This window comes from Muribacter muris, from assembly GCF_004569585.1.
In the GTDB taxonomy this organism is placed as follows: domain Bacteria; phylum Pseudomonadota; class Gammaproteobacteria; order Enterobacterales; family Pasteurellaceae; genus Muribacter; species Muribacter muris.
On the sequence record NZ_SPPA01000017.1, the window covers coordinates 1 to 57,671 of the forward strand.

General features: G+C 45.2%; 52 protein-coding genes and 2 pseudogenes (1 of these 54 running past the window's edge). 31 read left to right on the forward strand and 23 right to left on the reverse strand.

What is annotated here, in order from left to right:
- Nucleotides 1-13 precede the first annotated feature (13 nt).
- Nucleotides 14-283, forward strand: coding sequence for a hypothetical protein (locus tag E4T80_RS08075; protein WP_135057110.1), 270 nt, complete (start codon nt 14-16; stop codon nt 281-283).
- 50 nt (nt 284-333) lie between these two features.
- On the opposite strand, the gene E4T80_RS08080 is transcribed toward E4T80_RS08075, so the two are convergent.
- From E4T80_RS08080 to E4T80_RS08105, 6 genes are all read right to left on the reverse strand, one after another.
- Entirely contained in the window at nt 334-1,170 is an 837-nt protein-coding gene (locus E4T80_RS08080) for a hypothetical protein (protein ID WP_135057113.1), read from the reverse strand.
- Nucleotides 1,171-1,227: 57 nt separating this feature from the next.
- Nucleotides 1,228-1,341: a Com family DNA-binding transcriptional regulator gene (locus E4T80_RS13335; protein ID WP_135057116.1), complete on the reverse strand. Its 114-nt coding sequence runs from the start codon at nt 1,339-1,341 to the stop codon at nt 1,228-1,230.
- A gap of 147 nt (nt 1,342-1,488) precedes the next feature.
- A complete protein-coding gene (locus tag E4T80_RS08090) occupies nt 1,489-1,944 on the reverse strand; it encodes an enoyl-CoA hydratase (protein ID WP_135057119.1) in 456 nt (151 codons plus the stop codon).
- The gene (locus E4T80_RS13000) at nt 1,929-2,516 is read right to left on the reverse strand and encodes a phage tail protein (protein WP_194186374.1); all 588 of its coding nucleotides are present in this window, start codon (nt 2,514-2,516) and stop codon (nt 1,929-1,931) included. The genes E4T80_RS08090 and E4T80_RS13000 overlap by 16 nt, the downstream gene beginning before the upstream one ends.
- Entirely contained in the window at nt 2,516-2,713 is a 198-nt protein-coding gene (locus E4T80_RS08100; RefSeq protein WP_135057122.1) for a hypothetical protein, read from the reverse strand. Before E4T80_RS08100 ends, E4T80_RS13000 begins: the two co-directional genes overlap by 1 nt.
- A gap of 9 nt (nt 2,714-2,722) precedes the next feature.
- Nucleotides 2,723-3,352 carry a tail fiber protein gene (locus E4T80_RS08105; RefSeq protein ID WP_228064879.1) on the reverse strand — a complete coding sequence of 210 codons (630 nt, stop codon included), beginning with the start codon at nt 3,350-3,352 and terminating at the stop codon, nt 2,723-2,725.
- Nucleotides 3,353-3,646: 294 nt separating this feature from the next.
- On the opposite strand from E4T80_RS08105, the pseudogene istA reads away from it, so the two are divergent.
- A pseudogene (istA, locus tag E4T80_RS08110) lies at nt 3,647-5,016 on the forward strand (IS21 family transposase).
- Between the two features lie 135 nt (nt 5,017-5,151).
- Nucleotides 5,152-5,578 (forward strand): annotated as a pseudogene (locus tag E4T80_RS08115) (ATP-binding protein); the annotation flags it as partial.
- 59 nt (nt 5,579-5,637) lie between these two features.
- On the opposite strand, the gene cas10 reads toward E4T80_RS08115, so the two are convergent.
- Entirely contained in the window at nt 5,638-6,699 is a 1,062-nt protein-coding gene (gene cas10, locus E4T80_RS08120; protein ID WP_135057128.1) for a type III-A CRISPR-associated protein Cas10/Csm1, read from the reverse strand.
- A 119-nt stretch (nt 6,700-6,818) separates the two neighbouring features.
- Between cas10 and E4T80_RS08125 the strand changes: the two genes are divergently transcribed.
- From E4T80_RS08125 to trpA, 7 genes are all read left to right on the forward strand, one after another.
- Nucleotides 6,819-7,226 (forward strand): DUF423 domain-containing protein, encoded by a 408-nt coding sequence (locus E4T80_RS08125; RefSeq protein WP_135057131.1) that lies wholly within the window; start codon nt 6,819-6,821, stop codon nt 7,224-7,226.
- Nucleotides 7,219-8,295, forward strand: coding sequence for a 23S rRNA (cytidine(2498)-2'-O)-methyltransferase RlmM (gene rlmM, locus E4T80_RS08130; protein ID WP_135057134.1), 1,077 nt, complete (start codon nt 7,219-7,221; stop codon nt 8,293-8,295). Before E4T80_RS08125 ends, rlmM begins: the two co-directional genes overlap by 8 nt.
- 87 nt (nt 8,296-8,382) lie before the next feature.
- The gene (locus tag E4T80_RS08135) at nt 8,383-9,342 is read left to right on the forward strand and encodes an ABC transporter permease (RefSeq protein ID WP_135057137.1); all 960 of its coding nucleotides are present in this window, start codon (nt 8,383-8,385) and stop codon (nt 9,340-9,342) included.
- Nucleotides 9,342-10,232: an ABC transporter permease subunit gene (locus tag E4T80_RS08140; protein WP_135057140.1), complete on the forward strand. Its 891-nt coding sequence runs from the start codon at nt 9,342-9,344 to the stop codon at nt 10,230-10,232. Before E4T80_RS08135 ends, E4T80_RS08140 begins: the two co-directional genes overlap by 1 nt.
- Before the next feature lie 9 nt (nt 10,233-10,241).
- Nucleotides 10,242-11,282, forward strand: coding sequence for a peptide ABC transporter ATP-binding protein (locus tag E4T80_RS08145; RefSeq protein ID WP_135057143.1), 1,041 nt, complete (start codon nt 10,242-10,244; stop codon nt 11,280-11,282).
- Nucleotides 11,283-11,957: 675 nt separating this feature from the next.
- Nucleotides 11,958-13,145: a tryptophan synthase subunit beta gene (gene trpB, locus E4T80_RS08150; protein ID WP_135057148.1), complete on the forward strand. Its 1,188-nt coding sequence runs from the start codon at nt 11,958-11,960 to the stop codon at nt 13,143-13,145.
- On the forward strand, nt 13,145-13,963 hold the full coding sequence (gene trpA, locus E4T80_RS08155) for a tryptophan synthase subunit alpha (protein ID WP_135057151.1): 819 nt from the start codon (nt 13,145-13,147) through the stop codon (nt 13,961-13,963). Before trpB ends, trpA begins: the two co-directional genes overlap by 1 nt.
- Before the next feature lie 61 nt (nt 13,964-14,024).
- Here the strand turns inward: trpA and metF are convergent, their stop codons facing one another.
- A complete protein-coding gene (gene metF, locus E4T80_RS08160) occupies nt 14,025-14,903 on the reverse strand; it encodes a methylenetetrahydrofolate reductase (protein WP_135057154.1) in 879 nt (292 codons plus the stop codon).
- 353 nt (nt 14,904-15,256) lie between these two features.
- Between metF and metH the strand changes: the two genes are divergently transcribed.
- The 5 genes from metH to E4T80_RS08185 all read left to right on the forward strand — a co-directional run bounded on the left by metH (nt 15,257) and on the right by E4T80_RS08185 (nt 21,909).
- Nucleotides 15,257-18,943 (forward strand): methionine synthase, encoded by a 3,687-nt coding sequence (metH, locus tag E4T80_RS08165; RefSeq protein ID WP_135057157.1) that lies wholly within the window; start codon nt 15,257-15,259, stop codon nt 18,941-18,943.
- A 140-nt stretch (nt 18,944-19,083) separates the two neighbouring features.
- On the forward strand, nt 19,084-19,290 hold the full coding sequence (locus E4T80_RS08170; RefSeq protein WP_135057160.1) for a helix-turn-helix domain-containing protein: 207 nt from the start codon (nt 19,084-19,086) through the stop codon (nt 19,288-19,290).
- 45 nt (nt 19,291-19,335) lie between these two features.
- Nucleotides 19,336-20,220, forward strand: coding sequence for a hypothetical protein (locus E4T80_RS08175; RefSeq protein ID WP_135057163.1), 885 nt, complete (start codon nt 19,336-19,338; stop codon nt 20,218-20,220).
- 6 nt (nt 20,221-20,226) lie between these two features.
- Nucleotides 20,227-21,228 carry a DNA cytosine methyltransferase gene (locus E4T80_RS08180; RefSeq protein WP_135057166.1) on the forward strand — a complete coding sequence of 334 codons (1,002 nt, stop codon included), beginning with the start codon at nt 20,227-20,229 and terminating at the stop codon, nt 21,226-21,228.
- 216 nt (nt 21,229-21,444) lie between these two features.
- On the forward strand, nt 21,445-21,909 hold the full coding sequence (locus tag E4T80_RS08185) for a hypothetical protein (RefSeq protein ID WP_135057169.1): 465 nt from the start codon (nt 21,445-21,447) through the stop codon (nt 21,907-21,909).
- A gap of 69 nt (nt 21,910-21,978) precedes the next feature.
- Here the strand turns inward: E4T80_RS08185 and E4T80_RS08190 are convergent, their stop codons facing one another.
- The 4 genes from E4T80_RS08190 to E4T80_RS08205 form a co-directional block, all read right to left on the reverse strand.
- Nucleotides 21,979-22,716, reverse strand: coding sequence for an ABC transporter ATP-binding protein (locus E4T80_RS08190; RefSeq protein WP_135057172.1), 738 nt, complete (start codon nt 22,714-22,716; stop codon nt 21,979-21,981).
- The gene (locus E4T80_RS08195; RefSeq protein ID WP_228064887.1) at nt 22,709-23,707 is read right to left on the reverse strand and encodes a FecCD family ABC transporter permease; all 999 of its coding nucleotides are present in this window, start codon (nt 23,705-23,707) and stop codon (nt 22,709-22,711) included. The genes E4T80_RS08190 and E4T80_RS08195 overlap by 8 nt, the downstream gene beginning before the upstream one ends.
- 215 nt (nt 23,708-23,922) lie before the next feature.
- Nucleotides 23,923-24,708 carry a substrate-binding domain-containing protein gene (locus tag E4T80_RS08200; RefSeq protein WP_135057175.1) on the reverse strand — a complete coding sequence of 262 codons (786 nt, stop codon included), beginning with the start codon at nt 24,706-24,708 and terminating at the stop codon, nt 23,923-23,925.
- A 61-nt stretch (nt 24,709-24,769) separates the two neighbouring features.
- Nucleotides 24,770-26,680, reverse strand: a complete 1,911-nt coding sequence (locus tag E4T80_RS08205; protein ID WP_135057178.1) for a TonB-dependent receptor — start codon at nt 26,678-26,680, stop codon at nt 24,770-24,772.
- A 254-nt stretch (nt 26,681-26,934) separates the two neighbouring features.
- On the opposite strand from E4T80_RS08205, the gene icd reads away from it, so the two are divergent.
- The 3 genes from icd (at nt 26,935) to E4T80_RS08220 (ending at nt 32,443) form a co-directional block, all read left to right on the forward strand.
- On the forward strand, nt 26,935-28,185 hold the full coding sequence (icd, locus tag E4T80_RS08210; RefSeq protein ID WP_135057181.1) for an NADP-dependent isocitrate dehydrogenase: 1,251 nt from the start codon (nt 26,935-26,937) through the stop codon (nt 28,183-28,185).
- Between the two features lie 263 nt (nt 28,186-28,448).
- Nucleotides 28,449-31,052 carry a bifunctional aconitate hydratase 2/2-methylisocitrate dehydratase gene (gene acnB, locus E4T80_RS08215; RefSeq protein ID WP_228064881.1) on the forward strand — a complete coding sequence of 868 codons (2,604 nt, stop codon included), beginning with the start codon at nt 28,449-28,451 and terminating at the stop codon, nt 31,050-31,052.
- 107 nt (nt 31,053-31,159) lie between these two features.
- Complete coding sequence (locus tag E4T80_RS08220; protein WP_135057189.1) at nt 31,160-32,443, forward strand: citrate synthase; 1,284 nt, start codon at nt 31,160-31,162, stop codon at nt 32,441-32,443.
- Between the two features lie 45 nt (nt 32,444-32,488).
- Here the strand turns inward: E4T80_RS08220 and E4T80_RS08225 are convergent, their stop codons facing one another.
- The 3 genes from E4T80_RS08225 to E4T80_RS08235 form a co-directional block, all read right to left on the reverse strand.
- Nucleotides 32,489-33,259 carry a Nif3-like dinuclear metal center hexameric protein gene (locus tag E4T80_RS08225; protein ID WP_135057192.1) on the reverse strand — a complete coding sequence of 257 codons (771 nt, stop codon included), beginning with the start codon at nt 33,257-33,259 and terminating at the stop codon, nt 32,489-32,491.
- 75 nt (nt 33,260-33,334) lie between these two features.
- Nucleotides 33,335-33,811 (reverse strand): transcription elongation factor GreA, encoded by a 477-nt coding sequence (gene greA, locus E4T80_RS08230; RefSeq protein WP_135057195.1) that lies wholly within the window; start codon nt 33,809-33,811, stop codon nt 33,335-33,337.
- A 239-nt stretch (nt 33,812-34,050) separates the two neighbouring features.
- The gene (locus E4T80_RS08235; RefSeq protein ID WP_135057198.1) at nt 34,051-34,440 is read right to left on the reverse strand and encodes a YhcB family protein; all 390 of its coding nucleotides are present in this window, start codon (nt 34,438-34,440) and stop codon (nt 34,051-34,053) included.
- Between the two features lie 298 nt (nt 34,441-34,738).
- Here E4T80_RS08235 and rplM point away from each other — a divergent pair, with 298 nt between their 5' ends.
- From rplM to E4T80_RS08265, 6 genes are all read left to right on the forward strand, one after another.
- A complete protein-coding gene (rplM, locus tag E4T80_RS08240; RefSeq protein WP_047975984.1) occupies nt 34,739-35,167 on the forward strand; it encodes a 50S ribosomal protein L13 in 429 nt (142 codons plus the stop codon).
- 15 nt (nt 35,168-35,182) lie between these two features.
- Nucleotides 35,183-35,575 (forward strand): 30S ribosomal protein S9, encoded by a 393-nt coding sequence (rpsI, locus tag E4T80_RS08245; protein WP_047975985.1) that lies wholly within the window; start codon nt 35,183-35,185, stop codon nt 35,573-35,575.
- 91 nt (nt 35,576-35,666) lie between these two features.
- Nucleotides 35,667-36,440 (forward strand): peroxide stress protein YaaA, encoded by a 774-nt coding sequence (gene yaaA / locus E4T80_RS08250; protein ID WP_135057201.1) that lies wholly within the window; start codon nt 35,667-35,669, stop codon nt 36,438-36,440.
- Nucleotides 36,441-36,442: 2 nt separating this feature from the next.
- Nucleotides 36,443-36,988 carry an ABC transporter ATPase gene (locus tag E4T80_RS08255; protein WP_135057204.1) on the forward strand — a complete coding sequence of 182 codons (546 nt, stop codon included), beginning with the start codon at nt 36,443-36,445 and terminating at the stop codon, nt 36,986-36,988.
- On the forward strand, nt 36,985-37,884 hold the full coding sequence (locus E4T80_RS08260; protein ID WP_135057207.1) for a cation diffusion facilitator family transporter: 900 nt from the start codon (nt 36,985-36,987) through the stop codon (nt 37,882-37,884). Before E4T80_RS08255 ends, E4T80_RS08260 begins: the two co-directional genes overlap by 4 nt.
- A complete protein-coding gene (locus tag E4T80_RS08265) occupies nt 37,884-38,657 on the forward strand; it encodes a Zn-ribbon-containing protein (protein WP_135057210.1) in 774 nt (257 codons plus the stop codon). The genes E4T80_RS08260 and E4T80_RS08265 overlap by 1 nt, the downstream gene beginning before the upstream one ends.
- A gap of 435 nt (nt 38,658-39,092) precedes the next feature.
- Here the strand turns inward: E4T80_RS08265 and E4T80_RS08270 are convergent, their stop codons facing one another.
- The 6 genes from E4T80_RS08270 to glnD form a co-directional block, all read right to left on the reverse strand.
- Nucleotides 39,093-40,208 (reverse strand): transferrin-binding protein-like solute binding protein, encoded by a 1,116-nt coding sequence (locus E4T80_RS08270; protein WP_135057213.1) that lies wholly within the window; start codon nt 40,206-40,208, stop codon nt 39,093-39,095.
- Between the two features lie 183 nt (nt 40,209-40,391).
- Nucleotides 40,392-41,396 (reverse strand): quinone-dependent dihydroorotate dehydrogenase, encoded by a 1,005-nt coding sequence (gene pyrD, locus E4T80_RS08275; RefSeq protein WP_135057216.1) that lies wholly within the window; start codon nt 41,394-41,396, stop codon nt 40,392-40,394.
- Between the two features lie 137 nt (nt 41,397-41,533).
- Complete coding sequence (locus E4T80_RS08280) at nt 41,534-42,484, reverse strand: ribose-phosphate pyrophosphokinase (protein WP_135057219.1); 951 nt, start codon at nt 42,482-42,484, stop codon at nt 41,534-41,536.
- A 24-nt stretch (nt 42,485-42,508) separates the two neighbouring features.
- Nucleotides 42,509-43,351, reverse strand: coding sequence for a 4-(cytidine 5'-diphospho)-2-C-methyl-D-erythritol kinase (gene ispE / locus E4T80_RS08285; RefSeq protein WP_135057223.1), 843 nt, complete (start codon nt 43,349-43,351; stop codon nt 42,509-42,511).
- Nucleotides 43,351-43,983, reverse strand: coding sequence for a lipoprotein insertase outer membrane protein LolB (gene lolB, locus E4T80_RS08290; protein WP_135057226.1), 633 nt, complete (start codon nt 43,981-43,983; stop codon nt 43,351-43,353). Before lolB ends, ispE begins: the two co-directional genes overlap by 1 nt.
- A 166-nt stretch (nt 43,984-44,149) precedes the next feature.
- A complete protein-coding gene (glnD, locus tag E4T80_RS08295; RefSeq protein ID WP_135057228.1) occupies nt 44,150-46,720 on the reverse strand; it encodes a bifunctional uridylyltransferase/uridylyl-removing protein GlnD in 2,571 nt (856 codons plus the stop codon).
- A gap of 81 nt (nt 46,721-46,801) precedes the next feature.
- On the opposite strand from glnD, the gene sbcB reads away from it, so the two are divergent.
- The 6 genes from sbcB (at nt 46,802) to E4T80_RS08325 (ending at nt 52,710) form a co-directional block, all read left to right on the forward strand.
- Nucleotides 46,802-48,355, forward strand: coding sequence for an exodeoxyribonuclease I (gene sbcB / locus E4T80_RS08300; protein ID WP_135057231.1), 1,554 nt, complete (start codon nt 46,802-46,804; stop codon nt 48,353-48,355).
- Nucleotides 48,356-48,434: 79 nt separating this feature from the next.
- Nucleotides 48,435-49,400 carry an SAM hydrolase/SAM-dependent halogenase family protein gene (locus tag E4T80_RS08305; RefSeq protein WP_135057234.1) on the forward strand — a complete coding sequence of 322 codons (966 nt, stop codon included), beginning with the start codon at nt 48,435-48,437 and terminating at the stop codon, nt 49,398-49,400.
- Nucleotides 49,401-49,453: 53 nt separating this feature from the next.
- Complete coding sequence (locus E4T80_RS08310) at nt 49,454-50,044, forward strand: DNA glycosylase (protein WP_135057237.1); 591 nt, start codon at nt 49,454-49,456, stop codon at nt 50,042-50,044.
- Between the two features lie 10 nt (nt 50,045-50,054).
- Nucleotides 50,055-50,873: an RNase RNM gene (rnm, locus tag E4T80_RS08315; RefSeq protein WP_135057240.1), complete on the forward strand. Its 819-nt coding sequence runs from the start codon at nt 50,055-50,057 to the stop codon at nt 50,871-50,873.
- A gap of 102 nt (nt 50,874-50,975) precedes the next feature.
- Nucleotides 50,976-52,427 carry a replicative DNA helicase gene (locus tag E4T80_RS08320; RefSeq protein ID WP_135057243.1) on the forward strand — a complete coding sequence of 484 codons (1,452 nt, stop codon included), beginning with the start codon at nt 50,976-50,978 and terminating at the stop codon, nt 52,425-52,427.
- A gap of 1 nt (nt 52,428) precedes the next feature.
- Nucleotides 52,429-52,710, forward strand: a complete 282-nt coding sequence (locus E4T80_RS08325) for a YcgL domain-containing protein (protein ID WP_135057246.1) — start codon at nt 52,429-52,431, stop codon at nt 52,708-52,710.
- Between the two features lie 252 nt (nt 52,711-52,962).
- Here the strand turns inward: E4T80_RS08325 and dld are convergent, their stop codons facing one another.
- On the reverse strand, nt 52,963-54,654 hold the full coding sequence (gene dld / locus E4T80_RS08330) for a D-lactate dehydrogenase (RefSeq protein WP_135057250.1): 1,692 nt from the start codon (nt 54,652-54,654) through the stop codon (nt 52,963-52,965).
- Nucleotides 54,655-54,923: 269 nt separating this feature from the next.
- Here dld and acs point away from each other — a divergent pair, with 269 nt between their 5' ends.
- Nucleotides 54,924-56,870, forward strand: a complete 1,947-nt coding sequence (gene acs / locus E4T80_RS08335) for an acetate--CoA ligase (protein WP_135057253.1) — start codon at nt 54,924-54,926, stop codon at nt 56,868-56,870.
- Between the two features lie 169 nt (nt 56,871-57,039).
- Here acs and bioD read toward each other — a convergent pair whose 3' ends face one another.
- Nucleotides 57,040-57,671, reverse strand: the 3' portion of a protein-coding gene (gene bioD, locus E4T80_RS08340) for a dethiobiotin synthase (RefSeq protein ID WP_135057256.1). The gene runs 88 nt beyond the window's last position; 632 of the gene's 720 nt are visible here — the last part of the coding sequence; its start codon lies beyond the right edge, outside the window — the gene reads right to left on this strand; it ends in the stop codon at nt 57,040-57,042.

Here is a 57,671-nt window from a genome sequence, read left to right on the forward strand (position 1 = left end):
AGGAAACCATCCAATGACGACTTTCACAATGCGGACAGAACAGGAAATGATGCAGGAATTAGCTCTGATTGCCGTAAAAGAACAAGCTGATTTTATCACCGACGGCACGCAGTACTCTCTACCAAACGGACGCGGCACCACCTTTGTCTATAATATTGCCTTCTTGGACATTCGATTTATTGACGATAACCGCAAAGACAGTGTCGTTAAATTCACTTCGACACTTGCCCCTTTCGCCCCACCGTTTTACTGTTTACTTTCCGAATTAAACAACGAAGCATAAAGATCTTTTACTTTAAATGCCCTTTAAACTTCACTTAAAGGGCATTTTCATTAAAATTTATACACCAAATTATCTTCGTATTTGCTCGAATAGCAGACGCTTGTTTGTAGCGTCATCCGATTGTACTTTTCAAAAGCCTGCCAATTCTGCCATTTATCTTCGATCATTGCGTCAATAAAGCGGATAAACTCCGATTTGGTTGAGCTGAAGAAGATATACGGCGAACGGGTTAGGTGAATGAGACGTAAGAAGTCAATCAAACCAAAATAGTGTGCCTGCTTATAGCTTTCTTGACGAGAACAAAGATAAGGCGGGTCAAGCACAAACAACGTCTTTTCTTGGCTTTGGTATTGAGGGAGTAATTGATGAAAAGATTCGCTAACGACTTCTACGCCGTCTAAGTAACCGTCGGCTTCGGGGTAGTCGCTTTTACGCACGCAATGCCAAAAATCCTCTTTAAATAATTCATCAAGACTACTCACTTGCTCACCACTAAATAGCAACCAACGTGTCAAACAATTTAAGTCTTTATAACCGCTAAAGCCGTTGATTTTATTGATGATTTCAGCTTTTAAATCCTTGTTTAACCGCTTGCTTTTGGGTACAATATCCGCAATAGTTTGATAGATTTCTTGGCGAAGTCGATTTATGTCTTTGATGTGTTTCAGGCGTTTGGTGTAACCGTCAAAATCATTGTAAATCACCCGTGCCAACGGCTTTTTACGCTTTGCCGTATGTGAAAGTAAACCGCTCCCGCCGAACACATCAATTATCGTCCAGTCTTCGCCGTTACCTTCGATATTTTTATCCAGTACCGCTTCAAAATGTTTGAGAAATTGCCGTTTTTGCCCGACAAAGGGTAAAGGGGCTTGTTTAAATGTTGCCATAATCGTGTCCTCTATTATGGCATTCCGGCGTTCAAGACGCTCCGACACTCTGATTTGTTAGTGAAATGTGTTGATCGTTTTACAGCGACCGCATTTGATTTCAATCAAAATCGCTGAACCTTTCGCCAGAAGTTTGTTACAACAACGGCATCTGAATTGGTTTTGTTGCATTGTTATCGATCCTTTTTATCGGTTCTGATACTATGCTGCCGCCTCGTGAGACTTTTCGGGGTATAGCAGCCGTTCAATGCAGTGTCTGTGCGTTGAGCCGACAAGGGATTGTGTTCCCGCACACCCTTGTCGCTATATTTTTCTACATCATTGCCTGCCTCCGAAGATGATCGCCAACTGATTCGGGCTAAAACGCCAGCCTTGGTCGCTGTTGCGGAGGGCGTTGAAGCACCATTCCGAACAGAAAAATTTATCCCGCTTTTGCTTAAAGCCCAGCACCACGCCAATTGCCCCCCAGAGGTCGTATTGTTTGCCTTTGGTACGTTCAAAATAGGCTTTGATTTGGCTCTCGGTGATGCCCTCTAACTCAATTAACTCCCACGTCAAGCGGTCGGTTAGGTTGATTTTCTTGCAACGCACGCCGTTATCCCGTGGGCTTGCCGAGTAGCACTCATAGCTGATAATTGGGTAGTAGTCGCCGCTTTGGAATTGGTGGCGTTCAATCGCGATTTCACAATGGCTATATTTGCCTTTGGTGAAAAAGCGGACAAGCCTGTCCACCCAATCGCCCTTGCCTTTGTAGAGGGCTAAATAGATTGCCATTGTTCAATCTCCCTGTTGATTTTATCCAGTGTTTCCATTGTTGTCGCTTGCTCGATACACACTTCAAACCCCTGCTTAATCGCAAAGGTTTTGCCCATAATAATCGCAAACAAGTCGGCTTTTTCGATGACTTTTTCTTTCAGTTGCTCGATGCTTGCTAGGTCGTTTCTGCCTTCAAATAATTCAGTGAGCAACATCAGCGGTAGCTCGCCCCGTGCTTCCCGTTCCTGTCGGTAAAAACTGTCGATTTCCGCTTGGGAATAGCCTTGCAAATATTGCGCTTTCAAGCGGTCGGTTTGGTCGGAAATTTTGCGAAGTAGGCGGGCTTTCTCCTCATTGAACATTTTCTTTTGTTGTTTTTCATCGATAAGCCACGTTTTACCGTCCCAGTGATGAAACTCGCTGGGGGCAGGTGGAATAATCACAATTTCCCCCTCGACTAATACCGGCTCACCTTCAAAATTTTGATTGAACTCAATCGCTTGCTCACTGCGGCTTGCTAAATCGGCAAGGTTAGGTTGCATATCACAACAAGCGGTATTTTTACCCTCTGAATTAAAAATATAGAACATTATTTCACCCCGATAATGATGTAATTTGCCTTTGCCGGAATCCACGTAGAACCAGCACTGCCATGTCCGCTTTGCCAGGTTCTTGCAATGACTTGACGCCCATTGGTATAGCACTGAAAACGATAGTGGGTTGATGTGAGATGTTCTTCAATATCCCAGCCTCGATTTGTTGGGTTATCATCACGAATAGAGACCATCCAACGGCACTATGCTTCACTAAACCCGTCCGGTAGCGGAATCCAACCGTCGTGATTCACCTCACCGGCAAGCACAGCCACCTCTTTCATTTGATTTAGAGAACGACCTTGCCCGGTAATCACATCTCCCGGCGACCTAAGCTCTCCACTATGCTCAAATGTCCATTCTTTGCTTATACCGTTATCTTCGATTAAGTGAATAACCCCTTGTCCGAATTGATTACGGTTTGTCGGGGTAACATACCCGAATGATAATGCCGTTCCCCAGCCATCACCATTTGATACGCGACCTTTGATATACGGGTAATAGTTATTACGCCCTTGTGCATTACCGACATCCGCAAAAAACGGTGCATTGGTAGTATATTGTCCGGCCAAACCGCCTGCACCGGTTGCATGGTTAATACTCAATCCGCCGGTCATCGTATCACCGGCTTTGGATACACGACCGTTTGCATTATTCTCCGCATTTGTCGCTTTATCGTAAGCGGTTTTGACTGCAGCAGAGGTGGCGACTGTGTCGCCAGAACTGCTATTGATAGCGGAGGATTTTTTGCTGTTTTGAATGTAATTATTGGCGATATTCTGCTGTAGTTGAGCGACTTGCTGACTAATGTGTTTACCGGCTTTTGCGGTCAAAGCCAGGCTTTCGCTGTCTAGACCCGTGTCATTGGTGAGTTGGGTGACCTGCTTGTTGTAATGTCGCTCTGGTAATTTCAGTGAGTGTAAAGCCCCATCGTTGCCAATCCGCAGAGTTAGCTTCGTTTGGTTGCTTGTTTTTGTTGTTACGCAATGATTTGTAACTTAACCCTTGATATTGCACAGTTAATGATCCTGCAAAAATGTATCAGGCAGACGTAGGAAGATCATCCAAAAGTGATCCACTGCGTCTTTTGGTAAACGCCTTGTTATTTCAACAGGGAATAACCTGGTATGCTTTGCATGGAAACTCTCTTAAAAATTCGCCGTCTTTATCATAAAGATGGACTCTCTCAGCGCCAAATCGCTGAAAAACTTCGTCTTAGTCGTTGTACTGTCAAAAAGTATCTCAATACTTTTGAGTACCTAAAAAGCCTTGGATTTGAAGGGCAATATCCTAAACACTATAAAGCAACTTATTTACCAACCATGAAAACCGTCTTTATTCCATTCCTCAAAAATTCCCTCTAGGAGAATCCTACCAATTTGACTGGCGTTTTGAGAAAGTCGTGCTAAATGGGGTGGAAACCAAAATCAGTATTGCCCATTTTAGACTTTGCCATTCCCGAGCCTATTATGTACGTGCTTACTTGAGACAAACACTCGAAATGCTGATTGATGCACATAATCACGCTTTTGATTATTTTGGTGGGGTGCCGTCTCGGGGGATTTATGATAATCCTAAAACCATTGTCAAACAGATAAAATCTGGCAAAGAGCGGGCATTTAATGAAGGATTTTTGGCTATGATGAACCCTTTCCTTATTGAGCCTATTGCCTGTACCCCAGCCTCTGGTTGGGAAAAAGGACAAGTTGAACGCCAAGTTCAAACCTTACGCAAACGGCTTTTTAACCCGTTGCTTGCATTCTCTTCCCTAGACGAGCTCAATGATTATTTAAGTCATTGGTGTACAAAGCAGATTCAAATCCAACCCTGGATTGAAGATAAACAGCAGACTGTCGATCAACGTTTAGATAAAGAACGGGAAAGATTGTCCTTATTCCAACCTGATTTGGGCTACCGGACAGCCCGACTACTCGTCAATACCGCCGGACTCATTTTGTTTGATTCTCACCGATATAGCGTGCCTTGTCATTTATGTGGGAAAGAAGTCGTAGCCCAAATTAGGGCACAGGAGATTATTCTCACTTATCAGAACCAAATTGTTGCCCAACATCCTCGACAATTTACAAAAGGGGGAACGAGTTATAACCCCCTTCATTACCTCTCTGCCTTAAAGCAAAAACCAGGTGCATTACGACATGGTGAACCCTTTCAAGGTTGGGCACTCCCTGAAGCAATTAAAACCCTCCAACACCATTTACTCAAACAACCTCGAGGAGATAAAGCCATGGTGAAGTTACTGAGTTTAATTGCTGACTTTGGTGAAGAGATTGGTGTGACGGCTGCAGAATTGGCTTTAGAGCAAGGATTGCCGACGGTAGAGGCTGTTCTGAATATTATTTTAAGGCTGACTGAACCGACTGTCCCCAAAATCGAGAGCCGGCATATTGCTCTTACCCGCCCGCCTCAGGCAAATCTCAGTCAATTTGACCAACTTCTTCACTACCGCAGAAATACAACTTTCCCTTCACTAAAATAATTGCCCTAGGGATATGATAATGGAAAGACAAGATTATATTGAATGACTCCAACCACTTAAATTGCCTACAATGGCCGCAGAATTTGATGATATTGTGATTGAAGGTATCCGACGTAAACGACCCACACTCGATATATTATTTTAGTAGGTGGACCGGGGACAGGAAAAACTCATCTAGCAACCGCACTAGGGCTACAAGCGGCAGAGCAAGGCTATAAAGTCCGCTTTTGGAATGTATTGGATTTAGTGAATCAGTTGGAGCTCGATAGTCAAACGAAACAATTTAAGCTTGTTCATCAAATGATGCGTCAGGATGTTATTATTTTAGATGAGCCAGGCTTATTTACCGTTTAGTCAAAAAGGGGGAGCCTTGTTGTTTCATCTGATGAGTCAACTTCACGAACATACGAGTGTGATTATTACCACAAACCTTGAGTTTTCGGAGTGGGGGACTTTATTTACGGAAGCAAAAATGACAAATGCACTATTAGACAGGTTGATTTACAATTATCATATATTAGAAACGGGCAACGAATCTTACCGTTTTAGGCACCGTAATTAATTTAGTGCCATCATAAGTGGATCACTTTTGGATGATCTTTGTGGTTTAATTTTGGAAGATCATTGACATACAAAAAAAGCTTGTAATAGTTTTAATGCTGCTAATTCGGTAAATAATGAAACTTGGAATGAGCGACCTCGTAACAATTTTGCAGCCCGTTTATTATTATCATTCCCACTAGAAAAAATGAAATCTTGAATACCAAAGAAATCCCCTTGAATGAGTAAGAATTTCTTCTCATTCCAACTACGTTCCCGATCTCTGAGTTGTGAAATTTGCTCCTGACCTGTTAATTGATGCTCCTCGTGCCAGCGCCAAAGAGCAGTGGCTAATGCTGCTGTAGTTTTGCTGTGATCGTAGAGAGAAATATCGGGTTTTACCCCAAAGGTTGCTGAAGGAATACAGCTAGTAAAGCATTGATATAAAGTATCAAAGTGGTCAAGCCATAGATCCCATTTATATTTATGTGAATGAGGGATTTGGGCAATACCTTGTGTAAACAGTCCCCACAATTTTAAATAAGTTTGTTGAGCAAATTCATTATTAGTTGGTTCAATAATACGCCGTGGCTGAGGAAAGCTACTTTCGGCACTCAAAGGGATTAAATTATAAGCATAATCTAATGAATAGTTACCTTGCTTAGCTGTAGATAGATTAATTTGTTCAAAAAGTGTCAATAAGCGAGATTGGTAGTGATTTTTATTTTCTTCCTGTCGATTATATTCTTCAAACTTATCTCTCTCAAAACCAGAGGCAACTCTGTCGGCGGTAGCAATAATCCACTGTAAAAATGTCTCTGGTTTATGGTGAGCAGCCGCAGCATTGATCAGGGAGTCTGTAATCGTTAAACTTTGTCCTTCCTGCTTTGAAACAAACGGATAGGTTTTATGCTTGATAATATCGGGAAGATAGCTTTCTATTTGATCGAGAGCATAGCCTGTATAGGCAGCGTGAATGTGAGAATGGTAGCCCATTTTTTGATTATAAGGGCAATACAAGGTTTTATGAGCATCTAGTGTTTCTTTGAGAATTGGTAATTTCGCTCTTTCAGCAAATTTACCTAGATCGTGTATCAATGCAGAAAAAGCAACTCGACAAGATGCAGAAAGTAATGAAGACATACTGTATAATTCCTCTCTGTATTTTTTAATAATTGGAGTATATCATAACCGAGCTATATAGCTGTGAATTACAAGTTTGTAAAGGGGTATAATCACTATTTTTTATTAAAGGATCTAAAATGAAAAACAAATGGCTATTTTGGGCGGCAGTGAGCGGTTTTTTCTGTGTGGCATTTGGGGCGTTTACAGCACACGCATTGGAGAAAACATTAACTGCCGTTGAGTTGATTTGGATTGATAAGGGGTTGAAATATCAGATGTTTCATACCCTTGCACTGTTGGGGATAGGTTTATTTGAGATTGCAAATAAAGGCGCGCAACCGCCCGCTTGTCGTTATAGAGCTTTGAATATTATCGGAGGAAGTTGGCTGTTAGGGATTGTGTTATTCAGCGGCAGTTTGTATGGATTGGCACTCGGTGCAAGCCACAGTTTTGTTTGGGTAACGCCAATAGGAGGCTGTGTATATTTAGTCGGCTGGTCAGCGTTGATTTATGTGAGTGTAAGAAAGCAAACGGAAAATGAATAAATTAGTTTTATATTGTCGTGCCGGCTTTGAAAAGGAAGTGGCGGCGGAAATCACCGAAAAAGCCGCACAACGTGGTATTTTTGGCTTTGCACAATTAACGGAAAATAGCGGTTGGGTACTGTTTGACTGTTATCAAGCCGGTGAAGCAGATCGTTTGGCGAGAGAATTGCCGTTATCCCAGCTTATTTTTGTGCGTCAGATGATTGTGGTTGGTGATATGTTTCGGGAGTTACCGACAGCTGATCGCATTAGCCCGATCGTAGCACGTTATCAAGCTCTTAACCCGCTGAAAAGTTGTGATGTGTGGGTGGAAACGCCGGATACCAATGAAGCAAAATCGTTATTGACGTTTTGTCGCAAATTTACAGTGCCGTTACGGGCAGCCTTGAAAAAATCGGGTTGGTTGGCGGCGTCTGAACGGGATAAAAATGCGATCCGTCTGCATATTTTCTTTGTCGGATCAGGGCAATGTTACGTCGGTTATGCTTATATTGCCAACAGTTCGGCTGATTTTATGGGGATTCCTCGCTTAAAATTTCCGGCTCAAGCACCGAGCCGCTCAACCTTGAAATTGGAAGAGGCGATTTTGAGCTTTATACCAAAATCGGAGGAAAAAAAGCGTTTAAATGCGCAGATGATCGGGGTTGATCTGGGTGCTTGTCCGGGCGGTTGGACTTATCAACTGGTGAAGCGGGGGCTGTTTGTGTATGCCGTCGATCACGGTAAAATGGCAGCCAGCTTGCACGAAACCGGTCGAATTGAACATTGTGCGGAGGACGGTTTTAAATTCCAACCGCCTAAGCGTAAGCAAATTGATTGGTTAGTGTGCGATATGGTAGAGCAGCCGCAGCGGATTAGTAAGTTGATGATTAAATGGCTGACAAGCGGTTGGTGTCGGGAGACGATTTTCAATTTAAAACTGCCGATGAAAAAACGCTATCAAGAAGTGAAATACTGTTTCGAGTTGATTGAGGAGAGCTTGGCAAAAGCAGGCTTGGCTTATCAGCTGCAAGCAAAGCATCTATATCACGATCGGGAAGAGATCACCGTGCATATTCAGCTACGGTAATTTGCAATCGTGGCTGTAAAGTGTTAGATTTTATGGCGGTTTAAGCTCATCAATAAGATGGGCTTTCTTACTTAAAGGGATATAACAATGTTGGTTGCACTCATTCGCAAATGTTTGCTGACGTTCATTACATTATTGATTTTATCGGTTATCAGTTATTGCATTTTATTGCGAGACCCGATCAATGCGGTGGCGGAAAACCGTGTGGTCGGCTACGTTAGCTATGTGCAAAATTTATTGCAGGGGCAGTGGGGCATCAGTTATCACACAGGTGAACCTTTAGCCAAGCAAATTTTAAATGTCTTTCCTGCCACGATTTCCCTGTGTTTATCCGCCTCTGTGTTGTCGTTAGTGCTAGGGATTCCGCTGGGCTTTATTGGGGCGGTGCAGCAAAATAAAGTACTGAATACCCTTTTAACTACGCTTGGTTCGCTCAGTTTAGCCGTACCAGTGTTTTGGCTGGCGATTGTGCTTTTGGCTTATGCTTCGCTTAATCATTGGGAAATTGCTGCTGTGGGCGAGTTGCACCCGATTTATGATGTGCCGACGATTACCGGCGTGAAGTTGTTTGATATTTTGCTTGCCGACTCTCCCTATCAATTAAAAATGATGCAGAGTGCATTGCAACATTTAGCCTTGCCGACTCTAATTCTTGCTATTCCGGCGACCCTTGAAATAATGCGCATTACCCAACAACGAGCAGCGTATGTGCTAAAACAAAATTATGTGAAAGTCGCCCGCACGAGAGGATGGTCGCCGTTCAAAATTTGGCGAACGCATATTTTACGCAATACTTTGCCGCCAATGATTCCGATGATCGCACGCAATATCACTTTGATTTTTGCTTTTGGAATGTTGATTGAAAATGTGGTGAGTTGGGGCGGTATCGGGCGTTGGATGATTCACGCCTTAGCGATTCAAGATTATAATGCGATTTCTGCCGGTGTAATGGCAATCGGGTTGTTCGTGTTGTTTATTGATGTATTGGCAAACGGGCTGGCTATATTGCTTGATCCTTCACAAAAGAAAGATTGGTACGCAAAATAATGTTTAATGATAAAGATCCGGAACAATTTCGGGAATCGGCTTATTTTCGGCAATTTTGGGCTGAATTGCGGCGAGATGTGTCGGCGTTGATCGGTGTCTATTTATTCATCGCCTTGCTTATCTTGGTGTTATTAGGTCATTGGCTTGCTCCTTACGGTGCGGACAATCAGTTTATCGGTTCGGAATTGTTGCCGCCTTCTTGGAGTGATAACGGCACAATTCATTACTTTTTCGGCACGGACGATCTTGGGCGGGACATTTTCAGCCGAATTTTAGCGGGCTTTTATTATACGGTCGGCTCGGCGTTGCTGATTACCTTACTCATCGCCCTATTGGGCGGTGCGATAGGTGTGCTGGCGGGCTTAAAAAAAAGCCGATCGCTGTTTATGTTAAGTCATCTGTTCGATACCTTTTTATTTACCCCGATTTTGCTGATTGCCATCATTATTGCCACTCTAATGGACGCCAGCCTGACTAATGCGATGTTGGCGATTTTCTTAGCGTTGTTACCCCATTTTATCCATAAAATCTACCATACTACCCAGCAAGAGTTAAAACGGGAATATGTGATTACGTTGCGATTGGACGGTGCGAAAAAGCGGGATCTGATTAGCCAGGTGATTTTGCCCAATCTGACTACGGTTGCGATTAAAGAGCTGACACATATTTTTATGATTGCGATGTTGGATATGAGTGCGTTGAGCTTTATTTCCCTTGGGGCAAAAAGCCCGACACCCGAATGGGGAGCGATGATTAGGGATTCAATGGAGCTGATTTACATTGCCCCGTGGACAGTCATTTTACCGGGAATGGCAATTATACTGGTGATCTTAGTGGTAACAATGCTGGGTAACGGCTTGGTTCGGGTGCTGGAAAAATATCGAAGTTAAGGGGCTATTATGGCATTGTTGGATATCCGCCATTTATGTATTGATATTAACACCCCACAGGGGCGGGTCAGAATGGTGGATAATATCAATTTAACCTTGGATAAGGGCGAAATTTGTGGCTTAGTCGGTGAGTCGGGATCGGGCAAAAGCCTGATCGCCAAAGTGATTTGCGGGCTGGTGAAAGAGGATTGGATTATCACTGCCGATCGCTTTCGGTTTAACGATATTGAGTTACTTAAACTTTCCCCATATCAGCGGCGGAAATTAGTGGGCAATTCCATTTCAATGATTTTCCAAGATCCGCTCTCTTGCCTCGACCCCAGTGAAAAAATCGGCAAACAACTTATCCAAACCATCCGTTTTAAAGGAAAATGGTGGACATATTGGGGCTGGAAAAAGAAAAAAGCGATTGAGCTGCTGCACCGTGTAGGGATTAAAGATCACCAAGATATTATGCAGAGCTACCCAACGGAAATTACTGAAGGGGAGGCTCAAAAAGTGATGATAGCAATGGCGGTTGCCAATCAGCCCCGCTTGCTGGTGGCGGACGAACCGACCAATACAATGGAGGCAACCACTCAACTGCAAATTTACCGCCTACTTGCCAGTATGAATAAGAATTTAGGTACTTCTATTCTGTTAGTCAGCAATGATATTTTGAGTATTCACAAATGGGTGGACGCTTTTAATGTGCTATATTGCGGTCAAACGGTTGAAATCGGTCGAAAAGAGACCATAATGGAAACCCCCTATCACCCCTATACCTCGGTATTGCTACATAGCGTGCCGGATTTCTCCAAACCATTGCCTTTCAAAGGGCGACTTAACACCTTAAAAGGCTCAGTACCGATGTTGCAAAATATGCCGATGGGCTGTCGGCTTGGGCCTCGCTGCCCGTTTGCCCAGAAAAAGTGTGTCATTAAACCAAGCTTACGAAAGGTTAAGCAACACGAATTTGCCTGCCATTTCCCACCCAATTTCCGTGAGCAGAGCCTTTTGCGTAGACAAGATTTTACGCCTGTCAGAGTGGACGAAAAGGGTGAACTTTAGTCTAAAACAGATGCAAGCGGTGAGATAATTCCCAAAATATGCAAAATGCCGTACGCTCACAAAATATTTTCATTATTTAACGACATATTTTGCATAATCCAATCATTTAAACTTGTGCAAAAGTCCGTAAAACCCATCTGAATGTAGGGACGCCACGCTGGCGTCCGTCATAAAATTGCATAATTCCAAGATTTTCCAGTATTATGTAGTAAATGCACAAAAATAGACATTTTAACAGAATGTAGGGACACACTGCGTGTGTCCAGGGTTTAATCTATTAAAATAATTTGATTTTTATAAAGGATACACGCAGTGTGTCCCTACAAGCGAACAAAAAACAACTTTGTGCAACTGCTACATAATATTGAGATTTTCTTAAACGGACGCAAGCATTGCGTCCCTACAGGTTTAATCCGCTGACTGTGCCGATACGCACTTACCACCAAAGTATCACTTTGCGCAGTCGGGCGTTTAAGGGAACGTAATCAGCGTGAAATTCAGGCTCTAATGGATAAGTTTGAGCAACAAAATAAATGTAAAACAGGTAGTTTCGTAAACGATGCTTAAAATCAGATTGAGGTCGTTTTAAAACCTCTCCATTTTCTGTAGAAATGTTTTTGATTTTATACTAGTTTAGTAGTATGATTGAATCGTTTTCAAGCGTGAGGAAGTGATATGACAACACAATTAAATCCCTATTTTGGTGAATTTGGCGGAATGTATGTGCCGGAAATTCTCGTGCCGGTACTCAAACAGCTAGAGCAGGCGTTTATTGAAGCACAAAACGATCCCCAATTTCACACCAAATTTACCGATCTACTCAAAAATTATGCCGGTCGCCCGACCGCTTTAACCTTATGTCGAAATTTAACGAAAGGCACAAACACCAAACTATATTTGAAGCGGGAAGATTTACTTCACGGCGGTGCGCATAAAACCAATCAAGTCTTAGGGCAAATTCTGCTCGCCAAACGAATGGGAAAAACCCGCATTATTGCCGAAACGGGGGCGGGGCAACACGGGGTTGCTACTGCCTTAGCCTGTGCGATGTTAGATATACCTTGTGTGATTTATATGGGGGCGAAAGATGTCGAACGTCAATCGCCGAATGTGTTTAGAATGCGGCTAATGGGCGCAGAAGTCATCGCAGTAGAAAAAAGCTCTTGCTCATTAAAAGATGCCTGCTGCGAAGCAATGCGGGATTGGGCGGCAAATTATGAAACCACACACTATCTACTCGGCACAGCAGCAGGCCCATACCCGTTCCCGACCATTGTGCGTGAATTTCAAAAAATGATCGGTGAGGAAACCAAACGCCAGATATTAGACAGGGAAGGGCGCTTGCCCGATGCGGTGATTGCAGCAGTTGGCGGTGGCTCCAATGCAATCGGTATGTTTGCCGATTTTATTGATGAACCGAACGTACGTTTGATTGGTGTCGAACCGGCAGGCAAAGGGATTGAAACGGGGGAACACGGCGCACCGCTCAAGCACGGCACGGTCGGCATTTATTTTGGAATGAAAGCCCCGATTATGCAGGACAAAGACGGACAGATTGAAGAGTCCTACTCCATTTCCGCCGGCTTGGATTTCCCTTCCGTTGGCCCGCAGCACGCCCATTTGAATGCAATAGGGCGGGCGGAATATGTATCGATTACCGACCAAGAGGCACTTGATGCCTTTCAAGCACTCGCCCGCCACGAAGGGATTATTCCGGCGTTAGAGTCTGCCCACGCTTTAGCTTATGCGTTGAAATATATTGCGCAAGATCCGCAGAAAACACAACTTTTAGTGGTTAATTTATCCGGACGGGGCGATAAAGATATTTTTACCGTAGATAAAATCTTAAACGGAGGTCAATAATGAACCGCTTTGATAACCTCTTTTCAACCCTAAAACGCCAAAATCAAGGGGCGTTTGTACCCTTTGTTACCTTGTGCGATCCGGATTTTGATCGCTCGTTTGAGATTATTCAAACCTTAGTGAACAATGGGGCAGATGCGTTAGAACTGGGTTTTCCGTTTTCCGATCCGCTATTGGACGGCCCGGTTATCCAAGCTGCAAATAAACGGGCATTGGACGCAGGGTTTAGCACGGCGGCGTGTTTTGAGCTATTAGCTAAAATCCGCCAAAAATACCCAATAATTCCCATTAGCCTGCTACTCTGTGCGAATTTGGTGTTTGTAGCGGGGATTGAGACTTTTTATCGGCACTGTCAAAGCGTGGGAGTCGATGCGGTACTGATTGCCGATGTGCCGCTGGATTTTGCCCAAGAATTTACGCAATACGCTCAAAAATACGGTATTGCACCTGTGTTTATTTGCCCGCCGAATGCCGATCAACACACAATAAACGCAATTGCCGCACAAACGCAGGGTTATACCTACCTCGTTTCACGGGCAGGCGTTACCAGTGCCGAAAATCAGGCTTATGCCACTAACCTTGATCACCTAATCGCCGCACTACGCCAAGCCAACGCCGCGCCGATTTTACAAGGCTTCGGCATCGCCTCACCGGAGCAAGTGAAACAGGCTCTAAAAACAGGCGCAGACGGCGCAATTTCCGGCTCGGCAATTGTCAAAATTATTGAAAAGCACTGCCACAATCAACCACAGCTCTTAACCGAACTAGCCGAATTTACCCGAATAATGAAGCAAGCCACCTATCTTGATACGCACTAGGCAAGCGGTTGGAATGGGTGGTTTTTTTGCAAAATTAAGGATGCCTAAGGCATCCTTTTTATTACGGACGAACACCCAGCGTGTGGCAAATGGCGTAGGTCAGTTCGGAGCGGTTGAGGGTGTAGAAGTGGAAATCTTTCACGCCTTCTTTTGACAAGACTTTAACCATATCAATCGCAATGCTGGCGGCAACAAGGTTGCGGGTAGTTTGGTCTTCTTCTAAGCCTTGATACATTTTCGGCATCCAACTTGGGATTTTCACATTGGTGATTTTCGCCATGTTTTCGAGCTGCTTGAAGTTAGATACCGGCAAAATACCCGGTACGATTTCCACATCAATGCCAACAGTGGCGCAGCGATCACGGAAACGCAGATAGCTGTCAATATCAAAGAAAAATTGGGTAATAGCACGGTTTGCACCCGCATCAACCTTTTGTTTCAAATAGAGCAGATCCGATTGAGCAGATTTGGCTTCGGGGTGGACTTCGGGGTAGGCGGCTACGGAAATATCAAAATCGGCAACTTCTTTTAATAAGGCGACCAAATCGGAAGCGTAGAAGGGCTTTTTGGTATAGCCCGGCGGTTCGTCTCCTCTTAGTGCGACAATATGACGAATGCCGCTATCCCAATAATCTTGGGCGATTTGGCGCAACTCGTCCGGTGTAGCGTCAATGCCGGTTAAGTGCGGTGCAGAGATAATGCCCGTTTGTTGTTGAATCGTTTTCACGATGGAGTGAGTGCGATCCCGCTCGCCTGAATTTGCCCCGTAGGTTACGGAGACAAACTTTGGTTTCAGCACTTTTAGACGATGGATAGAGTCCCAGAGCAGATTTTCCATTTTTTCATTTTTCGGCGGAAAAAACTCAAAAGAGACATTGATATTGCCGTTTAAATCGGCAACGCTTTGATTTAATAGGTCAATTTCTTTTGCATAACTCATAGGCTATCCTTTTTCTGTGTTGGGCATTTTATGCCCTTATTCGTATAATGTTTAGTTTGCACACTAGACGGTCTTTAGCCGTTTAGATGGCTAAACTTTATCGACAAGGTTAGCGAATGTCAATTTGATTATTTTCATTTTTGTATGAATAAAATTCATAATCCGCTAAAAATTGTGGAACAAGCGGTCGGTTTTCGGCAAATTTTTACCATAAGAGTTGCAATTCATAGCTTGGTGTCGTGGTAGTGTTGAGTGGTTGTAGGCAAAAAAACCGGCTTGTAAAGATAACATTTGACAGCGTGAGAGCATCTTCCTACTATGCGGTTTCCACAAAGAGAGAATGAGAAATGATTATGCCAAGCAACGCAACTTCAGCCTTAAAACACGCCCTCGCCCAACGCATTTTAATTTTAGACGGTGCAATAGGGACGATGATCCAAAAATATAAGCTGACCGAAGACGATTTCCGGGGCGAGCGTTTTGCCGATAGTCTGATTGATTTGCGTGGCAATAATGATTTACTGACCCTTACCCAGCCTTTATTGATTTCCGCCATTCACGAAAAATACCTTGAGGCAGGTGCGGATATTATTGAGACCAATACTTTCAGTGCGACCACTATTGCCCAAGCCGATTACGATCTGCAAGCGGTCGCTTATGAGCTGAATGTTGCAGGAGCGAGATTGGCGCGCCTTGCCGCTGATAAATATAGCACCCCCGAAAAGCCGCGCTTTGTGGCAGGGATTTTAGGTCCGACCAACCGCACCGCCTCGATTTCTCCCGATGTGAACGACCCCGGTTTTCGTAACATTACCTTTATGCAACTTGTTGATGCCTATGCCGAGGCGACACGAGGGCTGATCGAAGGTGGAGCGGATATTATTATGATCGAAACCATTTTCGACACTCTGAATGCGAAAGCGGCTGCCTTTGCCATTGACACCGTGTTTGAAGAACTGGGCGTAGAATTACCGATTATGATTTCCGGCACGATCACCGATGCATCGGGGCGTACCTTGTCAGGGCAGACGACTGAAGCATTTTATAACTCACTCCGCCACGTTAAGCCGATCAGTTTTGGCTTGAACTGTGCGCTTGGCCCGAAAGAGCTGCGTCAATATATGGAGCAACTGTCGAAAATTTGCGAATGTTATGTGTCGGCACACCCGAATGCCGGCTTGCCGAATGCCTTTGGCGGTTACGATTTGGGTGCGGCTGAAATGGCGGCACAGCTCAAAGAGTGGGCGCAAAGCGGCTTTCTTAATATTGTCGGCGGCTGTTGCGGCACAACACCGGAGCATATCAAAGCCTTTGCACAGGCAATGGCGGGGGTAAAACCTCGCCCACTACCCGCCATTAAAACCGCAATGCGTTTGTCGGGCTTAGAGCCGCTGACGATTGATGATGAAAGCCTCTTTGTGAATGTGGGCGAGCGGAACAATGTTACCGGTTCGGCAAAATTCAAATGCTTGATTAAAGAAGAAAAATTTGCAGAAGCGATTGAAATTGCGATCGATCAAGTGGAAAACGGGGCGCAGGTGATTGATGTCAATATGGACGAGGCATTGCTCGACAGCCAAAAATGTATGACTCGTTTTCTCAACATTATGGCGACCGAACCGGAAGCGGCAAAAGTGCCGGTGATGATCGACTCGTCAAAATGGGAAGTGATTGAAGCAGGTTTGCAGTCCATTCAAGGCAAAGGGATTGTGAACTCCATCTCGCTCAAAGAAGGAGAGGAAAAATTTATCCGACAAGCCAAATTAGTCCGCCGCTACGGTGCGGCTGTGGTGGTAATGGCGTTTGATGAAGTCGGGCAGGCGGATACGGAAGAACGTAAGGTTGAAATTTGTACCCGCGCTTATCGGATCTTGGTCGATCAAGTCGGTTTTCCGCCGGAAGATATTATTTTCGACCCGAATATTTTTGCGATTGGCACGGGGATTGAGGAACACAATAACTACGGTGTGGATTTCATCAATGCAACAGGGAGGATTAAGCAAACCTTGCCGCACGCCAAGATTTCCGGTGGTGTGTCGAACGTATCGTTCTCGTTTCGGGGCAATAATCCGATGCGGGAAGCTATTCACGCCGTGTTCCTCTATCACGCCATTAAGCAGGGAATGGATATGGGGATTGTCAATGCCGGGCAGTTAGCGATTTATGACGATCTCGATCCGGAATTGCGTGAAGTAGTGGAAGATGCGGTGCTAAACCGCCGTAGTGATGCGACCGAACGCTTGTTGGATATTGCAGAAAAATACCGCAATCAGACCGCTTGCAACGAGGATAACAGCGTGGCGGAATGGCGGACGTGGGCGGTAGAAGAACGCTTAAAACACGCCTTGGTGAAAGGGATCACCAATTTTATTATTGAAGATACCGAAGAAGCCCGCCAGCAGTTCAGTTCGCCGCTGGAGGTGATTGAAGGGTCGCTAATGGCTGGAATGGACGTGGTGGGCGATCTGTTCGGGGACGGCAAAATGTTCCTGCCGCAAGTGGTGAAATCCGCTCGGGTAATGAAACAGTCGGTCGCCTATTTAGAGCCGTTTATCAATGCGACCAAACAAAAAGGCTCAAGCAGCGGCAAAGTAGTGATTGCGACCGTGAAAGGCGATGTGCACGACATCGGCAAAAATATTGTGAGTGTGGTGTTGCAATGTAACAATTTTGAGGTGATTGACCTCGGCGTGATGGTGCCGGCGGATAAAATCATTCAAACGGCGATTGACGAAAAAGCGGATATTATCGGCTTGAGCGGCTTAATTACCCCGTCCCTTGATGAAATGGAGTATTTTTTGGGCGAAATGAACCGTCTTAACCTCAATATTCCGGTGATTATCGGCGGGGCGACGACTTCCAAAGAACATACGGCAATTAAACTTTACCCGAAATATCAACACGAAGTGATTTACACCACCAACGCCTCCCGTGCTGTAACCGTGTGTGCTGCCTTAATGAACCCCGATACCAAAGCGGAATTATGGGCGAGAACGAAAAAAGAGTACGAGCAAATTCAACAGGCGTTTGCCAATAAAAAAGCACCCCGTAAACAGTTACCGATTGAAGAGGCGAGAGCGAACCGTTTTGACGGGGTCAGTGGCGAATGGGCGGATTATCAAGTCCCCGTGCCGAACCAAACCGGCGTTATTGAATATAAAAATGTGCCGATTGCCACGCTGCGAAAATTTATCGACTGGTCGCCATTTTTCCGCTTATGGGGCTTGATGGGCGGCTATCCCGATGCCTTTGATTACCCTGAGGGCGGCGAAGAAGCCCGCAAAGTTTATAATGATGCACAGAAAGTATTGGACGAACTTGAACAAAACCGCAAACTCAACCCAAGCGGTGTAATGGGGATTTTCCCTGCTAACAGCGTAGGCGATGATATTGAAATCTACCAAAATGCTGACCGCACTTTAGTCGCAGGCAAAGCCTATCATCTCCGCCAACAAAGCGAGCGGGGCAAAAACAGCAAAAGCCCGTATAACCTTTGTTTGAGCGATTTTATCGCCAGTAAAGAGAGTGGAAAACAGGATTGGTTCGGAATGTTCGCCGTCTGCGCAGGCATTGAAGAACACGATTTAGTCGAAGGCTACAAAGCGGCAGGGGACGACTACAACGCTATTTTACTGCAAGCGGTTGGCGACCGCCTTGCCGAAGCGATGGCGGAATATTTGCATTTTGAGTTACGCACCAAAGTGTGGGGATATAGTAAAGAAACCTTTGAAAACGATCGCTTGATCCGCGAAGATTATATTGGTATCCGCCCCGCCCCCGGCTACCCAAGCTGCCCTGAACACACCGAAAAACAGATTATCTGGGATTTGCTTGAAGTGGAACAACGCATCGGAATGAAACTCACCGAAAGCTACGCAATGTGGCCTGCTGCCAGCGTCTGCGGCTGGTATTTCACCCACCCTGCAAGTAATTATTTTGCGTTAGGGAGAATTGATGAAGATCAGGCAGTGGATTATGCACAACGTAAAGGGTGGAGTGAAAGAGAAATGGTGAAGTGGTTGGGGGTGGCGATGAAGTAGCTAGCTCAACTTACATAATAGAAAGTTAATCTAAAATACCGTTTGGGGAAATAAAACCAAACGGTATTTTTATTTGTTACTTATAGTCCGTTGTTTTATATACAACAAAAACGATAATTAGGAAAACTAAGGAGTTAGATATGATTTTAGAAAAAATTGGGTCTCGTGTACAAGAGCTACGTAAATTACAAGGGTTAAGCCAAGAAAAATTTGCTTTAAAAGCTGAAATTGATCGTACTTATTTAGCTGGTATAGAGCAAGGAAAACGCAACCCAACTATAAAAAGCCTAGAAAAAATTATCAATTGCTTGGAAATATCCTTTTCTGAATTCTTTAAAGATCTTTAATGTTGCTTATCAGCAACATATAATTTAATATAGCGAGGTGCTTAAATGTCTACTTTTAGCGTAGCAGAAAAAGATGTAAAAAATTTTTTCAATATTAATGATGAAGTTTTATTTAAGGGTAAAAAATTTATAATTTCCAAAGCAGGAAAGCCAACTTGTCCAAGCGGAGAGCCCAAAACAGATATTTATCTATTACTTATAAATAAAAATCAAACTTTAGAAATTAAAATTTCTTATAAAAAAGACAACGCTGATTTCTTAGAAAATAAAATAAAATCTGAAAGAGCTGAACAATTATTTGGGAAAAATTGGGAAAGTATCATTCACAGCTCAACAATGAGAATTGAAGATAAATTCTTAAGTAAAAAATTAATTTATAAAATACAAAAAGGTAGGACTTCAAAAGGGTCAATTACTCTTGGCTGGAAATTTGAGTTAGTTAATAAACCAAATGGAGAACTGTCAGGAGAATTAATCCTAGATAAATCTCAGTTATTAGACATTTATGCAGGAAACAATTTATCTATCGATAAAAGAAATGCGATAGTAAATGGAGAGGTTATCCCTAATTCAGGAGTTGCTAATTATATACTTCAAGGCAACATATTCTTATCAGCACAAGAGATATTAGATAAGATGGAAGAGATTGATGATTTTGTAAACACCTCTCCCAAAATATATTTTGCTTGCAAAGCTCTAAATTATAGAACTTTTGAAAATAAATTTGATGGAGATCGTCCATTAGCTGTTCAAATTGAATGGAAGATTATAGAGGATAAACTATCCCCTAATTTTATATTTAATCGCCCACTGAGTTTTAATGGAAAGATAGTTGCAGAAAATTTAAAAAACTGTTTGAGTCATCTTAATATTAGAAATACAGATGATATTAATTCAAATAACGCTATGAAAGACTATGTATACGAATGAGGAAAAATGAAAATAATTAGTTTATTTTGCGGTTGCGGGGGGTTAGATCTTGGCTTTGAAAAAGCAGGGTTTGAAATTCTAGTTGCAAATGAATACGACCAAACTATTTGGGCAACATTTAAAGCCAACCACCCTGAAACACATTTAATTGAAGGGGATATTCGTCAAATTAAAGATAGTGATTTTCCTGATCATATTGATGGAATTATAGGAGGACCACCCTGCCAGTCTTGGTCTGAGGCAGGAGCGTTACGCGGAATTAATGATGAAAGAGGTCAGCTTTTCTTTGATTATATTCGCATTCTAAAAAGTAAGCAGCCTAAATTTTTTCTTGCTGAAAATGTTAGCGGAATGCTGGCTAATCGACATTCAGAAGCCGTACAAAACATTTTAAAGATGTTCGAAGAATGTGGTTACAATGTTACTTTAACAATGGCTAATGCTAAAGATTACGGCGTTGCTCAAGAAAGAAAACGTGTCTTTTATATTGGTTTCCGAAAGGATTTGGAAATTGATTTTAAATTTCCTATAGGTTCGACAGTAAATGATAAAGATAAAATCACACTAAAAGATATTATTTGGGATTTGCAAGATTCTGCTATTCCTGCTTTAGCTCTAAATAAAACTAATCCAAAAGCAGTTAATAACAATGAATACTTTACAGGTAGCTTTTCGCCAATATTTATGAGTAGAAATCGTGTGAAATCTTGGAATGAACAAGGGTTTACTGTTCAAGCCTCTGGTCGACAATGTCAATTACATCCGCAAGCCCCGAAAATGGAAAAGTTTGGCACTAATGATTATAGATTTGTAGCAGGTAAGGAACATTTATATCGCCGTATGACAATTCGAGAGGTTGCACGAATTCAAGGCTTTCCTGATGATTTTAAATTCATCTATCAAAATACCAATGATGCTTATAAAATGATTGGAAATGCAGTGCCTGTAAATTTAGCTTTTGAGATTGCTTGTGAAATAAAAAAAGTGTTGGATAAATTGAGTCCATAAAAAACTTTGTGTAAATGCCTGTTTTGGGATAGTCACCTAAAAACAGGTATTTTATATGAATAAAAATCATACTAATAAAAATTGGAAGTTAATTTCCAATTTGTAAAATTTTTCTATAAATAGGAACTCAATTTCCAATCGTCATTTCCTCAAACTTGCACTCTTTCCGATTTCCGCTATCATACGCTACCTGATTTCCTATTTACTTGTTTGACAATGAACAAACTTAAACGACTTTTCCTTTTGGCTATGTTTTTTGTTCTCTTTGCCTGCACGACACAGCCGCCGAAGAAACCCGTTAAAACCCGTTTCTTAAAAGAAAACATTACCCAAGCGGAACTCAATAATCCCATCGCTTATAAACGCTATTACTATATTTGTCAAAATATCGAAACTCAATCTACCTCTTATTTAACAACCTATTTCCCGCTTTCAAGAGAGAGTCGTTTGAAAGAGAATTTTGGGATCTATTTTCAGTTAGATGGGGGTAAGCCAGTGCCGTTTGATCATATTGAGAACCGAGCGTTAAATACACGCGATTCGAAATTTGAGGTCATTTACCGTTCCTATCAGCCGATTGAGGGGAGCGTTGTGGATTTAGTCGCACGCCAGCATAGTTCGACCTATTATAAAAACGATCAAGGCACACAGGTGCGTTGGCTGAGTTGTAAAGAAGGTTAGCGATTGTATGGTTGATTTTTTAAATAGGAAATCGACTTCCAATTTTCCTAACAATCCAAGAAGTTGGCATTAGCTTTCCAACTTCTCTATACCCAATATCTCTTTTCGCACTAAATCAAATTCGGCACGCACGCCAAAGGCTTTTGCAAGATTTTCAGCATTTAGCACCGCTTGTGTTTCACCACAGGCGAGTACTTTGCCTTTATCCAGTAAAATCACTTTATCACAAAACTTATACGCCAGAGATAAATGATGGATAGCCACCACGCACGTCTGTTTGGGCGTGAGGGATTTAAGCTGCTCCATAATGTCGAGCTGATAATAAGGATCGAGCGAAGCGATTGGCTCGTCAGCAAGCAGTAATGGGGCATTTTTAATACAGCAACGTGCCAGTTGTACACGGGCTTTTTCACCGCCTGAAAGTTGCTGAAAGGGTTTATCCAATAAGGCGGAAACAGAAAATCTGTTTGAAATCGACCGCACTTTTTCCTGCTCATACTTGGGCTTGAGCGGGAAAGGCAAACCTAACGCAATCACGTCATAGGCGGATAAGTCCCATTGAATAGCAGTATTTTGTGCCAGATATGCCAACTGCTCGCTTTTTTGGCGGGCGGTCATTTCGGTTAATTTGCAAGTATTTAGCCAAATTTGACCGCTTGCAAGCGGTAAGATGCCGGCAATACTTTTCAATAGCGTGGATTTGCCTGCGCCGTTTGCCCCCATTATGCCGACTAATTTACCCTGTGGGATATGGCAACTTACATTGGTTAAGCCGTAGGACTGGCTAACATTTTCAACCTTAATCACGGGCAAGCCTCCGTTGTTGCGTGAGTAAAATCCAAATCAGCACGGGCGCGCCAATAATCGCGGTGAGCGTCCCAATGTAGATATGTGAGAATAGGGGGAGATATTGCACGCTAAGATCGGCAATGAGCAGCAATAAAGCCCCGATTAACGCACTGCTCACATAAAGTTGGGACGGACGTTTTTTGAGTAACATTCGGGCAAAATGGGGGGCAATTAAGCCGATAAAGCCGATCGTCCCCGTTTGCGGAATGGTTGCGCCGACCAGCAGTGCCGCGCCAAGTGCGGTGATAAAAAAGCTACGTTTCGGGGCAATACCCATTGTGGCAACCGTTTCTTCACCGAATGTGAGTAAATCAAGATAGCGGCGTTGTCGGTAAAGGCATAAACTGCCGAGTAATATAATGGGGAGCGACAAGAGCAAGGTATCCATTTTTGCCCAAACTAACGAGCCTTGTAGCCAGCGATAGAGTTCTGCCAATGCCCACGGGCTTTCTGCATTGGAGAGTAGCAGGGCAATTGCCGAGCCTAATAGCATATTGACTGCTATGCCGCTTAAAATCATCACCGTTGTGCCTTGCTTATGGGCAATCAGATAGACTAATGCAAAGCTGATTAATGCCCCCAGTACACCGCCGAGAAGCAATAAGCCTGCAGGAATGGAAAAATAGTAGAGTAGAAAGACGCTGACGGCGGTTGCACCGTTAGCACTGCCGAGCAAACCGGGGCTGGCGAGGGGATTTTGGAAAACGCCCTGCATTGCGTTGCCGGCTAATGCCAGACTTGCGCCTGTAATCACTGCTAATAATAGGCGGGGCAGGCGAATATCCCATAGCACGAGCGGGCGGAAATCGCTGATGATACCTTCGGCATTGCGTAGGGCGGCGAAGTTATCAAGTTGGTGATTGGCTGCCAATATAACGATTAAAAGCAGACATAAGAGTAAAATGCTGTTTAATTTATTGGAGTGAAATATTGTTCTATAAGATTTCATCATTATTTTTTATTTGTATCTAAAATATATTCTGTTGTCTGTTATATATTCTTCTAATAGTTAGTAGGTTTAAAAATAATTGTAAAGAAAGTTAATTTAACACTAGTTTACGATAGAAATTCGCTGCATATCAATGCCAAATCTATGTTGATTTTTATCTTTCAATTTCTAATTTATATGTTAATTGCGAAGCCTCGCTATAAAGATAAGTTGTCTTATTTCATCTGCCGATACAGCCTTTCCGCCCCTTGCCAAATACCGTGATCGAAGCAATAGGTGTATTTCATCGGTAGGGTGGCAAGCGGTCGGTTAGCGAAGATTTTTTGTAATGCCGAATGGGTGAGCAATGCGGATTGAGCGTTGTAGGTCTGTTTATCCGTTAATGAAATTAGCCAGTTCGGTTGGCTGAGTAAAATCTTCTCAAGGGAGAGATTTTGCACAGGGAGATCGCTATTGAGCGGCGTTAATCCAAGTAAATTTAACAGGGTGCGGTAGGGCGGTTGGTTGGTGTCCGCCACACCGGTTTCTGAGATAACGAGCGTATCGGTAAGCGGTGAGTTAAGGGCAAAATCTTGCAATGTTAGCTGTGAAATCAGCCGTTCGGCGTGCGCCGTATTATCGGTCAGTTCGCCGAGTTGGCGTATCAAAGCAAACAGTTGTTCCGGGGTTTGGGGGCTGTCGTTAATCGGGATAATCTTCACGCCCAATCGGGTTAAATCGTTGGTTAGCTGCGGGTAGAATTGCGTATTGAGCAGAATGGTTTTATCCAAATAGGGCAGTAGTGCGGTGAGCTGTGCTTCAAGAGCAGGCTTATCCGTGTTCACTTTATCCAACATCATCAGTGGCTTTTTTGAATACGCAGACATCGCTGCAATTTGTTCAGAACGGGCAATTTCAATCAGCAGGCGGTCGCTACACAGGGTGAGAGAAACAAATTGCTCCGCCCGCCCATCGGTAACGGATAACAACAGAAGGGGCAGAAGATAAAGATATTTCATCATTTGCTTTGCGCTAAGACGTTTTCAAAAAGAGGGACGCTGTGCGTCCCTGAGAACAGGCAAATTAGAAGTTGCCTTTTAGCCCGACGTAAACATTACGCCCGTCTTGACCGTAGTCAAGGTGGTTTTCATATTGTTTGTCGAACAGGTTATTGAGGTTCGCATACACATTGAGGCTAGGCACGAGCTGATAGTTCACACCAACGTTCACCAAGGTATACGACGGCATTTTAGTGCGGTGCGGGTAGGTATCAATGCGTTTACCAACATAAGACAGGCTAACGTTTGAACCGAGTTTATCGGTGATTTGGTAGCTTAACCCTGCGTTTGCCGTGTGTTTTGGCCGCATAGGTAACGCCATTTTTTGACTATTGTGTGCGTTAGTGTAAGTGTAGTTGGCAAATCCGCTTAAGGTTTGGCTGAATTTACCCGTATAAGCAATTTCCATCCCTTTGATTTGGGTTGTGCCGTCAAGGTTAATGGATTGCGTATAGGTTGAATTGGCGCTGATGAATTGTTTCACATTACGGGCAAAATAGGTCAAATCTAAGCTGTGGGCTTTGTCGCTGCTTTCCAGCAATACACCGAGTTCACCGCCAAGGCTTTTTGCCGGTTTGAGTGTCGGATTGGCTTGGTAAGTGCCGAAATAGCCGAAATAGTCGGTAATGGTCGGATTTTGAATGGCTGTGCCTAAACTGGCGTGTGCTTTGAGATGAGGCGAGAAGCGATAAGCACCGGTAATTCGACCCGTCCACGCATTTTGGTAGCGATCGTTATCGGTAAAGCGTCCGCTAATCGCCAAACTATGATCCGCTTGGCTAAACAGGCGGTATTCTGCTGCAATACTTTTCTCAATCAGCTTTTTCTCTGCGCCGTTATAATTGCTTGAAAGGTAATCGGCTTTTTGATATTCGCCCAATAAACTGACCGCTTGCGTGATATCACCCTCACGATCGAAGTGAATATCTAATTGATAATTAGCATTGAGTTTTTTGGCATCATAGGCGGAATGTCCGACGGAGGTTGTGTAGCTGCTGTACTCGTGCGTGTCGCTGTCCGTTTTAAGATGGCTTACGCTGACTTTCTGTTTGACAATATCGTCATCACCCCCCACATAACCGCTTAATTTAAACAAGGTTTCTCGGATACGGCTGTTGTCGTCAAAATGTGTTTCGTGGTTGATGCTGTTATCAAAAGCGAAGGTTTGAGAGGCGTGGTTGGTTAGAAGTTCAACGCCTTTTTTGCCGTCATCAAAGCCGATTTTTAATGAGGCATTATCTTTGTGAAAGCGATCTTTTTCGACTGCACCGCCCGTTTGGAAATGCGTGCCGGTAACGGATTGATAGTGGAAATGAGAGGTACTTTTTGCGGAAATGCCGCGGGTGCGGTGGCTGTCGCCGTGTAAAGCATAGTAAAAACCGTTTTGATGTCCTAAAAGCGTTGCCGAAGCATCTCGAGTGCGGTGCGATCCCGTGCCTAAATCGACATCGAGATTGAAGCCTTTATCTTGGTATAAACCGCTTTTGGTGGTGATGTAAATCACACCGCCCATTGCATCGGATCCCCAAAGGGCAGATTGCTCGCCTCGCAGCACTTCAATGCGATCAATATTGCTTAACGGTAACCCGCCAAAGTTAAATCCCATATTATCGACCGGCGACATTTTCACCCCGTCAATTACCACTGCAACCTGATTCGTATTTGCGCCCCGTAAATAGAGGTTGGTTAATGTGCCTCGTCCGCCGTAGGCGATAAATGCAACACCCGGCACGGTTTTTAATACATCACTGACGTAGGTCGCGTTGCGGGCAATGAACTCTTTTTCGGTTAGAACCGTAACCGATGAAGCGGTTTTGTCCTGATTGACCGGTGCGGCATAGGCGGAATAGACATTGATTGGCTCAAGTGCCGTTTGAGCAGCCGCAAGATGAGGTAAGCTCAGCAGCAGGGCAGTGGTGATAAGATTTTTATACATATTGTGTTTCCATATTAAAAAATGCGAGGCGATATTATACACGAAATACTACGCTGTTTTTGGTAAAAAATCCCACGGAATTGACCGCTTGTTTTGCCGAGATTTCAACAATTTTGTTAAGTAATTCACAATTTTGTAAATTATTTGTGATGCTATGCCGAAAAAATGATTATACTTGGGTGAATGGTTAGGCAACGGTGCATAACGCAGTTTCGGCACTTGCCAGTGGTTTAACAATTATTGAGGAAACGACAATGCAACACAAAGTAACTCCCCCAACGGACGGTCAAGCAATTACCTTAAATCAAGACGGCTCGTTAAATGTCCCGAACCGTCCGATTGTCCCTTTTATTGAGGGGGACGGCATCGGTGTCGATGTTACGCCGGCAATGCGGGTTGTGATTGATGCGGCGGTGGAAAAAGCCTATGGTTGCTCCCGCAAAATTGAGTGGTTGGAAATTTATGCCGGTGAAAAGGCCAATCAAGTTTATGGCGAAAATACGTGGCTGCCGGACGAAACCCTTGAACTGATTAAAACCTACCATATTGCGATTAAAGGGCCGCTGATGACACCGGTCGGCGGTGGGATTCGCTCGTTAAATGTGGCAATGCGTCAAGGGTTGGATCTATATAACTGCCTACGCCCGATTCGCTACTACGAGGGGACACCAAGTCCGGTGAAACACCCTGAATTAGTCGATATGGTAATTTTCCGTGAAAATTCCGAAGATATTTACGCCGGCGTAGAGTGGGCAGCCGGTTCGCAAGAGGCAGACAAAGTGATCGCCTTTTTACAAAATGAAATGGGCGTGAAAAAGATCCGTTTCCCACAAGAGTGCGGCATAGGGATTAAGCCGGTGTCTAAGCAAGGTACACAACGCTTGGTGCGTGCGGCATTGCAATATGTGATCGATAACGATCGATCATCGCTTACGCTCGTGCATAAAGGCAATATTATGAAATTTACCGAAGGGGCTTTCAAAGAGTGGGGCTACCAAGTGGCGAAAGAATTTGGGGCAGAGCCAATCGATAACGGGCCTTGGCATAGATTAAAAAATCCGAAGACCGGTCGTGAGATTGTGATTAAAGACAGCATTGCCGATGCGTTTTTACAAGAAATTTTATTGCACCCAACGGATTATGATGTGATTGCAACCCTTAACTTGAACGGAGACTATATCTCCGATGCCTTAGCGGCTCAAGTGGGCGGTATCGGGATTTCGCCGGGGGCAAATATCGGCTTTGAAGTTGCTATTTTTGAAGCGACTCACGGTACAGCACCGAAAATTGCAGGGCAGAATAAAGCTAATCCGGGATCGATTATTCTCAGCGGCGAAATGATGCTCCGACATTTAGGCTGGGTAGAAGCGGCGGATTTAGTCGTGAAAGCCGTTTCTCAGACCATTGCGAATAAGACGGTAACATTTGATTTTGCGGAAACATTAGAGGGTGCAACCCTCCGTTCTACCGCTGAATTTGCACAAGACATTGTTGCAAATATGTAAAATTTTACATTTTCCTTAAATGAAGCCGTCTGTCATTGAAAGGTGATAGGCGGTTTTTTATTTAAAAATTGTCCTTGTTTAAAACGAAAGGTGGTGTGATTTTAGCTTTATGTCGGGCTTGGCAAGTTATTTTAATGAATTTTGTGAAGTTGTTATCAAAATGTAAAAATTATTGTGTAAATGGCTTGTTATTTTAGCCCCCTTTGCTATGATTGCCCTATCTTTCATTTTACCCATTTATTTTTGAAGTGGAGATCTGAATTATGTCATTCTTAACCGAATATCAAGCACACGTTGATGAACGTGCCAAACAAGGTGTTGTTCCCTTACCGCTTAATGCGGAGCAAACAGCGCAATTGATAGAATTGTTAAAAGCACCCTTGGAAAATGACGGTGCATTTTTGTTGGAGTTATTCTGCCATCGCATTCCGGCAGGGGTGGACGAAGCGGCGTATGTAAAAGCCTCTTTTCTATCCGCTTTAATCAATGGAGATGCAACATCACCGCTGATTTCCGCCCAAGATGCCGTTAAACTGCTCGGCACAATGCAAGGTGGCTATAATATTGAACCACTGCTCAACGCATTGGATAATCCCGAACTTGCCCCCCTCGCTGTTGAATCCCTTTCTACGACCCTGCTGATGTTTGATAACTTCCACGATGTTGCCGATAAAGCCAAGAAAGGTAACCCGTTTGCACAGCAAATTTTGCACTCTTGGGCAAATGCGGAGTGGTTTTTGTCCCGCCCGAAACTCGCCGAAAAAATTACTTTGACAGTGTTTAAAGTAACGGGGGAAACCAATACCGATGATCTCTCTCCGGCACAAGATGCGTGGTCTCGCCCTGACATTCCGTTGCACGCCTTAGCAATGTTAAAAAATGAGCGGGACGGCATTATTCCCGATCAAGCAGGCGTGATTGGGCCGATGAAACAGATTGCCGAGTTGAAACAAAAAGGCTTCCCGTTGGTGTATGTCGGTGATGTGGTCGGCACAGGTTCTTCTCGTAAGTCGGCAACGAACTCTGTGCTGTGGTTGATGGGCGATGATATTCCGTATATCCCGAATAAACGAGCCGGCGGCGTAGTGTTAGGCGGTAAGATCGCCCCGATTTTTTTCAATACAATGGAAGATGCGGGATCGTTACCGATTGAAGTCGATGTCAGCCGCTTGAATATGGGCGATGTGATCGACCTTTACCCTTACGCAGGTAAAATCTGCAAGCATAATAGCGAAGAAGTGATCGCTGAATTTAGTTTAAAAACCGACGTATTGCTTGATGAAGTGCGGGCAGGCGGTCGGATTCCATTGATTATCGGACGAGGCTTAACCCACAAAGCCCGCCTCGAACTTGGCTTGCCGGAAAGCGATGTGTTCGTCAAACCGCAAACCTCTACGCAAAACAGCAAGGGCTATACCCTCGCTCAGAAAATGGTCGGCAGAGCCTGCGGGGTAGAAGGCATTCGTGCCGGACAGTATTGCGAACCAAGAATGACCAGTGTCGGCTCACAAGATACCACCGGCCCAATGACCCGTGATGAATTAAAAGATCTCGCTTGCTTGGGCTTTTCAGCGGATTTGGTGATGCAATCATTCTGCCATACGGCGGCCTATCCGAAGCCGGTAGATGTGGTTACCCACCATACATTACCTGATTTTATTATGAACCGTGGCGGTGTGTCCCTTCGCCCAGGTGATGGCGTTATCCACTCTTGGCTCAACCGAATGTTGTTACCGGACACCGTTGGTACGGGCGGCGACTCGCATACTCGCTTCCCGATCGGGATTTCTTTCCCTGCCGGTTCAGGTTTGGTCGCCTTTGCGGCAGCAACGGGGGTAATGCCGCTAGATATGCCGGAGTCAGTGTTGGTTCGCTTTAAAGGTGAAATGCAGCCGGGTATTACGTTGCGGGATCTAGTACACGCTATTCCGTATTATGCCATTCAGCAAGGCTTACTCACCGTTGAAAAAGCTGGCAAGAAAAATATTTTCTCCGGTCGCATTTTAGAAATTGAGGGGCTAGAGCATCTGAAAGTCGAGCAGGCATTTGAACTTTCCGATGCCTCGGCGGAACGCTCGGCAGCCGCTTGTACGATCAAGTTAGACAAAGAACCGATTATTGAATACCTCAATTCCAATATTGTCCTGTTGAAATGGATGATTGCCGAAGGCTACGGCGATGTACGCACCCTTGAGCGCCGGATTCGTGCAATGGAAGCGTGGTTGGAAAACCCAACGTTACTGGAAGCAGATGAAGATGCGGAATACGCTGCCGTGATTGAGATCGATCTCAATGAAATTAAAGAGCCGATTTTATGTGTGCCGAATGATCCGGACGATGCCCGCACCTTGTCTGCAGTGCAAGGCAACAAGATTGATGAAGTGTTTATCGGTTCTTGTATGACAAATATCGGGCATTTCCGTGCCGCCGGGAAATTGCTCAATCAATATCAAGGAATGATTCCGACACGTTTGTGGATTGTACCGCCAACACGAATGGACGCCGCACTGTTGACCGAAGAAGGTTATTACAGCATTTACGGTAAGAGCGGAGCAAGAATTGAAATTCCGGGCTGCTCACTCTGTATGGGCAATCAAGCCCGCGTGGCGGACGGCGCAACGGTGATCTCCACTTCTACCCGTAATTTCCCGAATCGAATGGGTAAAGGTGCGTTTGTGTATCTTGCCTCGGCAGAGCTATCGGCAGTATGTGCGTTACTGGGACGTATTCCAACCCCAGAAGAGTATCTGCACTATGTGGAGCATTTAGCTGATGACAAAGACGATACCTACCGTTATATGAATTTTGACCAAATCAATCAATATATGAAAAAAGCAGAAGGGCTGATTTTCCAAACTGCTGCTTAATCCGACAAGTGGTCGGATTGCAGGAAAAATAAGCAAACCGACCGCTTGTTTCCGTTTTAGATGATAAAAATGCTCGTAACGAGAACAATACCTAACAGGAGGATTCTATGCCAAAACTACATCCAACATTAACCGCAGAATTGCGTTTAAGTGATGGTCGTCAATTTGCCTTACCGGTTTATCAAAGTAATTTAGGCTATGATGCAATCGGCGTGGAAGCATTACAAAAACAACAACTTTTCACCTATGACCAAGGTTTAACCTCAACCGCATTATGTGAATCCAGCATCACCTATATTGACGGCGATGAAGGTATTTTGTTGCACCGTGGCTACCCGATTGATGAGTTAGCAATGCACAAAAGCTATCTTGAAGTTGCCTATTTACTGTTGGAAGGCGAGTTGCCAAATGAAGAACAGTTGACAGCATTCCAAAAAGAAATTTCATCGCACTATATGGTTAATGAACAATTTACCCGCCTGTTCCAAGGTTTCCGCCGCGATTCTCACCCAATGGCGGTAATGTGTGCGGCGAGTAGTGCATTAGCTGCCTTCTATAATGATGAATTAAAAATTGATTGTAAGGATTCCCGTTATAAAACGGCGATTAGGTTGTTAGCAAAAATGCCGACCTTGGCGGCAATGTGTTATAAATACAGCATCGGTCGTCCGTTTATGTACCCGCAATATAACTTATCTTATGCAGGCAATTTCTTGTATATGATGTTTGCAACCCCTTGTGAGCCTTATGTGGTCAATCCGGTCATAGAACGTGCAATGGATCGTATTTTTACCCTACACGCCGATCACGAACAAAATGCGTCAACTTCAGCGGTACGTGGCGTTGCCTCTTCCGGTCCGAATCCGTTTGCGTGTATCGCAGCGGGAATTGCTTCACTCTGGGGGCCGGCACACGGTGGCGCAAACGAAGCCTGTATTAAAATGTTACAGGAAATCGGTTCGGTCGATCGGATTCCGGAGTTTGTTGCCCGTGCGAAAGATAAGAACGATCCGTTCCGCTTAATGGGTTTTGGGCATCGTGTCTATAAAAATTACGATCCGAGAGCAAAAGTAATGCGTGAAACCTGCCACGAAGTCTTAAAAGAGCTAGGCGTTAGCACGCCGTTGCTTGAAGTGGCGATGGAATTAGAACGTATTGCATTGAGCGATCCGTATTTTATTGAGCGTAAACTCTACCCGAATGTCGATTTCTATTCCGGCATTATTTTACAGGCTATCGGTATTCCGACTTCAATGTTCACCGTGATTTTTGCGTTGGCGAGAACGGTCGGCTGGATTGCCAACTGGAAAGAGATGAACGAAGAGAGCCTAAAAATCGTTCGCCCAAGACAAATTTACACCGGGCATACAGAACGTCATATTGAATCCTAAGCAAAAAGGTCTAGCCATTTGGCTAGACCTTTTACTTTGGTTCGATTAAGCGGGATTATCAATATCAATAAATTCCACGTCCAGTTGATAGTGTTCGGCTAACCATTCACCTAGTGCTTTCACGCCGTCTCGTTCAGTCGCGTGATGCCCACAGGCAAAATAATAAATGCCTTGTTCCCTTGCGGAATGCGTGGTTTGTTCGGAAATTTCGCCACTGATAAATGCATCGCAACCTTTTTGGTAGGCTAAGTCAATATAACCTTGTCCGCCACCGCTACAAATCCCCACTTTTTTGATGCGTTTTTGTGGAAATTCCGCTGTAAATTCGTGGCAAACCGTTGGCTTGCGCTTGAGTGCACGTTCCAAACGTTCGGCAAGTTCCGTTGCCGAAATCGGTTGCTCAAATTCCGCTACTGCCGGAATAGAGTGGACTTTATCTTCCAATCCTTGCAAGTTGATCGCCCCAATCTGTTTGGCAAGTTGGGCGTTATTGCCTAATTCTGTGTGAATATCAAGGGGCAGGTGGTAGGCAAATAAATTGATATCGTTAGCCAATAGCTGCTTAATCCGCTTTCCTTTCATTCCCCGAATGCACGGGTTTTCACTTTTCCAAAAATAGCCGTGATGCACCAAAACGGCATCAGCTTGTTTCGCTACCGCCTGCTCAATAAGCGGGAGAGTTGCCGTTACGCCGGTAATGATTTTACGGATTTGCCGTTTGCCCTCGACTTGCAAACCGTTCGGGGCATAATCTGCAATCATTTTACTGTTGAGTTTTTCATCGAGTATCTGTTCAAGTTCAAGATTAGTCAGCATTTCTGCTCCTTTTATAGGGTGAAACAAGCGGGCGGTTTAGCGGATTTTCTTGCGAAACCAAGCCGAACATTGCCGTTAGGTGTAATTTACCTCAATAATATCAAACTCAATATTACCGCCGGGTGTTTTGATATTCACGGTATCGTCCACTTCTTTACCGACTAAACCACGGGCAATCGGTGAATTGACGGAAATAAGCCCCTCTTTGATATTGGCTTCGTCATCGCCTACAATCCGATAGGTTACTTCGTCTTCTGTGTTGGTGTTGAGCAAGGTTACGGTCGCACCAAAAATCACCTTACCTTGATTAGGCATTTTGGTTACATCAATAATTTGGGCATTGCTTAATTTACCCTCGATTTCTTGGATACGCCCTTCGCAAAAGCCTTGCTGCTCACGGGCTGCGTGGTACTCGGCGTTCTCTTTTAAATCACCGTGTTCACGGGCTTCGGCAATCGCTTTAATAATTTCAGGACGGCGCACATTTTTGAGATGCTCTAACTCTTCACGCAATAAGGCTTCGCCACGAACAGTCATTGGAATTTGTTGCATTATTACTCCTTCTTTGATGCAAAAAGAAACCAAAACCGCATAGGTTTTGGCAATCTAGTCTGTCATATCGTTAAATAAATAGCGGTATTATTCATTGTCTTTCATAAAATATCAACCTTCATTATGAATTTGCAGTGTAATGGTTTAGGATTATGCGTTATAGCTTTCTAATAAAAAACCTCGCTAAATACGAGGTTTTGCAATATTGGGGAGAAATCAGACCGCGTGTACAGGTAACATTAGGATTTCAATATGCCTGACGAGCCCTCGGAATAATCTTTCGGTTGATCGTCATTTTCCGGCGTTTTTTCCTCAAGTTGAGGTTGTTGGAAAAAAGCAATCTTATCCGACTCCTCTGGGAGCAAGGTTTGCGATCCTTCGGCTAAATGGGTGTAGAGCTTTTTGTAATCTTCTGCAAGGGTCGCTAACAAGCTGGCGGATTGCTCGAAATGTTTTTCTAATTGTGTTTTTTGCTCGTCGATTTTGGTATTGGCGGCTTTGAGTTCTTGCTCTAACTTATGCTGTTTTTGCATACTTACATTAGTTGCACGCAAGATGACATAGCCGATAATCACCCCAATGACAAAAGCCGCAATAATTGCCAACCAAACATCATTTGACCACTGCATAGTAACTCCTTAATATTTCGATAAAAACGTGCTTATTTTTACCATTTTCTCGCTATGGAGAGAAGCTAAATTTCGGTTTGAATTTAAAAAATTTGAGATAGCCTACAAAATGTGAAATTACTTAAAAAAACATTCGCTTTTCCCTAAAATATCTGTATAATTTGGTCACCCTGTTTTTATGTGGTATTCCCGCCACATAAGTTGGTCAGAATTGACTCGAAGGGGTCGGATTCTAACCGTATTAGGTAATATCTTCTGATATTGGGTATAAACATTTAAATTTTGGTATTTAATTAGAATGAAAACTTTTGTAGCAAAACCAGAAACAGTAAAACGTGACTGGTATGTAGTAGATGCGACAGGTAAAACTTTAGGTCGTTTAGCTACTGAATTAGCACGCCGTCTTCGTGGTAAACACAAGGCTGAGTACACACCGCACGTTGATACAGGCGATTACATCATCGTCATCAATGCGGACAAAGTAGCGGTAACAGGTAAAAAAGAAACTGACAAAATCTACTACTGGCACACTGGCTATGTAGGTGGTATCAAAGATGCAACCTTCAAAGAAATGATCGCTCGTCGTCCGGAAGCAGTGATTGAAATTGCGGTAAAAGGTATGTTGCCAAAAGGTCCGTTGGGGCGTGCAATGTTCCGTAAATTAAAAGTGTATGCGGGTAGCGAACATAACCACGCTGCGCAACAACCACAAGTTTTAGACATCTAATCACGGAGCAGAAAAATGGCAGAGAATCAAAACTACGGCACAGGTCGCCGCAAAAGCTCTTCAGCTCGTGTATTTATCAAACCGGGCAGTGGTAACATTACCATCAACCAACGTTCTTTAGAAGTTTACTTCGGTCGTGAAACTGCACGAATGGTAGTTCGTCAACCGTTAGAATTAGTTGAGTTAACTGATAAATTAGACTTATACATCACCGTAAAAGGTGGTGGTATTTCAGGTCAAGCTGGTGCGATCCGTCACGGTATCACACGCGCATTGATCGAGTACGATGAGACATTACGTCCGGCACTCCGTGCTGCAGGCTTCGTTACTCGCGACGCTCGCCGCGTTGAGCGTAAAAAAGTGGGTTTACACAAAGCACGTCGTCGTCCACAATACAGCAAACGTTAATCATATTTTCGTTTTCAAGAAGGCAGGAATTTTCCTGCCTTTTTTAGTTTTAAGCTATGATAGCCCATCAATTTTATAGAGGTATTCCGTTATGCTTGCGATTATTTCCCCTGCGAAAACCTTGGGTTTTGAGACAAAGATTGAAGGTTTTGCATTTTCCCAACCACAACTGACCGCTTACAGCCAACAACTTATCGAGATTTGCCAACAGTTTAGTCCTGCGGAATTGGCATCATTGATGTCGATTAGCGATAAACTCGCGAGTCTGAATGTCGCACGTTTTGCCGAGTGGCAATTAGAGCATCACCTTGACAATGCCAAACCGGCATTATTTGCCTTTAAAGGCGATGTATATACGGGATTGGCGGCGGAAACCTTATCAATAGAGCAGGTAGAGTATGCTCAACGCCATTTGCGAATGTTATCGGGATTATATGGCTTGCTTAAACCGTTAGATTTAATGCAGCCGTATCGCTTGGAAATGGGGACAAGGCTTGTTAATCCGCAAGGCAAAGATCTTTACGCATTTTGGGGCGGGATTATCACAGCGCATTTGCAACAGGCGATTGATGAGCAAGGGGATAATATCTTAGTTAATTTGGCATCGGATGAATATTTTAATGCGGTCAAGCCAACTCAATTACACGCTACTATTATTAAGCCTGTTTTCCTCGATCAAAAAAACGGCAAATATAAGGTGATCAGCTTCTATGCGAAGAAAGCACGGGGAATGATGGTGCGGTTTATGCTGGAACATCAACCAAAAAATGTAGAACAGTTGAAAGATTTCAATTATGGCGGCTACTGGTTTGACGAACAGCAATCTAGCGAAACGGAACTTGTGTTTAAGCGAGAGGAAGCGTGACAATGTTGCGTAAAATAGCCTTGTTGAGCGGTTTATTGACGGGCTGCAGTGTACAGCACGGACAATTTGCCGTACCGACCGAAGTCCGATTTGCGGATAAGGTATTTGAAATGGCTTTGGATAATCAGCTTGATGAAATGCGTCAAATCCTCTATCTACCGCAAGGTTCAGCCAAAAATCCGGATAATTGGCAGCAAGGCTTTTTGATTTTTTTAGATCGCAATGCTCAAGGGCGTACTCTGGCAGAACGGCAAAGGTTACGGCAACAGAGCTTTGCCAAACAGCCGCATACCCAAGCAAACGTGCATCTTGCCGGCAATGAATTGCGAAGCCAAGTGCTATACCCGCCGACCGCACGTTTTCACAATTATCAGCTTGAAGTTACACGTGGGCGTGAATTTGCCTGCGGCTTCGGACAAATGCAATTTGCAGACAAGCGGTCGGATTTTGCAAAAAATCGTCAACAACCGACCGCTTACCTACGGATACTCGAAGAATTAGCCCAGCGTTTGGCGCAGTTACCTTGGCTGATGGAGTGTAGAAAATGACCCAACAGTATGAAAAATATGTTAAGCGGGCGGCAACCCTTGCGATTGCCGTCGCAGTGATTTTGATTGTGATTAAAGCCTTCGCGTGGTGGAAAACCGGATCGATGGCGATCTTAGCGGCAATGACCGATTCGTTGGTTGATTTATTCGCATCGGCAACCAATATTCTCGTGTTACGTTTTGCTTTACAGCCGGCGGACGATAACCATACCTTTGGGCACGGCAAAGCGGAATCCCTTGCGGCACTGGCGCAAAGTGCCTTTATTACCGGCTCGGCGGCGTTTTTATTGCTGCAGGGCATTCAGCGTTTGACCGAGCCACAACTGGTGCAAGCCAGTGAACTGGGGATTGCCATCAGTCTGATTTCGATCGCTCTAACGGCAATTTTAGTGTGGTATCAACGCAAAGTGGTACGCTTAACGGAAAGCCCCGCAATTCAAGCGGATTCACTCCATTATCAAACAGATCTGTATATGAATGCGGCGATTTTGGTGGCAATGTTACTCAACCTATACGGTGTGGTGTTTGCCGATGCGATTTTTGCGATAGGGATTGCCCTTTATATTTTGGTGAGCGCGGCGAAAATGTTGTGGCAGGCGATGCAATCATTGCTCGACCAAGCCTTGCCGCAAGACGAGGTGGATCGCATTTGGGCTATTGCGTTGGAGCACCCTCGCATCATTAGCATTCACGATCTGAAAACCAGACGGGCAGGGGCTGTGCGGTTTATTCAGTTACATTTAGAACTGGACGATGAACTGCCGCTTGTGGTTGCACACGAGATTACCGATAGCCTTGAACAGAAATTACTGGCAGCCTTTCCGCTTTCTGAAGTGATGATTCACCAAGAACCGACCAGCATTGTACAACAAGAACGAATGGCACAGGGGGCATAATGTATCAAGCCATCGTACGGTTTCATTATCGGGATTTTGAGCAAGATCCGGTGCAGTTAATTAACCAAATTGTCGAGCAATGGCGGTATAACGGGCAAATTATTGGGCGGGAAGTTGGTATTACCTATCATCAAGGTGTGGAAGATGTCGAATTTCAGCTGCGTGTTGCCGTGCCGGAACAAGAGAGCTTAGAACTGAAATGGCAAAATGAGAGGGTCGCACAGGCGATTGCCTACGCTAGAGAGCAGGGCATTGTGTGGCAGTCAGTCGAAATTATTGGGCGGGATTATAATGCGGAGCAAACCAGCCCACCGTCCCGCCCGGCTTTTCAACTGCTTTATACCACGCATTTGGACAGTTGCTCGCCGGTCTATAATGGAGAGGATTTCTGCCCACAGCCGCTCTATCGTTTGGGGATTTCCGCTGAATTAAGTGAAGCGATTATCAAATGGCAGGAAGATTGGCAAGCCTGCGATCAGCTTCAGATGAACGGTAGCGTGTTAGAAACGGCAGCACTTGCCGAAATCAGTGATCATTCCAGTCATTTAAGCCGACAGGGGCAAAGATTATGCCGTCAGCTAGAACAGCAAACCGGAATCCCAACCTATTACTATCTCTATCGCTTGGGGAAAAATAGTGAGTTAGAGCATAGCCGCCGTTGCCCAAGTTGTCAGAGAGACTGGCGACTCAGCGAACCATTACACCAAATTTTCCATTTCAAATGCGACCACTGCCGTTTGATCTCAAATTTAAGCTGGGAAGTACAGGGGTAAGCGGGCGGTTCAACGCTGTTTTTTGGCAAAAATTGTTTAGAGCAGATGGGATATTAGGACTGCGATTTAACGGAGGGGCATAGGATATTTTCAAAATGAAGCGGTATTATGTAGCAAATGCACAAAAATAGAAATTTTAACAGAATTGTAGGGACACACTGCGTGTGTCCTTTATAAAAATCAAATTATTTCAATAGGTTAAAATCCGGACACACACAGTGTGTCCCTACAAGCGAACAAAAAACAACTTTGTGTAACTGCTACATAATATTGAAATGAAGTTAAACGGACGTCAGCGTGGCGTCCCTATCTATAGCTTGTGCAAAGGCGACATAATATTAAAGGCATATTTGTTATAAATATGCCTTTAAGTTATGAAAATGCGGTTTGTTACCGAATGCCTATGCATATTTAAGGCTAAAGTTTCGCTTACTCCTATTCCCGTCGTCCGCCAAATGCGCCGTACGCTTTTCCTTTTGCGTCAAATGTACCGCCGATTTCTTCTGCCTTAGACCCATAGAATGCCCCTTTAATTGTGCCTTCTGTAAGGATACTAGCTGTTGACGGTGTTAATGTTCCTTCAAAATGGTTTCTATCGGCAGCTAATTTCGCCGTGGCTTTAAAATCAAATTCCGGGGTACGCACGCCGGCATTCACCGTATTTTCTACGTTTAAATCAATGGTTTTTTCGGCGAAATCGACGTTTGCTGTAAAAGTGGCTGCGTGCGGTGTATAACCTTTATCAGCAGTATAGGTGATAGCCGCGCCATAATAATCAACCTTTCCGCTAGTTGGGATAGCGTTTTGTGGGGTGTGGTAACCAACGCTGAATGCCATCGGGTTATCCTCATTTTTTAGGTACGTCCCAAATGCTTGATAATGGTTATTAGATAGAGAATGTTGATTGAAATTGAATAATAGCGCGTGATTAACATCGTTCAGTTTAGTGAGCGGGATTAATTTTCCACTGTTATCAATATCGAGATATTGACCAAGATCATTGAGAGCCGATTTCGTATCATTTACGTCTGATGAGCTGTGGAGTGTCATCACTAATTGAGGTTTATTCTCTTGAGGTAGATTTTGTGGTGGCATAGGCATAGTATCTGATTGTGGTTTATCAGCGATTGGCTGGCTCTTTGCCGCTTCGTTAGGCGAAGTTTCCGGTTGTGTCGGGTTGTCTGTTTTAGATGTCGCTTTTGGTTGCTCTTTCTCTAATGGTTGATTAGGTTGAGCTCCCGACTGCATCGGCTTATCTGTTTTAGATGATGCTACTTTAGGTTGTTCCTCTGCGAGTGGTTGATGAGGTTGAGCTTCCGTCTGTGTTGGGTTATTGGTTTTATGCGGTGTCGCTTTAGGCTGTTCTTCCACTGGTGGTTGATAAGGGGTATTTTCTGATTGTACTTGACCATCACTCTTTTTTTGTTGGGGGGATAACGAGTGCTTTTCGCTCTGTTTAGCTGAGGTGTCGGAGTGTGAAGATGAACACGCGACAACGCCAAGGGAAACTAAAATAGCAAATGCAGTTTTAAATATGTTTTGTTGATTCATATTGACCTCATAGATGTACTACTAAAAATAAACCTTCGTTAGACGGATAAGCCGACCTTAAATTACACGGTCGGTCATTTATTTTTTCAAATGGGCATAATTTATTTTTGAACACAGATCGGCTGTTAACGATAAGTTAGATGAAATCAGGCAATCACCAAATGAGAATGCCTGATTATCGGATTACACTTGAATATTTTGGGCAAGCGTTCGAATTAAACGAGGGCCTTGATAGACCATTGCCGAATAGAGTTGCAACAGGCTTGCACCGGCATCAATTTTGGCTTGCCCCGATTGCACGGAGTGAATGCCGCCGCTGCCAATAATCGGAATTTTTCCTTTCAGCTCTTGAGCGAGCTGCTGAATAACGTGTGTGCTAAGGGTATTCAACGGTTTGCCGCTCAAGCCGCCTTGCTGTTCGGCGTGAGGCAAGCCGATAACGTCTTCGCGGGAGAGCGTGGTGTTGCCCGCAATCACCCCATCAATCTGATGACGGATCAGACTATCGGCAACAGAGGCAATCTCGTCAGCGGATAAATCCGGTGCAATTTTCAGAACTAACGGCTTGTAAACCCCTTGTCGATCGGCGAGCTGTCGTTGTTCGGCTTTCAACGATTTCAGTAACTCGTCCAGTGCTTCGCCATATTGGAGTGAGCGCAGGTTTTTGGTATTTGGCGAAGAAATATTGACGGTGATATAGCTTGCGTGCTGATACACTTTACGTAGACAAATTTGATAATCGTCCCAGCTTCGTTCAATCGGCGTGGTGGCGTTTTTGCCAATGTTAATGCCGAGAACGCCTTGATAATGGGATTTTTTGACGTTTTCAATCAACACATCAACGCCTAAGTTATTGAAACCGTTACGGTTAATAATGCCTTGTGCCTCAAGTAAGCGGAATTGGCGGGGGCGGGGATTACCGTCTTGAGCAACGGGGGTTACTGTCCCAACCTCAATAAAACCGAAACCGAGTTTGGCAAAACCGTCAATCGCTTCACCGTTTTTATCCGCACCGGCGGCAAGCCCAATCGGGTTTTGAAAGCTCAGTCCCATAACGGTTACGGGATTATGCGGGATCGGCTGTAAATTGGGCAGATAGCCGAGCCATTTCAATGCTTGTAATGAAAATTGATGGGCGTTTTCCGCCTCCATCGCAAACAATGCTTTGCGTATAAGAGGATAGAGCATTTGTAATATTTTTCCGAGATCCGACCGCTTGTAAAAGAGAGTGCGGTCAATTTGATTTCTATTAGCGAACGATAGCTGCCCGCTAGGTTATTGATGCGAAGTATGAAAAAGCCCAACGCATTGTTGGGCTTTTTCAATTAGTGGCTGAACATCGCCGAGATCGATTCTTCGTTGCTGATGCGACGAATAGCTTCGGCAAGCATACCGGATAGCGTCAATACACGCACTTTGTTTAACGCACGGATTTCCGCCGAAAGCGGGATCGTGTCGGTAACGATAACCTCATCTAATGCTTCGTTAGCCAAGTTTTTCGCTGCCGTGCCGGAGAAAACTGCGTGGGTTGCATAGGCAAATACACGGCGAGCGCCGCGTTCTTTTAAGGCTTCGGCTGCTTTCACCAGTGTGCCGCCGGTGTCGATCATATCATCAACGAGGATACAATCACGATCGGCAACATCACCGATAATGTGCATTACTTGGGCAACATTGGCTTTCGGGCGACGTTTATCGATAATCGCCATATCGGCATCGTTAAGCAGTTTTGCAATCGCTCTGGCACGCACCACACCGCCAATATCCGGTGAAACCACGATCGGATTGACTAAATCGGTTTTCTTCACAATATCCTCAATTAAAACCGGTGAACCAAACACGTTATCGACCGGCACATCAAAGAAACCTTGAATTTGTTCTGCGTGTAAATCGCAAGTAAGCACACGATCTACGCCCACACTGGAGAGAAAATCTGCCACCACTTTCGCTGTAATCGGCACACGGGCGGAACGGACACGGCGATCTTGACGGGCATAGCCAAAATAAGGGATAACAGCCGTGATACGACCGGCAGAGGCTCGGCGAAGGGCATCAACCATTACGATCAATTCCATCAAATTATCGTTAGTCGGTGCACAGGTCGATTGCACAATAAAAATATCTCCGCCACGTACATTTTCATTGATTTGTACTTGGATTTCGCCGTCACTGAAACGACCTACGGTTGCATCGCCAAGGGAAATATAAAGACGTTCAGCAATTCGTTTTGCTAGTTCGGGAGTAGCGTTTCCTGCGAAGAGTTTAATGTCAGGCATTTTAGGGGAACCTCTGGGTATTTATTAAGGAAATAATGATTGATGTAAAGGTGAAATATTTTGCCCTTTCGCCACAAAACCCTCAACATTGCGGGGCTTTTGGGCAAACAGCCGGCGGGCTTCATCTTCACTTTCAACTTCGGCAAATACACAAGCACCAGTGCCGGTGAGCCGAGACGGTGCATATTGTACCAACCAAGCTAACAATTCTTCAACCTCTGAATATTGATCCCGCACAATTTTTTCGCAATCGTTTGCCCACGGTTGGGCTAGACATTCCGTCATTGAGCGTACAGGCGTATTGCGGGGCAGGTCGGGGTGGTTGAATATGCGGGCGGTAGAAATGGCGACATTGGGTTTCAGCACGACATACCATTTTTCAGGTGGCGAGCAGGGGGATAATTTTTCGCCGACCCCTTCGGCAAAGGCAGCGAAGCCCCGTACGAAGACTGGCACATCAGCACCCAATGTCAGCCCTATTTCAGCCAGTTTTTCAAGGGATAACTCCGTTTGCCATAGCTGATTGAGCGCAACCAACACGGTAGCGGCATTGGACGAGCCGCCCCCCACGCCACCGCCCATTGGTAATCGTTTGGTTAAGGCGATGTTTGCCCCCAGTTTGCAAGCGGTCTGTTGTTGTAATAATGTTGCCGCCCGATAGATTAAATTATGCTCGGTCGGGACATCGGCTAACGGGTTGAGCAAGGTAATTTTGCCGTCTTGAGTGGGGGTAATCGCTAACTCATCGCCGAAATCCAAGAATTGAAACAGGGTTTGCAATTCGTGGTAGCCATCTGCCCGCTTGCCGGTGATGTAGAGGAACAGATTGAGCTTCGCCGGGCTGGGAAAACGGAATGTGTCTGCCATCAATAACTCCACTCGGTTAAGCGAATTTTTAAGGTTTGCGTGCCGTTTTCCAGCACAATCAATTTCGGCAGGTTTGGCTGACGATCTTCGTGATATTCAATATAATTCACCGTCCAAATGCTGTCGTTGAGGGGATAGCGGAATTGCGCGAGCTGACGTTTTTCGTTCACCACATACGGTTTGTCTAATTCCGGCAGCCCTTTGATCCAGTAGGCAAATTGATCGATAGGAAAAGCGACACCGATGATCTCTTTCATTAAACTGTCCATATCTTGCTCGGTGCGGGAGTTGCCCTCGCTGTCCGAAATCGTCAGCCCCCGTGGGTTACGCTGTAATTTCAAGGATTTACTGGATAGATTGGACGACATCGTAAAACTGAACGTCGTAGGATTTTTATACTGCCAATCAAAATGGGAGGAAAAGCGTTCTTCCGGCGAAATGTAACCAAATTGACCTTTGGCAGAAAAAGCAGTGATTTGCTTTAATTTGGTTAAATGTTGCTGCCATTGTGCATCATCGTGCGGGATCTGCTGGGTCGGGAGTGCTACTTCGGTCGGCTCGTTCAAAATGGAGGAACAGCTTGCCAAGGCTAACGGCACAGCACAAAAAAGTAGGGTTTTAAATGCGTTCATTGGATAGTCAGTCTAACAATTAAGAAGGTGGGCTAAAAGTATAGCCGAAAGTGGTCGGTTTTGCTGTATTTTTTGCAATATTATGTTGCAAAGCATAACGCTATGTTAGCCCGAATGGGCGAGGCGCTGGATTAACGCCCCGCCCAAATCATCAGATCTTAATAATTTAACGGGTCAATTCGGCTAAGATCACATCGGTTAAGGCTTGCTTTTCTGCCTCGGATAGCGCTTGCTGCCGATTGTTACTGACGACAAAAAAATCCTCCGCCCGTTCGCCAATGGTGGTGATCTTGGCATTGAGTAAATTAAGCGAGAGCCGATTAAAAATATCACCGATGTGGGCGAGTAGCCCTTCTCGGTCGAGGGTAAAAAGCTCAAAAGCGGTTTGATTCGGGTGAGAATCGGCTAAAAAACGCAGCTTGGTTTTTCGCCTAAAGGATTGATGTTTAATCGGTTTTTTAATCAGCTTAAAGGTTTGGTTTGCCGTTTGGCTGAGGGTATTGTGTAAGGCGCGATGAATTTGGCGACTGCGATCATCATTCAGTGGCTGCCCGTTGATTTCACTCACAATAAAACTGTCTAGCACCAAGCCGTTTTCGGAGGTGATGATTTGGGCATCGTGAATGGTTATTTTTTTCTGGCTTAGGGTTTGCGCCAATCGGGCGAACAGTTGGGGTTGGTCGGCGGCATAAATGAAAATTTCTGTTGCGCCACGGGCATATTGATTGCTGACTAACACCATCGGCAGTTGCGGATTTTTCACATATTTGATCGCGTGCCACACCAGTTGGGTCGGAGTGTGGCGGGTGAAATAGTGCAATGGGCAGTGCTGCCAAAACCCAAGTAGTATTGTATTTTCGGTGTCGTCCAACTCGGCAGCTAGCTGATTAAGAGCCGTTTGCTGATGCTGGCGGGCGAGTGTTTGGGTGTCAAGAGACTGATCGCCAAGTGCGAGTTGTTGGCGGGTAAGCTGGAATAATTTGAGAAAGAGCGAACGTTTCCAATCGTTCCATAAGGTTTCGTTGGTAGCGCAAATATCCGCCACGGTCAGACAGGTGAGTGCGGATAAAGCGGTCAGATTTTTCACCTTTTTTGCAAATTGGCGGATCACTTCGGCATCGTGAATATCCCGCCGCTGCGCCGTAACCGACATTGTTAAATGTTCGGCAACCAGCCACGCCATTTCATCGGCTTCTGCAGGGCTAAATTGATGCTGCAATGCAAATTGTCGCATATCCGCTGCGCCGACGGTTGCGTGGTCGCCTTCACGCCCTTTGCCGATGTCGTGAAAGAGCGCTGCCAAATAAAGACGGGACGGCTCGGCAAGGCGGGGCATTAACTCGCAGCAAAGCGGGTGTTTTTCGGCATTTTGGGGATCGAGAAAACTTTCCAGTTTGAGCATCACCCGCACGGTATGTTCGTCCACGGTGTAGAGGTGGAACATATCAAATTGCATCAGCCCTTCAATGTCTCGCCATTGGGGGAGGTAGGCGGATAACACGCCTAACTGGTGCATCGGTACAATCGCCCGTTGGACAAAACTGGGTTGATTGAAGAGGCGAAGAAAGCGTTGGCGGGCTTCGGGTAAATCGCTGAGCGGTTGGTTGAGTTTTTTCAGGGCAAGACGCAGTTGTCGTAGCGTAGTGGTACTCACTTTGGCATTTGGCTGTTGGGTCAGATGATAAAAGAGATCTAAAATCCGTTGCGGCTGCAGGCTGAAATCGCGCTGGTTATGGCAGAAAATAAGGTTATCCCGCAGGAAATAGCATTCATCAAGCGGTAACTTGTCGCCTTTTTTTTGCAAGGGCGACAGAATAGTCTGTTCAAAATGTGCCAGTACCAGTCGGCTAAGCTGTGAAATGGATTGGGTTGCTCGGAAAAAGGCTTTCATCATCGCTTCAACAGGCTGATTACCCTCGCCAGTGTAACCAAGCTGTTCACTCAGTTGCAGTTGCCGATCAAAACGCAGGCGGTTATCATAGCGTTTGAGCTGCAAATGCAAGGCAAACCGCATTCGGAATAAAACCGTCTGTGCGTGGTTAAGTTCCTGATATTCTTCATGAAAAAGAATGCCTTTTTGGCTCATTGCCTCGAGACTGTGAATGCCGTATTGACGGAGCATTATCCAAGCGATCAAATGCAGATCCCGTAAACCGCCAGGGCTGTGCTTTAAGTCCGGCTCAAGGTTGTAACTGGTATTGTGATAGCGGGCGTAGCGTTCGGTTTTTTCCGCCATTTTAGCGTGGAAAAAATCGTGCATCGACCAAAAATCCGGCTGATAAAGAGACGACATTAACGCTTGCCATAAGTCTTTGTTTCCACACAGAAAACGGCTTTCAAACATATTGGTCGCCACCGAAATTTCATTCCGCCCGATGTCTAAACACTCTGTTAGGGTTCGTACTGACGAACCGACCTGAAATTTACTGTCCCATAATAAATTCAATAATTGGTTGAATTGCATCTGATCGGGTTCGGAAAGTGGGGTATTTGTTAGCAATAAAATATCCAAGTCCGAAAGAGGAAACATCTCCCGCCGCCCATAGCCGCCCACAGCGATTAACGCAAGATCCTGCCGATCGGCAAAGCCGAATTGTTGCCATAATTGTTGCAAAAGCTGATCGTAAAAATCACTGCGTTGTTGGAGTAGGGCATTAACGTGGCATTTGGCAAATTCATTTTTTTGTTGAAGCGTAAACTCGGCAAGCCGATTTTTTAGATATTCACTTTTTATCATAAGGATTCCTCTTATCACCTATAAGTGCAAGCGGTTAATTATGCTATACTCTTTGCAAATTGACACTAAAACCCATCCAAAATGAAAAAAAAGACCTTTTTTATTTACGACTATGAAAGTTTCGGGGTGAATCCGGCGCTTGACCGTCCGGCGCAATTTGCGGGGATTAGGACGGACAACGAGTTTAACATTATTGGCGAGCCGGTGATGTTTTACTGTCGGCAAACGCCGGATTATCTGCCGAGTCCCGAGGCGGTAATGGTAACGGGGATTACGCCGCAGCATTGTAATCAACACGGCTTGTCCGAGCCGGAATTTGCGGCACGTATCCACGCAGAATTTAGTCAGCCGAATACCTGTGTGATGGGGTATAACAATATTCGATATGATGATGAAATGACCCGCTATACCTTTTTCCGTAACTTTTTTGATCCCTATGAATACAGTTGGAAGAACGGTAATTCCCGTTGGGATTTGTTAGATGTGGTAAGGGCGTGTTATGCCTTGCGTCCGGAAGGGATAGAGTGGGCGTTTGATGAGGAAGGGCAGCCGAGTTTTAAACTGGAAAAGCTAACCAAAGCGAACGGTATCGCTCACGAGAATGCCCACGATGCGATGGCGGACGTTTACGCTACGATTGCGATGGCAAAATTGCTGAAACAAAAGCAGCCCAAATTGTTCGATTATTTCTTTGAAAATCGCGGTAAAAAAGCCCTTGAAGCAATGATTGATACCGGCGAAATGACCCCGTTGGTTCACGTTTCGGGTATGTTGGGCAATTATCGGGGCAATACCGCTTGGGTTGTGCCGCTGGCGTGGCATCCTACCAACCAAAATGCAGTGATTGTGTGCGATTTGGCCGGTGATATAAGCGGTTTGTTAAATGAAAGTACCGAGGTGCTGCGGGATCGTCTTTACACCAAGAAAACGCTTTTGGAGGAACAAGGCGTGGCAGCCGTGCCACTGAAATTGGTGCATATCAATAAATGCCCGATTCTTGCACCGGCGAAAGTCTTATTGCCGGAGAATGCCGAGCGGTTAGGGATTGATCGCTCGCACTGTTTGGCAAATTTGAAAGCGTTAAAATCGCAAAAAAGCGTGGTGCGTGAAAAAGTGGTGGATATTTTTAGCCAAGAGCAAGCCTTTGAGGCAAGCGATAATGTTGAAACAACGCTGTATAGCGGTTTCTTTGAGCCTGCCGATAAAAATAATATGGCAATTTTGCGTAGCTTAAAACCGGAAGAATTAGCCCATCACGGCTTAAAATTCAGTGATCCGAGAGTGGAAAAATTATTGTTTCACTACCGTGCTCGCCACTATCCTCACACGTTAAGCAAAGCAGAGCAGGGACAGTGGCAAAAATATTGCCAAGCCCAGTTGGCAAACAAAATGGCGAGCTTTAACCAATCATTAAATGATCTGTTTAATTTGCACCACGATGATGCGGATAAGGTAAAATTATTGACGGAACTGACCGCTTACGCCGAGCAACTGTGCGAAACGCCGTCCGTTACCTATACCCAAAATGATGAACGATCAGCCCTTTGGGTGAATGAGCTAAATCAGCTTGCCGAACAGCCCTTGGATAGAGCGGAAAAGCTGAAAGCCCTTGAAGCGCTATTCGGCAAAAAATAAACGGATAACAGCTCTAGACAACATTTCGGCAACCCATTACTATGACAAAATTAACAGCCCGATAACATTAAGGAAAAATATGAAAAAAACATTGATAGCTCTTGCACTTGCAACTTTCTCTTTGGGGACATTCGCCACCCAGCAAGCGGTCGAAAATAGCCAAATGCTTGCAAAAAACGCACTGGTATTACAAACGGATTTTAGCTTGAAAGACGGTGCAGTGTCTGCGATGCAGGGCGTTGCCTTTGGGGTTGATCCTGCCCTTAAAATGTTTGATTTAACCCACGAAATTCCCCCTTACAATATTTGGGAAGCTGCGTACCGCTTGTATCAAACCGCCAGTTATTGGCCGAAAGGCACGGTGTTTGTGAGCGTGGTCGATCCCGGTGTCGGTACGGATCGTAAATCGGTGGTGCTGAAAACCAAAAGCGGTCATTATTTTGTGACACCGGATAACGGTACGCTCACCTTGGTTGCCGAGCATTTTGGCATTGACGAGGTGCGTGAAATTGACGAAAGCAAAAACCGTTTGGCAGGCTCGCAAAAATCTTACACTTTCCACGGGCGTGATGTTTATGCGTACACAGGAGCAAAATTGGCTGCCGGTCAGATCAGCTTTGAAGAGGTCGGTCAGGCTTTAGCGCCGCAAGTGGAAATGATTGAATACCAAAAACCGAGCTTAGAAAACGGTGTCCTCAAAGGCAACATTCCGGTGTTGGACATTCAATACGGCAATATTTGGACAAATATCAGCGATGAATTATTGGCACAATCCGGTATCGCTAAAGACAGCCGTGTATGTGTCGAGATCAGCGAACGCCAAGGCGAAGAACAAAAAGTGCGTTATAGCGGCGCAATGCCGTATAAGAGCAGCTTCGGCGATGTGGAAGAGGGCAGACCGCTCCTTTATCTCAACAGCCTATTAAATGTCTCTTTCGCCTTAAATATGGATAATTTCTCGGAAAAATATAAGGTGAAATCCGGCGCAGAGTGGTCGGTTTCAGTGAAATCCTGTGAGAAGAAAACGGACGCTGCCGCTCACTAAATGCTTTTTAACGATAATATTGGACGCAATGGATGCGTCCGCTTTTTTAGACTATGACGCAACTGATTGAAAAACACCCTTTCCCCGCTATTTTACCACCACAGGCAACCGTAATGATGATGGGAACGTTTCCACCGACCTTGGAAAAACGGTGTATGGATTTTCACTACCCCAATTTCCAAAATGATATGTGGCGCATTTACGGTGCAGTGTTCTTTGACGATACGGCGCATTTCCAAGTTGACGGCGAAAAGCGTTTTGACCCAATCAAGATCGAAGCCTTTTTACGCACGAGGGGCATTGGCTTGTGTTCAACGGCTCAAACGGCAATTCGCGAAAAAGGCAATGCGTCCGACAAATTTTTAAAAATTGTCGAGCCTGTCGATTTAACCGCAGTATTGGCGAAACTGCCCGCGTGCCGTTGGTTATTTACTACCGGTGAAAAGGCCACCGAAACCCTGTTGGATTTATTACCGGAAAAACTCAAAATGCCGAAAACTAACCAATATATTGCCTTTCCCTATTTGGCGGATCGCCCGTTGTTTTTGTATCGGCTGCCTTCCACCTCCCGTGCCTACCCGTTGAGCTTGGCGAAGAAGGTCGAGGCGTATCGGGCATTTTTCCAGCAAGCCGGCATTTTGTAAGGAAACGGCGATGATTTATGATTTACACAGCCACAGCCGTGCATCTGACGGGGTACTCACTCCCACGGAATTGGTCGAAAGAGCGGCATCACGTCAGATTGAAATGTTGGCATTGACCGATCACGATACGGTTGCCGGCATTGCGGAAGCCCGTCAAGCTGCGCAACAACACGGTATTCGCTTTATCGCCGGGGTGGAAATTTCAATTTTATGGCAGGAAAAACCAATTCACTTAGCCGCCTTAAATATTGATGAAACCCATTCGGCGATGACTGATTTACTCGCACAACAAAAAGTGTGGCGGCAACAACGGGCGGAGCAGATCGGCGAAAAATTGGCAAAAGCGGGAATTCCCAACGCGTATGAGGGGGCGAAAGCCTTAGCAAGCGGTGAAGTAACCCGCGCTCATTACGGACGATTTTTAGTGGCGCAGGGCTATGCCCGCAATGATGAACACGCCTTTAAACGCTATTTAGGTGCGGGGAAAACCGCTTACGTCAAACCGAAATGGTGCTCGCTTGAACAGGCGATTGACGCCACTCACCAAGCCGGTGGCGTGATTTGCGTTGCACACCCGCTGCGGTATAAATTAACGGCAAGGTGGATACGGCGACTTATCGAGGACTTCAAACAAGCGGGCGGAGACGGCATTGAAGTGGCAGGCTGTGCGCAAACGCCCGATCAACGTCAATTACTGGCACGCTGGGCGGCAGAGTTTGACCTGTACGCGTCCGGCGGCTCGGATTTTCATTATCCGGCGGGTTGGATAGAATTAGGTAAAGGCTTAACTTTACCGGAGAGCTGTAAACCGATCTGGCAACGGTTTTGAGTGTGCAAAAAATCTCGCCCAACCGACCGCTTGCACTACTGAAAATTTTATCCAAATCCGCTAAACTAACCCCTTTTTATTTATGGCAAATAATGGTGAAAAATGGCTGAAATAGCAAAAAACACGGCGGACAAAACCAAAGATAAGCAGCTTGAACAAATTGCGATTGCCCCGCATTCGATAGAGGCGGAACAAGCAGTGCTGGGCGGTATTATGCTGAATAATGAATACTGGGACAGTGTCGCCGAACGGGTGCAGGCAACGGATTTTTATACCAATGCCCATAGGCTGATTTTTGAGCAAATGACCGAGCAGGTGCGTGCCGGGCAGCCGATCGATATTATTACCCTCGACCAAGCCTTGAAAAACCGTGGCATTTTGCAAGATGTCGGCGGTTTTGCCTACCTTGCCGAATTATCGAAAAATACCCCTAGCGTTGCCAATATTTTAGCCTATGCCGATATTGTCAGTGAGCGGGCAATCCGCCGAGAGCTGATCAGCGCAGGCAATAAAATTGCCGAAATCAGCTACAATCCGAAAGGAATGTCGGTGAAAGACGTGCTGGACGAAGCCGAGCGGGCGGTCTTCCATATTGCTGAAAAACGCACCTCAAGTGATGAAGGGCCGAAGAGGGTGGACGATATTCTGATTGAAACCATTCAGCGCATTGATATGCTCTCTAAAAGCAAAAATAACGGCGGGGTTACGGGCGTATCGACCGGTTTTGTCGATTTGGACAAACGGACTGCCGGGTTGCAGCCGTCCGATTTGATTATTGTCGCCGCCCGCCCGTCAATGGGGAAAACCACCTTTGCAATGAATTTATGCGAAAATGCCTCGTTGCTGGATATTGAGCAAACCGATGAACAGGGGAATACGGTCAGAGTGCCGAATAAACCCGTGCTGATTTTCAGCCTTGAGATGCCGGCGGATCAAATTATGATGCGGATGTTTGCCTCATTATCAAGGGTCGATCAAACCCGTATCCGCACAGGGCAAATTGATGATGACGATATGGCTCGGATTGGCTCAACGGTGGCGATGTTACAGCAGCGCAATAATATCTATATTGACGACAGCTCCGGCTTAACCCCAACGGAGTTGCGTTCCCGTGCCAGACGGGTCTATCGGGATAACGGCGGCTTGAGCTTAATTATGGTCGATTACTTGCAGTTAATGCGTGCGCCGGGCTTTGCCGATAACCGCACCCTTGAGATTGCCGAAATCTCCCGCTCGCTCAAAGCCCTTGCCAAAGAGCTGGAAGTGCCGGTAGTCGCCCTCTCCCAGCTTAACCGAAGCCTAGAACAACGGGCGGATAAACGACCGGTCAATTCCGATTTGCGTGAATCCGGCTCGATTGAGCAAGATGCGGACTTGATTATGTTTATCTATCGGGACGAGGTCTATCACGACAATTCCGAATTAAAAGGCGTGGCGGAAATTATCATCGGCAAACAGCGTAACGGCCCGATTGGGCGAGTGCCGCTGACATTCCACGGGCAGCATTCGCGCTTTGATAACTATGCAGGCAATGCCTATCGGGAGGAAGATTAAAATGTTGTGTGCTATTTATAAAAGCCCCAAAAAAGACGGAATGTATCTTTATGTGGCAAAACGGGATCAATTTGATGCCGTACCGGAAACACTACGCCAAGCCTTCGGCAAACCGCAATTTGTAATGCTGTTTAACCTAAACGGCGAAAAAACACTACAAAATGCGGATAACGCTACAGTAAAAGCGCAAATCGAAACCAACGGATTTTATTTGCAAATGCCGCCACCGATTGAGAATTTACATAGCCAGTTTCTCGCTGCTCAAAAACAGCGTGAGGATTAAGGTTTAAAAAGAGGGAATTGAATGTTCCTCTTTTCCTTTCAATATTCTGAGTTATTAGTGATAAAAGAGGCAATATGCAAGCCCGGAAAAGCCGAGTGAGAAACTGGCGGCACAGGCAGGTTTAGATTGGGAAACGGGTTTTCCGCTGAAGAAATAGGGAGCTACCGCACATTAAGCTAGGTTTAATGTGCGGTATGTTTTTTGCAAAGTTTTATCAAAATCAACCCGCTTGCTTTCTGACATTCTCCATTCTTATTGCCAGAATTTCTTCTTGGAGGTGTGTCCGATACCGGGGTTAAAGCTATTGGTTGGATCAAGCTGTTGGTAGAATTGGCGCAGCTCCGGTTTGGCTTGATATAAATGCCCGACATTATGTTCGGCGGGGTATTGTGCGCCCCGTTTGTCGAGTAAGGCTAACATTTCGTGTTCCAGAGCCTGACAATCATTGCCTTTTTTCACGATGTAATCTTGGTGGAAAACGTGGCACATAAAATGCCCGTAGTAGAGTTTATGGCTGATTTTGCTATCGATTTCTGGCGGTAAGACTTCAAACCAGTCTGCATCATTGCGGCGTAAAGCAACGTCTAGTGCGACAATATCTTCAACCGCTTGGCTGTGAATGGCTCGGTAGCGTACGGCGGCGGAAGCCACGGCGAAACGGTGCAGCATTGCCGCTTGGGTTTCGGTGGTATTGCATTCAAAATAGCCGCCTTTAGTGCTATCGGTAAAATAGTCGGCGAGAAAGGCTTGTGCTTCCTGCACGCCTTTTCCACCCATTTTTACGATCAGGTGATGTTCGTATTGATCTCGGTATTGACATAGGCTTTCGGGTAAATGCTGTGGCAGTAATTTACTGATGGATTGTAATAATTTATCGCTTAAATGTGAGGGTAAGAACGGCACTTTTTTGGCAAGACGATCCATTTTGGCTTTTAAGGCAAACAGCGTCGGCAGGCGGTGCGTGCCGAGTTTTTGGATGACCCAGAAAGTGTCTTTGCCGTAGTCTGCGGCAATATCAAACGCATCACGGTGGATATATTCACCCGAAATCGGCAGTTGTTCAAATTCAGATAACATTTTGCGGCGAATGTCGTTTAGCACTTGGGTTTGATTTGTGCCGATGTAGAATACGGCGGTCTGTTTTTCGGCGGGAAAGGTGTCCAAACGTACGGCAAAAATGGCTAATTTCCCTGCACTGCCGGAGGCTTCGTAGTGGCGACTCGGGTCAGCGTTGAAGCGGGCGGGGGAGTGTTCATCAACTTGGCGAACGTGTTGGCAGTAAGCGTGATCGTGCCCTTTGCCGCAATCGTGGGCGATATCTTGGGCTTGGTAACGGCTGTGTTGTAGGTTTTGGAGAATGTCTTCCGGTGTCTCGCCTAATGCAATACCGAGATGATTTTTGAGTTCTAATTCGCCTTGGGCATTTAACTGGGCAAAGAGAGCCATTTCCGTATAAGCCGGCCCACGTTGCACCAATGCGCCGCCGGAGTTGTTGCAAATGCCGCCGATAACCGAAGCCCCGATACAAGACGAGCCAATCACCGAATGCGGTTCACGCCCGTGAGGTTTTAACATCAGTTCCAATTCATTCAGGGTTGAACCGGGCAGGCAGACGGCTTGTGCGGCATTTTCAATCAACTGAATCCCGTTAATCCGCATTGCGTTGATTATTACAATATCCCGATCATAGTCGTTACCGCTTGGGGTTGAACCGCCGGTTAAGCCTGTGTTGGCTGCTTGGGTAATGATGATTACATCAGCCGCTACACAGGCTTTCAGCACTTGCCAAAATTCTAATAGGGTGGCAGGACGGACAACGGCTAACGCATTGCCGCTACCGAACCGGTAGCCGCTGCGGTAGGGTTCGGTTTTATCAGGATCAGTGATGATATAGCGTGTGCCGACAATTTCGGTTAAGCGGGCAATTAAAGATGAATGGGACATTGTGCCTCCTCACAGACAAGCGGTCGGTTTTGACCGAAAAATTGTAAAATAATAATAGCGGGCATTGTAATCAGAATGCAGGCTAAAATCATATTGAATTGTTTGTTTATTGTACTATTTTGCAACTAAATGTCTATTTTGAGAACTAGATCACATAACATTTCATTAACAAATATTGATCCAAGTATTAACTGGTTATAAAGTAGCGTGCAACGACGAACAGCGGTACAGTCCGTCCTATCTTAATAAATTGAATTTGGAGGAACGCTATGCACTCGCAACAACAAACTTTTAAACCGACAGATGAATTTCGCCGACAAGCCAATGTGTCCGGTTTGGAAGATTATCAATCCCTCTGGGACTTTGCGGATAAGGACTATTTACAGTATTGGGCGGATCTTGCCCGTGAGCTTATCACGTGGAAAAAACCGTTTATGCAGATTTTTGACGATAGCGAAGCACCGTTTTATAAATGGTTTAGTGATGGTACTTTAAATGTGTCCTATAACTGTTTGGATCGTCATCTACCGGATAAAAGCGATAAAATAGCGTTGATTTTTGAATCGGACTTCGGGCAGGTTTCCCAATTTACCTATGCGCAATTACACAATCGGGTGTGCCGTTTTGCGAATGCGTTGCGTGAGTTAGGGGTGAAAAAGGGAGATCGGGTCATCATCTATTTGCCGATGATTGCTGAAGCGGTGATTGCAATGCAGGCTTGTGCCAGAATTGGGGCGGTTCACTCGGTGGTGTTCGGCGGCTTTTCGGCGGGTGCATTGCGTGATCGGGTAGAAGATGCCCAAGCAAAATTGGTGATTACCGCAAACGCAGGCTTACGGGGCGGGCGGATTATTCCACTCAAAGAAACAGTGGACGAAGCCCTCGAATTAGGGTGTAAAACCGTAGAAAATGTGGTGGTGTATCACCGTGTCAATATTGATACCCCTTGGAAAAAAGGGCGTGATCTGTGGTGGAACGAATTGTCCAAAAATCAGCCTGCTTTCTGTGAGCCGGAATGGATGAACGCCGAAGATCCGTTGTTTATCCTTTACACCTCCGGTTCAACGGGCAAGCCGAAAGGCGTAGTGCATAGTACCGCCGGTTATTTATTAGGGGCGACAAACTCGTTCTACTCGATTTTCGATCACAAAGCCGATGATGTGTATTGGTGTACTGCCGATGTCGGTTGGATCACGGGGCATTCTTATGTCTGTTACGGCCCGTTAGCAAATGGCACAACGCAGATTATTTACGAAGGCGTGCCGAATTATCCTGATGCAGGACGGATTTGGCGAATGATCCAACGCCACAAAGTTACCATACTTTACACGTCACCGACCTTAATCCGCTCTTTAACCCGCTTGGGCGATCATATTCCAAAAAAATACGATCTCTCATCGCTACGTTTGCTTGGTAGTGTGGGTGAACCGATTAACCCGGCGGCGTGGCTGTGGTTCTATGAAGTGGTCGGCGGCAGCCGTTGCCCGATAGTCGATACTTGGTGGCAAACGGAAACCGGTTCGATAATGCTGTCGCCAATGCCGGGCGTGAACCCGACCAAACCGGGATCGTGCGCCTTGCCGTTGCCGGGCATTATGGCAGATGTGGTGAATGAACAGGGGCAGAAGTGCGAGGTAGAAGAAGCTGGTGCATTAGTGATTAAACGTCCGTTCCCGTCAATGTTGCGCACCGTATGGGGCGATCCGGAACGCTATAAATCTAGCTATTTCCCACAAGAGTTTGGCGGTAAATATTATGTTGCCGGCGATTCGGCGCAACGGGATAAAGACGGCTATTTTTGGATTTTAGGGCGTACCGATGACGTATTAAATGTGTCCGGACATCGTTTAGGCACGGCGGAAATTGAATCGGCATTAGTCGCTCACGAAAATGTCGTAGAAGCGGCGATTGTCGGTAAACCGGACGAGATCAAAGGCGAAGCGGTGGTTGCCTTTGTGGTACTGAAAGGAGTCAGACCGGAAGGCGAGCAAGCCAAACAGCTTGCTGAAGAATTGAAACTTTGGGTATCGAACGAAATCGGCAAAATTGCCCGTCCGGAAGATATTCGTTTTGCGGATAATTTACCGAAAACCCGTTCCGGTAAAATTATGCGTCGTTTACTGCGTTCGATTGCGAAAAACGAAATGATTACCCAAGATATTTCCACTCTTGAAAACCCGCAGATTATCGGGCAGTTACAACAACAGATAATGTAATCGTTCGACATAACAGAAAGGACATCATTTGATGTCCTTTTTTGCATAAATCACGATGTGCCACGCTTATATCATTTGTTTTAATAGCGGACGCTGGTATAGCGCCCCTTAATTTGAATGAAACTAGCCGTGTTGTTGTCAAAAATGCGTGAAATCTGACCGCTTGCAATTATTTGCGGAAGTAGTGCAACAGCGGTTCGGGCTGCTGAATAAACGGGGAGAGATCTTTTTTGTCGGGATGACCAATATAAGGGATTTGCCCTAGTAACGGTGCGTCAATTTTCTGGGTCAAAAGTTGGATTAGTTCGGCATAATGGCGTAAGCCGGGGTTAATCCGATTTGCCACCCAACCGATCAGTTCTACCCCCTGTTGTTTGATTGCCGCAGCGGTTAAAAGGGCGTGATTGACACAACCCTCCTTGATGCCAACCACCAAAACGGTCGGCATTTGGTTTTCTTTCACCCAGTCGGCGAAGCTCAAATCTTTATTGATTGGGGTGAGCCAGCCGTAAGTACCTTCAACCAAAACGTTATGATAGTTCTGTTTTAAACGGGCGAGATCACTGTTGAGCTTGCTCACGGAAATATGGCGTACGGCGTCCAGTGCGGCAAATACCGGCGTGCTGGAGTGAATAAATGAGTAACTGTTAATTTCCCGATAGTTCACGGCGGTCGGGCAACTTTGCTGAATAATCATCACATCACTGTTATTTTCGCACGCATAATCGTCTTGATTCGGCTCGGTTGGCAGGGAATCATCTCCGCCGCAGGCGATCGGTTTATAGCCGACTACCGGAATGT

What these genes read in the sequence shown, in the direction of transcription:
- acnB (WP_228064881.1), top strand. Translation starts at nt 28,449, where the DNA reads ATGTCATTCTTAACCGAATATCAAGCACACGTTGATGAACGTGCCAAA.
- glnD (WP_135057228.1), bottom strand. Translation starts at nt 46,720, where the DNA reads ATGATAAAAAGTGAATATCTAAAAAATCGGCTTGCCGAGTTTACGCTT.
- rpsI (WP_047975985.1), top strand. Translation starts at nt 35,183, where the DNA reads ATGGCAGAGAATCAAAACTACGGCACAGGTCGCCGCAAAAGCTCTTCA.
- greA (WP_135057195.1), bottom strand. Translation starts at nt 33,811, where the DNA reads ATGCAACAAATTCCAATGACTGTTCGTGGCGAAGCCTTATTGCGTGAA.
- rlmM (WP_135057134.1), top strand. Translation starts at nt 7,219, where the DNA reads ATGAATAAATTAGTTTTATATTGTCGTGCCGGCTTTGAAAAGGAAGTG.
- acs (WP_135057253.1), top strand. Translation starts at nt 54,924, where the DNA reads ATGCACTCGCAACAACAAACTTTTAAACCGACAGATGAATTTCGCCGA.
- E4T80_RS08325 (WP_135057246.1), top strand. Translation starts at nt 52,429, where the DNA reads ATGTTGTGTGCTATTTATAAAAGCCCCAAAAAAGACGGAATGTATCTT.
- icd (WP_135057181.1), top strand. Translation starts at nt 26,935, where the DNA reads ATGCAACACAAAGTAACTCCCCCAACGGACGGTCAAGCAATTACCTTA.
- E4T80_RS08305 (WP_135057234.1), top strand. Translation starts at nt 48,435, where the DNA reads ATGAAAAAAACATTGATAGCTCTTGCACTTGCAACTTTCTCTTTGGGG.
- E4T80_RS08075 (WP_135057110.1), top strand. Translation starts at nt 14, where the DNA reads ATGACGACTTTCACAATGCGGACAGAACAGGAAATGATGCAGGAATTA.
- E4T80_RS08265 (WP_135057210.1), top strand. Translation starts at nt 37,884, where the DNA reads ATGTATCAAGCCATCGTACGGTTTCATTATCGGGATTTTGAGCAAGAT.
- E4T80_RS08220 (WP_135057189.1), top strand. Translation starts at nt 31,160, where the DNA reads ATGCCAAAACTACATCCAACATTAACCGCAGAATTGCGTTTAAGTGAT.
- E4T80_RS08100 (WP_135057122.1), bottom strand. Translation starts at nt 2,713, where the DNA reads ATGGTCTCTATTCGTGATGATAACCCAACAAATCGAGGCTGGGATATT.
- E4T80_RS08140 (WP_135057140.1), top strand. Translation starts at nt 9,342, where the DNA reads ATGTTTAATGATAAAGATCCGGAACAATTTCGGGAATCGGCTTATTTT.
- E4T80_RS08200 (WP_135057175.1), bottom strand. Translation starts at nt 24,708, where the DNA reads ATGATGAAATATCTTTATCTTCTGCCCCTTCTGTTGTTATCCGTTACC.
- dld (WP_135057250.1), bottom strand. Translation starts at nt 54,654, where the DNA reads ATGTCCCATTCATCTTTAATTGCCCGCTTAACCGAAATTGTCGGCACA.
- E4T80_RS08125 (WP_135057131.1), top strand. Translation starts at nt 6,819, where the DNA reads ATGAAAAACAAATGGCTATTTTGGGCGGCAGTGAGCGGTTTTTTCTGT.
- E4T80_RS08195 (WP_228064887.1), bottom strand. Translation starts at nt 23,707, where the DNA reads ATGAAATCTTATAGAACAATATTTCACTCCAATAAATTAAACAGCATT.
- metF (WP_135057154.1), bottom strand. Translation starts at nt 14,903, where the DNA reads ATGAGTTATGCAAAAGAAATTGACCTATTAAATCAAAGCGTTGCCGAT.
- rnm (WP_135057240.1), top strand. Translation starts at nt 50,055, where the DNA reads ATGATTTATGATTTACACAGCCACAGCCGTGCATCTGACGGGGTACTC.
- E4T80_RS08205 (WP_135057178.1), bottom strand. Translation starts at nt 26,680, where the DNA reads ATGTATAAAAATCTTATCACCACTGCCCTGCTGCTGAGCTTACCTCAT.
- E4T80_RS08180 (WP_135057166.1), top strand. Translation starts at nt 20,227, where the DNA reads ATGAAAATAATTAGTTTATTTTGCGGTTGCGGGGGGTTAGATCTTGGC.
- E4T80_RS13335 (WP_135057116.1), bottom strand. Translation starts at nt 1,341, where the DNA reads ATGCAACAAAACCAATTCAGATGCCGTTGTTGTAACAAACTTCTGGCG.
- E4T80_RS13000 (WP_194186374.1), bottom strand. Translation starts at nt 2,516, where the DNA reads ATGTTCTATATTTTTAATTCAGAGGGTAAAAATACCGCTTGTTGTGAT.
- E4T80_RS08320 (WP_135057243.1), top strand. Translation starts at nt 50,976, where the DNA reads ATGGCTGAAATAGCAAAAAACACGGCGGACAAAACCAAAGATAAGCAG.
- yaaA (WP_135057201.1), top strand. Translation starts at nt 35,667, where the DNA reads ATGCTTGCGATTATTTCCCCTGCGAAAACCTTGGGTTTTGAGACAAAG.
- rplM (WP_047975984.1), top strand. Translation starts at nt 34,739, where the DNA reads ATGAAAACTTTTGTAGCAAAACCAGAAACAGTAAAACGTGACTGGTAT.
- E4T80_RS08255 (WP_135057204.1), top strand. Translation starts at nt 36,443, where the DNA reads ATGTTGCGTAAAATAGCCTTGTTGAGCGGTTTATTGACGGGCTGCAGT.
- E4T80_RS08170 (WP_135057160.1), top strand. Translation starts at nt 19,084, where the DNA reads ATGATTTTAGAAAAAATTGGGTCTCGTGTACAAGAGCTACGTAAATTA.
- pyrD (WP_135057216.1), bottom strand. Translation starts at nt 41,396, where the DNA reads ATGCTCTATCCTCTTATACGCAAAGCATTGTTTGCGATGGAGGCGGAA.
- E4T80_RS08235 (WP_135057198.1), bottom strand. Translation starts at nt 34,440, where the DNA reads ATGCAGTGGTCAAATGATGTTTGGTTGGCAATTATTGCGGCTTTTGTC.
- lolB (WP_135057226.1), bottom strand. Translation starts at nt 43,983, where the DNA reads ATGAACGCATTTAAAACCCTACTTTTTTGTGCTGTGCCGTTAGCCTTG.
- sbcB (WP_135057231.1), top strand. Translation starts at nt 46,802, where the DNA reads ATGAAAAAAAAGACCTTTTTTATTTACGACTATGAAAGTTTCGGGGTG.
- E4T80_RS08135 (WP_135057137.1), top strand. Translation starts at nt 8,383, where the DNA reads ATGTTGGTTGCACTCATTCGCAAATGTTTGCTGACGTTCATTACATTA.
- metH (WP_135057157.1), top strand. Translation starts at nt 15,257, where the DNA reads ATGCCAAGCAACGCAACTTCAGCCTTAAAACACGCCCTCGCCCAACGC.
- E4T80_RS08175 (WP_135057163.1), top strand. Translation starts at nt 19,336, where the DNA reads ATGTCTACTTTTAGCGTAGCAGAAAAAGATGTAAAAAATTTTTTCAAT.
- E4T80_RS08260 (WP_135057207.1), top strand. Translation starts at nt 36,985, where the DNA reads ATGACCCAACAGTATGAAAAATATGTTAAGCGGGCGGCAACCCTTGCG.
- E4T80_RS08185 (WP_135057169.1), top strand. Translation starts at nt 21,445, where the DNA reads ATGAACAAACTTAAACGACTTTTCCTTTTGGCTATGTTTTTTGTTCTC.
- E4T80_RS08280 (WP_135057219.1), bottom strand. Translation starts at nt 42,484, where the DNA reads ATGCCTGACATTAAACTCTTCGCAGGAAACGCTACTCCCGAACTAGCA.
- E4T80_RS08080 (WP_135057113.1), bottom strand. Translation starts at nt 1,170, where the DNA reads ATGGCAACATTTAAACAAGCCCCTTTACCCTTTGTCGGGCAAAAACGG.
- E4T80_RS08090 (WP_135057119.1), bottom strand. Translation starts at nt 1,944, where the DNA reads ATGGCAATCTATTTAGCCCTCTACAAAGGCAAGGGCGATTGGGTGGAC.
- trpA (WP_135057151.1), top strand. Translation starts at nt 13,145, where the DNA reads ATGAACCGCTTTGATAACCTCTTTTCAACCCTAAAACGCCAAAATCAA.
- cas10 (WP_135057128.1), bottom strand. Translation starts at nt 6,699, where the DNA reads ATGTCTTCATTACTTTCTGCATCTTGTCGAGTTGCTTTTTCTGCATTG.
- E4T80_RS08145 (WP_135057143.1), top strand. Translation starts at nt 10,242, where the DNA reads ATGGCATTGTTGGATATCCGCCATTTATGTATTGATATTAACACCCCA.
- ispE (WP_135057223.1), bottom strand. Translation starts at nt 43,351, where the DNA reads ATGGCAGACACATTCCGTTTTCCCAGCCCGGCGAAGCTCAATCTGTTC.
- E4T80_RS08310 (WP_135057237.1), top strand. Translation starts at nt 49,454, where the DNA reads ATGACGCAACTGATTGAAAAACACCCTTTCCCCGCTATTTTACCACCA.
- E4T80_RS08225 (WP_135057192.1), bottom strand. Translation starts at nt 33,259, where the DNA reads ATGCTGACTAATCTTGAACTTGAACAGATACTCGATGAAAAACTCAAC.
- trpB (WP_135057148.1), top strand. Translation starts at nt 11,958, where the DNA reads ATGACAACACAATTAAATCCCTATTTTGGTGAATTTGGCGGAATGTAT.
- E4T80_RS08270 (WP_135057213.1), bottom strand. Translation starts at nt 40,208, where the DNA reads ATGAATCAACAAAACATATTTAAAACTGCATTTGCTATTTTAGTTTCC.